The 56,125-nt window shown below is 73.3% G+C and carries 54 protein-coding genes and 1 pseudogene (1 of these 55 only partly in view); 41 read left to right on the top strand and 14 right to left on the bottom strand.

Features of this window, described 5'->3' with window-relative positions:
* The 6 genes from dhaL to ABD363_RS02590 all read left to right on the top strand — a co-directional run.
* A protein-coding gene (dhaL, locus tag ABD363_RS02615) for a dihydroxyacetone kinase subunit DhaL (RefSeq protein WP_344599686.1) crosses the window boundary here: on the top strand, positions 1-603 show its 3' portion. Its footprint begins 39 nt before the window's first position; the window shows 603 of its 642 coding nt (coding positions 40-642); the start codon falls outside the window, past its left edge; its stop codon occupies positions 601-603.
* Entirely contained in the window at positions 600-1,223 is a 624-nt protein-coding gene (locus ABD363_RS02610) for a transposase (RefSeq protein ID WP_344599685.1), read from the top strand. The genes dhaL and ABD363_RS02610 overlap by 4 nt, the downstream gene beginning before the upstream one ends.
* A 482-nt stretch (positions 1,224-1,705) precedes the next feature.
* Positions 1,706-2,857 carry an alkaline phosphatase family protein gene (locus tag ABD363_RS02605; protein WP_344599684.1) on the top strand — a complete coding sequence of 384 codons (1,152 nt, stop codon included), beginning with the start codon at positions 1,706-1,708 and terminating at the stop codon, positions 2,855-2,857.
* 215 nt (positions 2,858-3,072) lie between these two features.
* Positions 3,073-3,858, top strand: coding sequence for a nucleotidyltransferase domain-containing protein (locus ABD363_RS02600; protein WP_344599683.1), 786 nt, complete (start codon positions 3,073-3,075; stop codon positions 3,856-3,858).
* Positions 3,855-5,114 carry an MFS transporter gene (locus ABD363_RS02595; protein ID WP_344599682.1) on the top strand — a complete coding sequence of 420 codons (1,260 nt, stop codon included), beginning with the start codon at positions 3,855-3,857 and terminating at the stop codon, positions 5,112-5,114. The genes ABD363_RS02600 and ABD363_RS02595 overlap by 4 nt, the downstream gene beginning before the upstream one ends.
* A 169-nt stretch (positions 5,115-5,283) precedes the next feature.
* Positions 5,284-5,526: a hypothetical protein gene (locus ABD363_RS02590; protein ID WP_344599681.1), complete on the top strand. Its 243-nt coding sequence runs from the start codon at positions 5,284-5,286 to the stop codon at positions 5,524-5,526.
* Positions 5,527-5,906: 380 nt separating this feature from the next.
* Here ABD363_RS02590 and ABD363_RS02585 read toward each other — a convergent pair.
* From ABD363_RS02585 to ABD363_RS02575, 3 genes and pseudogenes are all read right to left on the bottom strand, one after another.
* Positions 5,907-6,180: pseudogene (locus tag ABD363_RS02585) on the bottom strand (DUF2637 domain-containing protein); the annotation flags it as partial.
* A 101-nt stretch (positions 6,181-6,281) separates the two neighbouring features.
* On the bottom strand, positions 6,282-7,193 hold the full coding sequence (locus tag ABD363_RS02580) for a DUF3558 family protein (protein ID WP_344599680.1): 912 nt from the start codon (positions 7,191-7,193) through the stop codon (positions 6,282-6,284).
* A 107-nt stretch (positions 7,194-7,300) separates the two neighbouring features.
* Complete coding sequence (locus ABD363_RS02575; RefSeq protein WP_344599679.1) at positions 7,301-8,122, bottom strand: DUF3558 domain-containing protein; 822 nt, start codon at positions 8,120-8,122, stop codon at positions 7,301-7,303.
* Between the two features lie 204 nt (positions 8,123-8,326).
* Between ABD363_RS02575 and ABD363_RS02570 the strand changes: the two genes are divergently transcribed.
* Complete coding sequence (locus ABD363_RS02570) at positions 8,327-9,520, top strand: RtcB family protein (RefSeq protein WP_344599678.1); 1,194 nt, start codon at positions 8,327-8,329, stop codon at positions 9,518-9,520.
* 161 nt (positions 9,521-9,681) lie between these two features.
* On the opposite strand, the gene ABD363_RS02565 is transcribed toward ABD363_RS02570, so the two are convergent.
* Positions 9,682-10,458, bottom strand: coding sequence for an SDR family NAD(P)-dependent oxidoreductase (locus ABD363_RS02565; RefSeq protein WP_344599677.1), 777 nt, complete (start codon positions 10,456-10,458; stop codon positions 9,682-9,684).
* A gap of 154 nt (positions 10,459-10,612) precedes the next feature.
* Positions 10,613-10,948 (bottom strand): YnfA family protein, encoded by a 336-nt coding sequence (locus ABD363_RS02560; RefSeq protein ID WP_344599676.1) that lies wholly within the window; start codon positions 10,946-10,948, stop codon positions 10,613-10,615.
* Between the two features lie 376 nt (positions 10,949-11,324).
* Between ABD363_RS02560 and ABD363_RS02555 the strand changes: the two genes are divergently transcribed.
* The 4 genes from ABD363_RS02555 (at position 11,325) to ABD363_RS02540 (ending at position 15,471) form a co-directional block, all read left to right on the top strand.
* Positions 11,325-12,413, top strand: coding sequence for an LLM class flavin-dependent oxidoreductase (locus ABD363_RS02555; protein WP_344599675.1), 1,089 nt, complete (start codon positions 11,325-11,327; stop codon positions 12,411-12,413).
* Positions 12,410-13,081 carry a CE1759 family FMN reductase gene (locus ABD363_RS02550; RefSeq protein WP_344599674.1) on the top strand — a complete coding sequence of 224 codons (672 nt, stop codon included), beginning with the start codon at positions 12,410-12,412 and terminating at the stop codon, positions 13,079-13,081. The genes ABD363_RS02555 and ABD363_RS02550 overlap by 4 nt, the downstream gene beginning before the upstream one ends.
* Positions 13,082-13,308: 227 nt before the next feature.
* Entirely contained in the window at positions 13,309-14,031 is a 723-nt protein-coding gene (locus tag ABD363_RS02545; protein ID WP_344599673.1) for a response regulator transcription factor, read from the top strand.
* On the top strand, positions 14,032-15,471 hold the full coding sequence (locus ABD363_RS02540) for a HAMP domain-containing sensor histidine kinase (RefSeq protein ID WP_344599672.1): 1,440 nt from the start codon (positions 14,032-14,034) through the stop codon (positions 15,469-15,471). It abuts the gene before it with no gap.
* Positions 15,472-15,588: 117 nt separating this feature from the next.
* Here the strand turns inward: ABD363_RS02540 and ABD363_RS02535 are convergent, their stop codons facing one another.
* From ABD363_RS02535 to ABD363_RS02520, 4 genes are all read right to left on the bottom strand, one after another.
* The gene (locus tag ABD363_RS02535) at positions 15,589-16,650 is read right to left on the bottom strand and encodes a PucR family transcriptional regulator (RefSeq protein ID WP_344599671.1); all 1,062 of its coding nucleotides are present in this window, start codon (positions 16,648-16,650) and stop codon (positions 15,589-15,591) included.
* A gap of 363 nt (positions 16,651-17,013) precedes the next feature.
* Positions 17,014-18,540 (bottom strand): SPFH domain-containing protein, encoded by a 1,527-nt coding sequence (locus tag ABD363_RS02530; protein ID WP_344599670.1) that lies wholly within the window; start codon positions 18,538-18,540, stop codon positions 17,014-17,016.
* Positions 18,541-18,685: 145 nt separating this feature from the next.
* Positions 18,686-19,201, bottom strand: coding sequence for a hypothetical protein (locus ABD363_RS02525; RefSeq protein ID WP_344599669.1), 516 nt, complete (start codon positions 19,199-19,201; stop codon positions 18,686-18,688).
* A gap of 314 nt (positions 19,202-19,515) precedes the next feature.
* A complete protein-coding gene (locus ABD363_RS02520; RefSeq protein WP_344599668.1) occupies positions 19,516-20,142 on the bottom strand; it encodes a hypothetical protein in 627 nt (208 codons plus the stop codon).
* Between the two features lie 390 nt (positions 20,143-20,532).
* On the opposite strand from ABD363_RS02520, the gene hemL reads away from it, so the two are divergent.
* The 10 genes from hemL to ABD363_RS02470 all read left to right on the top strand — a co-directional run bounded on the left by hemL (position 20,533) and on the right by ABD363_RS02470 (position 30,376).
* Entirely contained in the window at positions 20,533-21,852 is a 1,320-nt protein-coding gene (hemL, locus tag ABD363_RS02515; protein ID WP_344599667.1) for a glutamate-1-semialdehyde 2,1-aminomutase, read from the top strand.
* Positions 21,849-22,532: a histidine phosphatase family protein gene (locus tag ABD363_RS02510; protein ID WP_344599666.1), complete on the top strand. Its 684-nt coding sequence runs from the start codon at positions 21,849-21,851 to the stop codon at positions 22,530-22,532. The genes hemL and ABD363_RS02510 overlap by 4 nt, the downstream gene beginning before the upstream one ends.
* Before the next feature lie 169 nt (positions 22,533-22,701).
* Positions 22,702-23,940 (top strand): polysaccharide deacetylase family protein, encoded by a 1,239-nt coding sequence (locus ABD363_RS02505; protein WP_344599665.1) that lies wholly within the window; start codon positions 22,702-22,704, stop codon positions 23,938-23,940.
* Between the two features lie 65 nt (positions 23,941-24,005).
* The gene (locus ABD363_RS02500) at positions 24,006-24,662 is read left to right on the top strand and encodes a TlpA family protein disulfide reductase (protein ID WP_344599664.1); all 657 of its coding nucleotides are present in this window, start codon (positions 24,006-24,008) and stop codon (positions 24,660-24,662) included.
* Position 24,663: 1 nt separating this feature from the next.
* Positions 24,664-25,434 carry a cytochrome c biogenesis CcdA family protein gene (locus ABD363_RS02495; protein ID WP_344599663.1) on the top strand — a complete coding sequence of 257 codons (771 nt, stop codon included), beginning with the start codon at positions 24,664-24,666 and terminating at the stop codon, positions 25,432-25,434.
* A 4-nt stretch (positions 25,435-25,438) separates the two neighbouring features.
* Entirely contained in the window at positions 25,439-27,154 is a 1,716-nt protein-coding gene (resB, locus tag ABD363_RS02490) for a cytochrome c biogenesis protein ResB (RefSeq protein WP_344599662.1), read from the top strand.
* Positions 27,151-28,275: a c-type cytochrome biogenesis protein CcsB gene (ccsB, locus tag ABD363_RS02485; protein WP_344599661.1), complete on the top strand. Its 1,125-nt coding sequence runs from the start codon at positions 27,151-27,153 to the stop codon at positions 28,273-28,275. The genes resB and ccsB overlap by 4 nt, the downstream gene beginning before the upstream one ends.
* A 75-nt stretch (positions 28,276-28,350) precedes the next feature.
* The gene (locus tag ABD363_RS02480) at positions 28,351-28,956 is read left to right on the top strand and encodes an RNA polymerase sigma factor (protein WP_344599660.1); all 606 of its coding nucleotides are present in this window, start codon (positions 28,351-28,353) and stop codon (positions 28,954-28,956) included.
* Complete coding sequence (locus tag ABD363_RS02475; RefSeq protein WP_344599659.1) at positions 28,953-29,909, top strand: CU044_5270 family protein; 957 nt, start codon at positions 28,953-28,955, stop codon at positions 29,907-29,909. Before ABD363_RS02480 ends, ABD363_RS02475 begins: the two co-directional genes overlap by 4 nt.
* A 38-nt stretch (positions 29,910-29,947) precedes the next feature.
* A complete protein-coding gene (locus ABD363_RS02470; RefSeq protein ID WP_344599658.1) occupies positions 29,948-30,376 on the top strand; it encodes an SRPBCC family protein in 429 nt (142 codons plus the stop codon).
* On the opposite strand, the gene ABD363_RS02465 is transcribed toward ABD363_RS02470, so the two are convergent.
* Positions 30,366-31,760, bottom strand: a complete 1,395-nt coding sequence (locus tag ABD363_RS02465) for a condensation domain-containing protein (RefSeq protein WP_344599657.1) — start codon at positions 31,758-31,760, stop codon at positions 30,366-30,368. The genes ABD363_RS02470 and ABD363_RS02465 overlap by 11 nt on opposite strands.
* A gap of 331 nt (positions 31,761-32,091) precedes the next feature.
* Here ABD363_RS02465 and ABD363_RS02460 point away from each other — a divergent pair, with 331 nt between their 5' ends.
* Complete coding sequence (locus ABD363_RS02460; RefSeq protein WP_344599656.1) at positions 32,092-32,502, top strand: DUF6281 family protein; 411 nt, start codon at positions 32,092-32,094, stop codon at positions 32,500-32,502.
* A gap of 49 nt (positions 32,503-32,551) precedes the next feature.
* On the opposite strand, the gene ABD363_RS02455 is transcribed toward ABD363_RS02460, so the two are convergent.
* Positions 32,552-32,869, bottom strand: coding sequence for a PLD nuclease N-terminal domain-containing protein (locus ABD363_RS02455; RefSeq protein WP_344599655.1), 318 nt, complete (start codon positions 32,867-32,869; stop codon positions 32,552-32,554).
* Between the two features lie 96 nt (positions 32,870-32,965).
* Here ABD363_RS02455 and ABD363_RS02450 point away from each other — a divergent pair, with 96 nt between their 5' ends.
* The 12 genes from ABD363_RS02450 to ABD363_RS02395 all read left to right on the top strand — a co-directional run bounded on the left by ABD363_RS02450 (position 32,966) and on the right by ABD363_RS02395 (position 45,982).
* On the top strand, positions 32,966-34,423 hold the full coding sequence (locus ABD363_RS02450) for a menaquinone biosynthesis decarboxylase (protein ID WP_344599654.1): 1,458 nt from the start codon (positions 32,966-32,968) through the stop codon (positions 34,421-34,423).
* Complete coding sequence (gene mqnP, locus ABD363_RS02445; protein ID WP_344599653.1) at positions 34,420-35,325, top strand: menaquinone biosynthesis prenyltransferase MqnP; 906 nt, start codon at positions 34,420-34,422, stop codon at positions 35,323-35,325. Before ABD363_RS02450 ends, mqnP begins: the two co-directional genes overlap by 4 nt.
* A 157-nt stretch (positions 35,326-35,482) precedes the next feature.
* A complete protein-coding gene (locus ABD363_RS02440) occupies positions 35,483-36,157 on the top strand; it encodes a UbiX family flavin prenyltransferase (RefSeq protein ID WP_344599652.1) in 675 nt (224 codons plus the stop codon).
* Between the two features lie 75 nt (positions 36,158-36,232).
* Positions 36,233-36,688: an Lrp/AsnC family transcriptional regulator gene (locus tag ABD363_RS02435; protein WP_344599651.1), complete on the top strand. Its 456-nt coding sequence runs from the start codon at positions 36,233-36,235 to the stop codon at positions 36,686-36,688.
* Positions 36,689-36,738: 50 nt separating this feature from the next.
* Positions 36,739-37,902 (top strand): aminofutalosine synthase MqnE, encoded by a 1,164-nt coding sequence (gene mqnE, locus ABD363_RS02430; protein ID WP_344599650.1) that lies wholly within the window; start codon positions 36,739-36,741, stop codon positions 37,900-37,902.
* Between the two features lie 26 nt (positions 37,903-37,928).
* Complete coding sequence (locus ABD363_RS02425; protein ID WP_344599649.1) at positions 37,929-38,606, top strand: UdgX family uracil-DNA binding protein; 678 nt, start codon at positions 37,929-37,931, stop codon at positions 38,604-38,606.
* Positions 38,607-38,748: 142 nt separating this feature from the next.
* Positions 38,749-39,273 carry a GNAT family N-acetyltransferase gene (locus tag ABD363_RS02420; protein ID WP_344599648.1) on the top strand — a complete coding sequence of 175 codons (525 nt, stop codon included), beginning with the start codon at positions 38,749-38,751 and terminating at the stop codon, positions 39,271-39,273.
* A 114-nt stretch (positions 39,274-39,387) separates the two neighbouring features.
* A complete protein-coding gene (locus ABD363_RS02415; protein ID WP_344599647.1) occupies positions 39,388-39,699 on the top strand; it encodes a DUF4229 domain-containing protein in 312 nt (103 codons plus the stop codon).
* A 366-nt stretch (positions 39,700-40,065) separates the two neighbouring features.
* Positions 40,066-41,394, top strand: coding sequence for a dicarboxylate/amino acid:cation symporter (locus ABD363_RS02410; protein WP_344599646.1), 1,329 nt, complete (start codon positions 40,066-40,068; stop codon positions 41,392-41,394).
* Between the two features lie 373 nt (positions 41,395-41,767).
* On the top strand, positions 41,768-43,696 hold the full coding sequence (locus ABD363_RS02405) for an AMP-dependent synthetase/ligase (protein WP_344599645.1): 1,929 nt from the start codon (positions 41,768-41,770) through the stop codon (positions 43,694-43,696).
* A 350-nt stretch (positions 43,697-44,046) separates the two neighbouring features.
* Positions 44,047-44,646: a TetR/AcrR family transcriptional regulator gene (locus ABD363_RS02400; protein ID WP_344599644.1), complete on the top strand. Its 600-nt coding sequence runs from the start codon at positions 44,047-44,049 to the stop codon at positions 44,644-44,646.
* Positions 44,647-44,767: 121 nt separating this feature from the next.
* Positions 44,768-45,982 (top strand): MFS transporter, encoded by a 1,215-nt coding sequence (locus ABD363_RS02395; protein ID WP_344599643.1) that lies wholly within the window; start codon positions 44,768-44,770, stop codon positions 45,980-45,982.
* Here the strand turns inward: ABD363_RS02395 and ABD363_RS02390 are convergent.
* Positions 45,888-46,532 (bottom strand): class I SAM-dependent DNA methyltransferase, encoded by a 645-nt coding sequence (locus tag ABD363_RS02390; RefSeq protein WP_344599642.1) that lies wholly within the window; start codon positions 46,530-46,532, stop codon positions 45,888-45,890. The genes ABD363_RS02395 and ABD363_RS02390 overlap by 95 nt on opposite strands.
* 481 nt (positions 46,533-47,013) lie before the next feature.
* Entirely contained in the window at positions 47,014-47,217 is a 204-nt protein-coding gene (locus tag ABD363_RS02385; protein WP_003992177.1) for a cold-shock protein, read from the bottom strand.
* Between the two features lie 287 nt (positions 47,218-47,504).
* Between ABD363_RS02385 and ABD363_RS02380 the strand changes: the two genes are divergently transcribed.
* The 5 genes from ABD363_RS02380 to ABD363_RS02360 all read left to right on the top strand — a co-directional run bounded on the left by ABD363_RS02380 (position 47,505) and on the right by ABD363_RS02360 (position 53,224).
* Positions 47,505-48,353 carry a menaquinone biosynthetic enzyme MqnA/MqnD family protein gene (locus ABD363_RS02380; protein ID WP_344599641.1) on the top strand — a complete coding sequence of 283 codons (849 nt, stop codon included), beginning with the start codon at positions 47,505-47,507 and terminating at the stop codon, positions 48,351-48,353.
* A gap of 65 nt (positions 48,354-48,418) precedes the next feature.
* Positions 48,419-50,185: a protein kinase domain-containing protein gene (locus ABD363_RS02375; RefSeq protein WP_344599640.1), complete on the top strand. Its 1,767-nt coding sequence runs from the start codon at positions 48,419-48,421 to the stop codon at positions 50,183-50,185.
* Positions 50,186-50,649: 464 nt separating this feature from the next.
* Complete coding sequence (locus ABD363_RS02370; protein ID WP_344599639.1) at positions 50,650-50,856, top strand: hypothetical protein; 207 nt, start codon at positions 50,650-50,652, stop codon at positions 50,854-50,856.
* A gap of 561 nt (positions 50,857-51,417) precedes the next feature.
* On the top strand, positions 51,418-52,614 hold the full coding sequence (gene mqnC, locus ABD363_RS02365; protein ID WP_344599638.1) for a cyclic dehypoxanthinyl futalosine synthase: 1,197 nt from the start codon (positions 51,418-51,420) through the stop codon (positions 52,612-52,614).
* A 7-nt stretch (positions 52,615-52,621) separates the two neighbouring features.
* Complete coding sequence (locus ABD363_RS02360) at positions 52,622-53,224, top strand: imidazolonepropionase-like domain-containing protein (RefSeq protein ID WP_344599637.1); 603 nt, start codon at positions 52,622-52,624, stop codon at positions 53,222-53,224.
* A gap of 151 nt (positions 53,225-53,375) precedes the next feature.
* Here ABD363_RS02360 and ABD363_RS02355 read toward each other — a convergent pair whose 3' ends face one another.
* A complete protein-coding gene (locus ABD363_RS02355; protein WP_344599636.1) occupies positions 53,376-54,395 on the bottom strand; it encodes a chitinase in 1,020 nt (339 codons plus the stop codon).
* Positions 54,396-54,788: 393 nt separating this feature from the next.
* On the opposite strand from ABD363_RS02355, the gene ABD363_RS02350 reads away from it, so the two are divergent.
* Complete coding sequence (locus tag ABD363_RS02350) at positions 54,789-55,073, top strand: hypothetical protein (protein ID WP_344599635.1); 285 nt, start codon at positions 54,789-54,791, stop codon at positions 55,071-55,073.
* Positions 55,074-55,093: 20 nt separating this feature from the next.
* The coding region (locus ABD363_RS02345; protein WP_344599634.1) for a polysaccharide deacetylase family protein at positions 55,094-56,125 on the top strand (1,032 nt) is incomplete at its 3' end.

Genomic DNA, 56,125 nt, shown 5'->3' with positions numbered 1-56,125 from the left:
GCCCTGCTCGTGGAGCGGGAGAAGGACAGACTGACGCAGCTGGATCTGGCCATCGGCGACGGCGACCACGGGGTCAACATGCAGCGCGGGTTCTCCGCCGTGGCGGCCACCCTGGCGGAGCCCCCCGCCGGGGACGTGACGGCCGGGCAACTGCTGGTCTCGGCGGGCACCACCCTGGTCTCCACCGTCGGCGGCGCCTCGGGGCCGCTGTTCGGCAGTTCCTTCCGGGCCCTCGGCAAGGCCCTCGAGGCGGCCGGGGAGGCGGACGACGACGGCAGGGCGCTCGCCGACGGGCTGATCGCCGCACGGGACAGCATCCAGCGGATGGGAGCCGCCCAGCCCGGCGACAAGACGATGTACGACGTGTACGAGGTGGCGACCGAGGCGTTCGGACGTGCCGTGCGCAGCGGGGCCGGGCCGAAGGCCTCCGCGCGCGCCGCCGCCGAGGCGGCCGAGGAGGGCGTACGGGCCACCGAGTCCATGCAGGCTCGCCGCGGCCGGGCCTCCTACCTGGGCCTGCGCAGCGTGGGCCACCAGGACCCGGGCGCGGCGTCGGCCGCGCTCATATTCCGTGCTCTTGCAACTGCGATGGAGGCCAAGTGACCCAGCGCCCGCAGACCGTCTCCCCCCTGCGCCGTGCGAACACGGCGGGACCGTCGCGGCAGGCGCAGGCGCCGACGATTCCCGGCGCCGGCCGGTTCGGGTGGCTGGCACCCATGGTGCTGTGGCCGCTGGCCCGCCGTCACCTGCCCCGTCCCGCGGTACGCCCGCAGGGCGGCGGCACCCAGCGCGCCGACGACGAGGCGATGTTCGCCGCGATCGTGTACGTACTGGTCAGCGGCGTGCCCTGGCGGGCGCTGCCGAAGACGTTCGCCGTCTCCTGGCAGAACACCCACCGCCGTTTCACCCAGTGGAGCGGGGCCGGCCTCTGGGACCGGCTGCGCGACACCGCCCGGAGGCAGCAGATGCCCGGACATCTGCAGCAGTGGGCCGACACCGTGGCCGCACTGGCCGAGGAACGGCTGAACCGGACGATGACCACCGCCCCCGCGCCCGCGCCCGCCGGCGCGGCACCGTCCCGAGCCGCCGGACGGCCGGGCGGCGGGCTGAAGCCCGGCATCCGCCTCCATGAACAGGGCGACTTCACCGTCCGCCTGTTCGGCCCGGACCACGGCCCGGCGGAGCAGCAGGTCACCGATCAGGAACTGCGCCGGGCCCGGTGACGCCCGGCCCACCGTCCGCCGTCGCCCGCCGCCGCGCCGATGGGAGCGCTCTCACGCACGGCGCGCACAACGAGCGGACGCGGCGCGAACGCCCTACCGCGCTCGCGCGGGGGCGCCCTCGGACCCAGCCGACGAGGCCCTGAAGGCGCCCTCCGACGTGCCGGGACCTGTCCCGGTCCCCGCCCCGCCGGTCAGGGCCGGTCGCGGTCCGGGCCCGGCGGGGTTCCGGTGTGCGCGCGGCGCACCGCTGGGCCGGACCCCTCGCGGTGCGCCGCACGTCGGTGACGGCCGGCCGCGGGCCTGCGACTGCCGGGACCGGCCGCGGCGGACACGGCGCGCGAGCGCACCAGGACCCGCCGAGGCCGGCCCGCGGCGGGCCGGCGCAGAAGTGTCCGCCGGGGACCGGCCCGGGGCGGACGCGGCACGCACGCGCACCGGGGCCCGGCACCGGGTTCCGGCCGAGGAAGGGTGGTACGAGTCAGGTGCAGAGCGTCCCCGGGTCCCCGCAGGCCCGCTTCCCCGAGCACCCCGCCGGGGGCTCCGCCCCGGAGCGCCCCGGGGACCCCGTCCCCGCCTCCCCGCTGTCCGTCACGGACTTCCGCGGGGAGCTGGCGCGGCTGATGGCCGCCGCCGGCACCGTCGGCGAACGGCCGCCGCACACCGTCGTGTTCGCGCTCGACGGCGTCGACCTGGCCACCGCGCGGCGCTGCTGGCCCGCCGCGGAGACCCGGCTGATGCGGTCGGTCACGCCCACCACCTCGTCGGCGTGCTGGCTGAGCGCGCTCACCGGGCTCGACACGGCGGCGCACGGGGTGCCGGGCGTCGTCTTCGCCGACCCGTCCGGCGGCCCCGGACTGGTCGACTTCCTGAGCTACCGCGGTCCCGGGCTCGCCCCGGACGCCGACACCGTCTTCGGCGACGCCGCCCGCCTGGGCCGCCGGCCGCTCGCCCTCCTCGGTGACATGGAGCACTACGGGTCGGCCTGGCGCGACGCCCTCCTCAAGGGCGCCGAACCGGTCGCCGGGCACTGCTTCTACACCGAGGGCGGCGTCTACCGGTATCGCCCCGCCGCCGAGGTCTTCGACCGCGTCCGCACGGCGGTCGAGTCGGCCCTCGAACGGTACGGCGCGCAGGAGCCCTGTCTCATCTGGTGCTATGTCGAGGTGGACCAGCACGTGCACCGCCACGGCTACGACCGGCACACCACCGAGGTCCTCACCGCCCTCGACGGGTACGCCCGTGCGCTGGTGGCACGGGGCGCCCTGGTGGTGGCCCACGCCGACCACGGCCTGGTGCCCACCGTGCACGACGAGGCGCTGGCCGGTCTCCTGGACCAGCTGGGACAGCGGTACGGGTTCCGGATGGGCGGCGCCGGCCGGATGCGCTGGCTCCACGCCGCGCCGGGTACCGACCGGGCCGAACTGGCCGCCGTACTGCAGAAGTCGCTGCCCTCGGACGTCCGGGTGCTGGACGCCGACTCCGTCTTCCCGCCGGGCTCTCCGGCCCGCGCCCGCGTCGGTGGCGTGGTCCTCGTGGCCGAGGGGGAGAGGTTCCTCACCGACCCCGGATACCGCTACGACCACGGCTCCTTCGCCCCCGGGGAAACCGACACCCCGTTCTCGGTCTGGCGGTGAAAACCCTGGTGGCCGGTGGTGGCCGGGAGCGGCGGGCCCGTCCCGCCGCTTCCCCTGCGGCTGTGCGCGGCCACCTCGCACCGGGCGCGAGGAGGCTCGCTCCGCCCCGGCCAACGGTCCGTCAAATGCGGCAACTCGGCTGTCTCATGTGGCGGTTGACGCCCCAGGGGTTCTGTTGAACGCTGAGGCCAGGTTCGATCCGGGAGGGGTAGATCATGAGTACGAGTCTGACCGGCTGCCTGGAGGAGATGGAGCGCCGCGGGCTCATACCGGACGACTGCCTCGCGGTCTGCTGTGTCGGCTCGGTGGCCCGCGGCTGGGCCAACGAGGGCAGCGACTACGACTTCAACGTCATCTCCCGTACCGCCTGGACCGGTGAGAGCGCCCGCACCATCCCCGTACCACTGGACCCCGGGGTGGTCCCCGCCGTCGTCCTGTACGTGAACGGCCGCCGCTGGGAGATCAAGTACTGGCTCGACAGCCAGGTCCGCCAGATGATCGACAAGGTCACCTGGGAGCAGTTCGAGGAGGGCAACTCCACCGCCAAGGCGCTGGTCGACGCCGAGGAGCTGTTCCTGGAGCGGCTGAGCACCTGCCTCACGCTGAGCGGCTCCGCCTGGGTGGAGGAGTGCAAGCGGCTGGTCGACGAGTCGGCGTTCCGCGCCTTCGTGACCACCCGCTCGCTGGCCGAGGCCGACTCCTCGATCGAGGACGCCGTGGGGCAGCTGGCCGCCGGGGACCTGGACAGCGCGGTGCTGTCCGCCCGCAAGGCGCTCGGGCACACCGTCGACGCGCTGCTGGAGAGCCAGGGCAACTTCGGTTCCCGCACCCCGAAGTGGCGGGCGCGCCGCTTCCGCGAGACACGGCCCAAGGAGCTGTCCTTCGAGGACTACTGGGCGCTGGAGACCATGCGGTCCTTCGACCCGGAGGACCCGCGCCGCTGGGTCGACGCGGTGGTGCAGTGCTGCAAGGACCTCTCCATGGAGGTCGAGATCCGATGACCGCGGACCAGAACACCGCCCCGTCGGAACCCGCGGGCATCGACCGGCGCCGCAGCGCCTCGGCGTTCTGGCGGTACTGGACCGGCTCCACCGTCAGCGGTGTCGGTGACGCGGTGACCACGGTCGCCCTGCCGCTGATGGCGGTGGGCGTCCTGGGCGCCTCCAGCTTCGAGGTCAGTCTCCTGACGGCCGCCCAGTACGCCGCCTGGATCGCGATCGGCCTGCCCGCCGGGGTGATCGTGCAGCGGCTGCCGCTGCGGGGCACCCAGGTGGCCATGGACCTGATCCGGGCGGCGGCGGTGCTGTCGGTGCCGGTGGCCGCCGCCCTGGACGTGCTGCACCTGGCGCACCTGGTGGTGGTGGCGCTCGTCCTCGGCCTGGCGACGGTCGTCTTCGACGTGGGCAACTCCTCCTTCCTGCCGTCGATCGTCAGCAAGGAGGAGCTGACCGCGCGCAACAGCCTGACCTCCGCCTCCGCTTCGGCGACCCAGCTGGGCGGCCCCTCGCTCGGCGGTGTGCTGGTCCAGTTCTGCGGCGCGGCGTTCAGCCTGGTCCTCGACGCCGTCAGCTATGTGATCTCCGCAGTGCTGCTGCGCAGCCTGCCGCGGCCCGAGCGGACCAAGGCCGAGGCGGGCCGCGCGTCCACGCTCCAGCTGATCAGGGAGGGCTGGCGGTTCGTCGTCCAGCACCCGGTGATCCGGCCCTGCGTGGCCGCCGCCACCCTGACCAACTTCATCTGCGGCGCCTTCATGGCACTGCTGCCGGTCTTCCTGGTACGCACCCTCGACGCGCCCGCCGGCCTGGTCGGTGTCCTGATCGCCACCGAGGGGGTCGGCAGCCTTGTCGGCGCCGCGCTCACCCCCCGGCTGGTGCGGCGGTTCGGCGGCGCCCGGGCGATCCTGTGCACCTCGCTCCTCGGCGCCACGGCCGCGCTGCTGATGCCGCTGGCCGGCAGCGGCTGGGGCTACCTCGTGTTCGGGCTGGGCAACATCGGTTTCGGCTGCGGTGTGGTGGTGCTGAGCATCCTCACCCGCACCCACCGGCAGACGGTGACCCCGCCCGAACTGCTGCCCAGGGTGATGGCGACCGTCCGGTTCGTGTCGTGGGGCGCGGTGCCGTTCGGCGCGCTGACCGCCGGCGCCTCGGCCAGCCTCCTGGGCAACCGGGGCGGGCTGTGGCTGATCTGCGCCCTGGCCTTCCTCGCCCCGGCGGCGCTGTGGGCCAGCCCGCTGCGCCGCATGCGCGACCTGACGTGAGCGCGGGGCCGGTCACGGCCGGTGAATCCGGAACCGTGCCCGGCCCACGCGGACCCGCGGGCGGGCCCCACTTCCACGACGGCTCCTTCCACCGGGGCGCCGACCCTGAGCGCGCGCTCGTCCCCGGCACCCCCGAGAAGGCACCGGCCGCCGCCCGCACCCACTGCCGATGATCGACCCGACCAGCGTGCGCAACCATGCCCGCACCCGCGCGCTACAGGACCAGACACACCTCCAGCAGGGCGACATCGCCGAGGCCGGTGCCGTCGTCGGTGACATCGCCCGGATCCCAGACGTCAACCGCTCCCCGCGCATCACCCAGCGCATCGCCGGTCCCCGCACCGCCCTCACCCCGTGGCAACGCAGCCAGTCCTCGGACCACGCCCTCACCAGCGCAGACCGGGACGCGTGAACTGCTTCTGCGCCCGGCGACGGAATGCGGCCGTCTCCGCCTCACTCGGCTCCACCCCGTACACATCGGTGTACGCGTCGCACAAACTCCTCCAGCAGCGACTCCGCTTCCCGGCCCTCGTGGCGCTGCAGGCATACGTCGCCGATCGTCATGGCGGTCGGGCTGCGGCGCTCCACTGCAACGGCACAGGGCCGACCGCGTCAGCCGGCGGCAGCGGCACGAGGCTCATCGCCCCGGTGGGCGACCAGGGTCTTCGAAAAGTGACCTTGTGTCCGAGCTCGTCAGGTGAGTTCGAGGGCGGCCTACTCGCGATGCCGGACGCGGAGAGCCGACTCAAGCCGGCGAGCATGTCCTTCGAAGCGTCCACCGGCGTTGCTGGGCGCGGCCGTCGGCAGCCAGGCCGTCCGGCGCAGCAGGGGAAAGGGGGATGCGGATCTCGGTCGGGAGCAGGTCCAGGGCCGGCAGGACGCGGATGCCCGCGTCGATGCCGACCGGGAAGGCGTAGCTGAAGTCTTCGAAGCCCTTCTTCAACGCCCGTTCGCGGACGGCGGCGTACGAACCGGCGAAGCCGATACCGGCGATGACGACGGCACCGGCGACGACCACGCCGATGAGAACCCGGTGCATCCGTGTCAGCCGCAGTGGCGCGGCCACCCGTACTCCCCTCCCCGTGCGCGTTGTCGCGCGCACCAGGGGGCACATGTGTGCGACGTACGGGCGGCCGGTTCGGTGGGGTGGTCCTTTCCCCGGCTCGGTCAGCTCTTCTGCGCCGCGGACCGGGAGGGCGAGGCGCTCTCCGACGCGGACGGGGACGCGCTCTTCGACGCGGACGGGGAGTCGCCCGCCGTGCCGCTGTCGCCGCCGTCGCCGTTCGCGGACGCGACCGCGGCCACCGCCTCCTCGACGGCCTTCCGCGCGGCCTTCGCCAGGTCGTCGGCGTCCGGCGTCTTGTCGCCGGCCAGGCCCGCACCGTTGTAGTCGAGGGTGAGGACGACGTTCTCGACGCGTGCCACGACCGTCTGCTGCTTGAAGGCGCCCTCCTTCTTCTTCAGGTCGTACCGCACGAGGGTCGCCTCGTCGCCCGCCCCGGGGACCGGCTCCGACTTGGTGTTCTTCGCGCCCGACACCGACTGGGCGTCCTGGACCTGCTTCTGGTAGAACTCCTGCGCCTGCCGGTCGCCCTCGCCGCGCGTGATGTCGGACTCGAAGCGCAGCAGCGACACGTTCAGCCAGCGGAACTGAGAGCCCTTCACGCCGTTGTTCTCCAGGCTGCTCCAGGAGCAGCTGCCGCGCGTCGACGTGTCGTCGGACTGGCCCTCCTTGCCCGACTTGGCGCCCTCCGGCACCAGTTCGCCCAGCGTCTTCTTCGACAGCACGTCACACGGCTCCGGCAGCTCGGCGTACGCCGCCGGCCGCACGGTCGGCGACGGGCTGGCGGAGGCCGACGCGGTGGCGCTCGGGGCCTTGCCGCCACCGCCGCCGTCACCGGAGCCGGATCCGGAGTCGGAGGAGCAGCCGACGGCGACCAGCATCACGGGGACGGCGGCCGCGTGGGCAAGGACGCGGTGAAGGCGCTTCGCTCGCTGGGCACTCCCCCGCCGCCTCAACGGCATGGGAGGTGCCCCCAGGTCTCGCTGTGCTCGTCGCTGCATGGTTCCTTCACTCATGACACTCGTGGTTCCTGCGGTCGGAACGGGTCCGAGGGGTCACGGTACGCCGTGAAGAACCCGTGCGGTTCTGCCTCGCGTGGTGTGCGCGCGGGCGCGCGGGGCCGTCAATCCGCCAGCGAGTCGGCCAGTCGAGAGGCCAGATTCCGTGCCCTGTCCTGCATTTCCTTGCTGTCCGGGACCACTCCGACCGTCATCGGCTGCTCCGCGTACTCGATGGTCACGATGACGTTGGACGTGCGGAACGCCACAGTCACCGTGCGCTGTTCGGCGGTCGAACCGGGGCTGCTCAGCTCGTCGTCGAGGAAGGCCTCGTCGCCGAGCCCGTCGAGCACGCGGGGCTGGAGGTCGGCCGGAGTGGTGCTCGCGGACGGGCTCGCGGTCGGGCTCGCCGAGGACTCGGCCGACTCCGGGGCCGAGGAGGAGGGCGTGGTGCCGGAGGCGGACGGGGAGCCGGCGGGCGAGTCGGTGACGGCCGGCTCGGGGAGGTCGGCCGCTGCCCGCCTGGTCGCGAAGAGCCGCTCGGCCTGGCTGTCGTCGCTCACGGCGGAGTCGTACGACACCACCCGCTCGAAGTCGACGAGCAGGTGGTCGGTGGCCTCGGCGGAGCCCACCTTCCAGCGGCAGCCGACCTTGCGGTCGGAGTCGTACGTGAGCGTCGCCTCGCCCTGGTACGCCCGCTCGCGCTGCTCCTCGTCGGTGATCTGCCGGATGCCGGGCAGCAGGGCGTCGAGGGTCTCCCGGCCGACCGCGCCGCAGGGTTCCGGGAGGGTGCGGTACCGGCCGGGCTCGGCCGCCGCCGTCGCCGTGCCGGCGTCGCCCGGGTTGGTCTCGTCGGTCGCGCCGCCCTCCGCGGAGCCGCCGGTGCAGCCGGCCAGCAGCGCCGCGAGGAGGGCGGCGACGCCGGGTACGTACGCCTTCCGCTGCACGGTCAGGCTCCTCTCGACGGTGGCCGTGTGGCCGGTCCTCCAGTGTCCCCGCTGGTTATTCGCTTGCCGCGCGGGGGTGCCCCCTGGGGACAATGTGTATCGCACGCGCTGCCGTGGACGCCGGTCCGTCATCCCTTTCGTCGACCTTGGCGCCGGTTTTGCCGTTCGACACTTCTGTTTGTCTTCCGGGGGAATGAGGGTGAAATGCCGTACGTAGAGCTGCCGGGTGCCAAGGTGCCGATCCGCATGTGGACCGACCCGGCGTCGGTCGAGGACGTGGCGCTGCAGCAGCTGCGGAACGTCGCGACCCTGCCGTGGATCAAGGGGCTCGCCGTCATGCCCGACGTCCACTACGGCAAGGGTGCGACGGTCGGCTCCGTCATCGCGATGCAGGGGGCGGTGTGCCCCGCCGCGGTGGGGGTGGACATCGGGTGCGGGATGTCGGCGGTGCGGACGTCCCTCACGGCCGGCGACCTGCCGGGGGACCTGTCGCGGCTGCGGTCGCGGATCGAGCAGGTGATCCCGGTGGGGCGGGGGATGCATGACGACCCCGTGGACCCGGGGCGGCTGCACGGGTTCGCCACGGCCGGGTGGGACGACTTCTGGGGACGGTTCGGCGGGGTCGCCGAGTCGGTCAGGTTCCGTCAGGAGCGGGCCCAGAAGCAGATGGGCACGCTCGGAAGCGGCAATCACTTCGTCGAGGTGTGCACGGACACGACCGGTTCGGTCTGGCTGATGCTCCACTCCGGCTCCCGCAACATCGGCAAGGAACTGGCCGAGCACCACATCGGCGTCGCCCAGAAGCTCCCGCACAACCAGGGCCTGGTCGACCGCGACCTCGCCGTCTTCGTCGCGGACACCCCGCAGATGGCGGCGTACCGCAACGACCTGTTCTGGGCGCAGGAGTACGCGAAGTACAACCGCTCGATCATGATGGCGCTCCTGAAGGACGTGATCCGCAAGGAGTTCAAGAAGGCCGGGCCCACCTTCGAGCCGGAGATCTCCTGCCACCACAACTACGTGGCGCAGGAGCGGTACGAGGGCATGGGCCTGCTGGTGACCCGCAAGGGCGCGATCCGCGCGGGCGCCGGGGAGTACGGGATCATCCCCGGCTCGATGGGCACGGGGTCGTACATCGTGCGGGGCCTCGGCAACGACCGGTCCTTCAACTCGGCCTCGCACGGCGCCGGCCGGCGCATGAGCCGCAACGCGGCCAAGCGCCGCTTCACCACGAAGGACCTGGAGGAGCAGACGCGGGGCGTGGAATGCCGCAAGGACTCCGGTGTCGTGGACGAGATCCCGGGCGCGTACAAGCCGATCGAGCAGGTCATCGACCAGCAGCGGGACCTGGTGGAGGTGGTGGCGAAGCTGAAGCAGGTCGTGTGCGTGAAGGGCTGAGGCCCGCGCGGACCGCCTACCGCGCGTGGGACACCGCGTGGATCGTCACGAACGCCACCGGGCGGATGCCGAACAGGAAGTACCCGAGGTACCACCACACAGGCGCTCGCCCCTCCGCTCCTGGGCCGGGCGCCGCTGTTCGCGCGCGGGCTCGTCCGGCGTCACGGTTCCCGGTGGACCTTGGTGTTCGACGCCTGGGCGCGCGGGCGGACCACGAGGAGGTCGACGTTGACGTGGCTGGGGCGGGTGACCGCCCAGGTGATCGTGTCGGCGACGTCGTCCGCGGTCAGGGGCTCGGCGACGCCCTCGTACACCTTGGCGGCCTTCTCCCGGTCGCCGCCGAAGCGGGTCAGGGCGAACTCCTCCGTCTTGACCATGCCGGGCGCGATCTCGATGACGCGGACCGGCTGGCCGACGATCTCCAGGCGCAGCGTCTCGGCCAGGACGTGGGCGCCGTGCTTGGCGGCGACGTAGCCCGCGCCGCCCTCGTACGTGGCGTGGCCGGCGGTGGAGGAGACGACGACCACCGTGCCGTCGCCGCTCGCGACCAGCTTGGGCAGCAGGGCCTGGGTGAGGTTGAGGGTGCCGATGACGTTCGTCTCGTACATCCGGCGCCAGTCGGCCGGGTCGCCGGTCGCGACCGGGTCGGCGCCCAGCGCGCCGCCCGCGTTGTTGACGAGGACGCCGATCGTCCTGAACGCCGTCGCGAACTCGTCGACCGCCGCACGGTCGGTGACGTCGAGGGCGTACGCCGTGGCCCGGCCGCCGGCCGCGACGATCTCCTCCGCCAGCGCCTCGATGCGGTCCTTGCGGCGCGCGGTGAGGACGACGCGGTAGCCGGCCGCGGCGAGCTGCCGGGCCGTGGCGGCGCCGATCCCGCTGCTCGCACCGGTGACGACGGCGATGCGGGAGGCGGCGGACGGGGCGGCGGTGGCCATGGGCTGCTCCTCGGACTGGCGGGCGGGACCGGTCGGCGTCCAGCGTAGGCGACGTGGGCGGGCGGTCCGCGGGCCGGTGCGGTCCCTCCCGGCGGGAGGCCGGGGCCGCGGGGCGGTCCTCGCCGCCGTCGGAGCGGAACGCCCGGCGCGCGCCTCAGCCGCCTCGCGGCGCGTACATGATGACGGCCATGCCCGCGAGGCAGACCAGCGCGCCCGCCACGTCCCACCGGTCCGGGCGGTAGCCGTCCGCGAGCACGCCCCACAGGATCGACCCGGCGACGAAGATCCCGCCGTACGCGGCCAGGACGCGGCCGAAGTGGGCGTCGGGCTGGAAGGTGGCGACGAATCCGTACGCGCCGAGGGCGAGGACGCCGCCCGCCGCCCACAGCCAGCCGCGGTGCTCCCGCACCCCCTGCCAGACCAGCCAGGCCCCGCCGATCTCGAACAGGGCGGCGAGGACGAACAGGGCGGCGGAGCGGAGGACGACCATGGGGGCAGCTTCGCACGGCGGCCCGGCGCGCCCCGCACCGCCCGGTGCCGGGCGTCCGGGGGCCGCGCCGCGTGGCATGCGGGGGACGTGTGGTGTATCCGGGATGTGTGGCGTATCCGGGACGTGGGGGATGCGGCGGGGGCCGGACGGACGGCGCGCCGGAGGGGCGGGGGGCGCCGGGACGGCGCGGTCGCGGCCGCCGGACCGCCCCGGCGGACGGCGGGGTCCGGCGCGACCCGCGTCCCGCGCGGGTCGCGCGGGACGCGCGGGACGCGAGCCCGGGCCGCCGGCGCGCCCGGGCCCGCCGGAATAAGGGTGGAGGGGGAACCGTTCAGCGGTATAGTTGAACGGTCAACAACCTGGAGGGTGAGCGACCATGCAGTTCGGGATCTTCAGCGTCGGCGATGTCACACCGGACCCGACCACGGGCCGGACGCCGACCGAGCGCGAGCGGATCAAGGCCATGGTCGCCATCGCGCTGAAGGCCGAGGAGGTCGGCCTCGACGTCTTCGCGACCGGTGAGCACCACAACCCGCCGTTCGTGCCGTCCTCGCCGACCACGATGCTCGGCTACATCGCGGCGCGCACGGAGCGGCTGATCCTCTCCACGTCGACCACGCTGATCACCACCAACGACCCGGTGAAGATCGCCGAGGACTTCGCGATGCTCCAGCACCTGGCCGACGGCCGGGTGGACCTGATGATGGGCCGCGGCAACACCGGCCCGGTCTACCCGTGGTTCGGCCAGGACATCCGCGAGGGCATCAACCTCGCCATCGAGAACTACGCCCTGCTGCACCGGCTGTGGCGCGAGGACGTCGTCGACTGGGAGGGCCGCTTCCGCAGCCCGCTGCAGGGCTTCACCTCCACCCCGCGGCCGCTGGACGGCGTCCCGCCGTTCGTCTGGCACGGCTCCATCCGCTCCCCGCAGATCGCCGAGCAGGCCGCCTACTACGGCGACGGCTTCTTCCACAACAACATCTTCTGGCCCGCCGACCACACCAAGCGGATGGTCGAGCTGTACCGCACCCGCTACGCCCACTACGGGCACGGCACCCCCGAGCAGGCGATCGTCGGCCTCGGCGGCCAGGTGTTCATGCGGAAGAACTCCCAGGACGCGGTGCGCGAGTTCCGCCCGTACTTCGACGTCGCCCCGGTCTACGGCCACGGCCCGTCGCTGGAGGAGTTCATGGAGCAGACGCCGCTGACGGTCGGCTCTCCGCAGCAGGTGATCGAGAAGACCCTGTCCTTCCGCGAGTACGCCGGCGACTACCAGCGCCAGCTGTTCCTGATGGACCACGCCGGGCTGCCGCTGAAGACCGTCCTGGAGCAGATCGACCTGCTCGGCGAGGAGGTCGTGCCGGTGCTGCGCGAGGAGTTCGCCAAGGGGCGGCCGGCGAACGTGCCGGACGCGCCGACCCACGCCTCGCTGCTGGCCGGCACCCGGAAGGAGACCGTCGCATGAAACTCGTCGTCGTCTCGGCGGGACTGGGCGTCCCGTCCTCCACCCGGCTGCTCGGCGACCGGCTGGCCGCCGCCACCGCCGGACGGACCCCGGCGGACGTGCGGGTGATCGAGCTGCGCGACCTGGCCGTGGCGATCGCGCACAACTTCACCAGCGGGTTCCCGGGCGCGGCGCTGTCCGCCGCGTTCGACGCGCTGACGGCGGCCGACGGGCTGGTCGTCGTCACGCCGGTGTTCTCGGCGTCCTACAGCGGGCTGTTCAAGTCGTTCTTCGACGCGCTGAGCGGCGGCGACCCCGACGCCCTCGCCGGCAAGCCGGTGCTGATCGCCGCGACCGGCGGCACCGCCCGGCACTCCCTGGTCCTGGACCACGCGCTGCGGCCGCTCTTCGCCCACCTCAAGGCCGTCGTCGTCCCGACCGGCGTGTACGCCGCCGCCGAGGACTGGGGCGCCGAAGGGCTCGACGGCCGGATCGAGCGGGCGGCCGGGGAACTGGCCGCGCTGATGACCGGGCTGTCGGCCGGGCGCCCCGCCGAGCGGACCGGCACCGGGCGGGAGGCGCCGGCCGGGCAGGCCGACGGGGCGGAGGAGCCGGCGGCCGAGGAGGCCGGCGCGTTCCGGGTGGTGCCGTTCGAGCAGCAGCTCGCGGCGCTGCGGGCCACGGGCTGAGGACCGGGCCCGGGGCCCGGCCCGACGGGCCCCGGACGGAACGGGCGGCAACCGCGGCGGGGCGGGACGGCCGGGCGGCATCCGGGAGAACTGCGGCCGGACGAAGGCCGGGGGCGCGGCGGCCGGACGGCGGCCGGGGGAGCGGCGACCGGCGGCGGCCGGTGAAAGGCCGGTAAGAAGGGCGGCCGGCGAACCGCCCGGCCGGGCCGGCTTGGCACACTGGCCCTGTGCCCCAGACAGTTCTCCTCGCCGAAGACGACCGCGCCATCCGGCACGCCCTTCAGCGCGCCCTGACCCTGGAGGGCTACCAGGTCACGGCGGTCGCCGACGGCGTCGAGGCGCTGGCGCACGCCCACCGCGGCCGGCCCGACGTCCTCGTGCTGGACGTGATGATGCCCGGCATTGACGGCCTCCAGGTCTGCCGGGCGCTGCGCGCCGAGGGCGACCGCACGCCCATCCTGATGCTGACGGCGCTGGTGGAGACCGCCGACCGGATCGCCGGCCTGGACGCGGGCGCCGACGACTACGTCGTCAAGCCCTTCGACGTCGAGGAGGTCTTCGCCCGGCTGCGCGCCCTGCTGCGCCGTACCAGCCCGGTGCCCGCGGGCGCCGCCCCGGCGGACGTACCGAAGCAGCCCCCCGCCCCCGAGCGGTTCGTCGAGGCCGCCGGCATCCGCATGGACCCGCAGGCCCGGCGCGCCTGGCGGGGCGGGCGGGAACTGGAGCTGACCCGCACCGAGTTCGAGCTGCTGGAGCTGCTGGTCCGCAACGCGGGCATCGTCCTGGACCACTCCACGATCTACGACCGCATCTGGGGCTACGACTTCGGCCCCGGTTCCAAGAACCTCGCCGTCTACGTCGGCTACCTGCGCCGCAAGCTCGACGCGCCCGGCGCGCCGCAGCTGATCCACACGGTGCGCGGCGTGGGTTACGTGCTGCGGGAGAACTGAGTGGGCCGGCTGTGGCGGCGGCTGACCGGGCGGCGCCCCCGGCTGGTCTCGCTGCGCACCACCTTCGCGGTGTCCTTCGCGGCCGTCGCCGCCGGTGTGACGCTCCTGGTCGGCGTCCTCTCCTACAACGCCGCCGCCCGGCTGGTCCGGGTGGACCAGGAGTCCGTCTTCGACCAGGTCGTCCAGGACCTGCGGGACGAGGTCCGGCAGCGGCGGATGATGCCCGCCGACTTCCTCTCCTCCGCGCCCGGCCACGACGTGGTCCGCCCGGCCCGCACGGACGTGCAGGTGCTCGGCCCGGACGGCAGCGTCTCCGACCCGGGCAACCCCGGGCTCCCGGTCGTCGACGCCGACCGGCGGATCGCGGCCGCCGCGACGGCCGGGCGGCTGGCCGAGCACGCCGACGTCGACGTCGGCGACGACGTCTACCGCGTCGCGACCGTCTCCCTCGGCGGCGGCCGGGGCGCGGTGCAGGTCGCGCAGGAGTTCAGCGACACCGAGGACCTGCTGCGGGCGCTGCAGCGGCGCACGCTGCTGCTGATGGCCGCGGTCGTGGTCGGGGCGGGCCTGTTCGGCTGGTGGCTGGCCCGCCGCATCACCCGCCGCCTGGTCCTGCTCACCGCGGCCGCCGAGGACGTCGCCCGCACCCGCCGGCTCGGCATCCAGGTGCCGGTCACCGGCTACGACGAGGTGGGCCGCCTGGGCCGCGCCTTCGACCGCATGCTGGGCCGCCTCGCCCAGTCCGAGGAGGACCAGCGCCGCCTGGTCCAGGACGCCGGACACGAACTGCGCACCCCGCTGACCTCGCTCCGTACGAACATCTCCCTGCTGCGCCGCATCGACGAACTGCCGCCCGCCGCGCGGGAGGAACTGGTCGCGGACCTCGGGCAGGAGGCGCGCGAGCTGACCGACCTGGTCAACGAGCTGGTCGACCTGGCGGCCGGCCAGTCCGACAGCGAGCCGCCGCGCCGGGTCGACCTCGCCGAGATCGCCCGGGACGTCGCGGGCCTCGCCCGGCGCCGCAGCGGCCGGGAGATCACGGTCCGGGCGAGCGGCGACACCACGGCGGACGGCCGGCCGGGCATGCTGACACGGGCGGTGTCCAACCTCGTGGAGAACGCGGTGAAGTTCGACCGCGACGGCACCGCGCCCGTCGAGATCGTCGTCGCCGGTCCCGCCCGGCCGGGCACGGTCCGCGTCGAGGTCCTCGACCGCGGCCCCGGCATCGCCGACTGCGACCTGACCCGCGTCTTCGACCGCTTCTACCGCGCCGCCGACGCCCGCTCCCTGCCCGGCTCCGGGCTGGGCCTGTCCATCGTGCGGGAGGTGGCCCTCGCGCACCGGGGGGCGCCGTTCGCCTACCGGCGGGACGGCGGCGGCACGGCGATCGGGTTCACGGTGGGCGGCGGACCGGCCGGGGACGGCGGCGCGGGAGGCTGAGGGCCGCCTCGCCCGGGCTTTCGCACCTGCTCGCGGGCCGGCCGGACCGGCATCGCCCGGCGCCGCGCCGGACCTCGCCCGCGGGCCGTGGGGGCCCGGCGGCTCCGGCGGCGCCCGTCAGGCCTGGTCGCCGGGCCAGCCGAGCAGCCGGGCGCCGATGACGGCGGTCTGCAGGGTGTAGCGGTGGACGGGGTCGGCCGGGTTGGCGCCGGTGAGTTTGTGGATGCGGTCCAGGCGGTAGGTCAGGGCGCGCACGCTCAGGCGCAGGCGGCGGGCCGCCTCGGCTGCCACGCAGCCGGTGTCGAAGTAGGCGGTGAGGGTGTCGAGGAGGGGCTGGGCGCCGCCGCGGGCCTGCCGCAGGGGGCCCAGGGCGGTGTGCACGAGGTCGGCCATGGCCTGGCGGTCACGGGTGAGGACGGGGTAGACGAGCAGGTCGGCGGCGCGCAGCACCGGTTCGTCGAGGCGCAGGCGGTCCGCCAGTTCGAGGGCGTTGAGGGCTTCCTCGTAGGAGTGGACGACGCCGCCGGCGCCGGGGTGGGGGCGTCCGATGGCGACCTGGCCGCCGTCGGTGGCCGCGTGTGCCTGCTTGGCGAAGAACGCGAGCACGTCGTCCTGGTCGCCGGGGGCGATGCAGATCAGCCGGCCGTCCTTGGTGGTGAGCAGGATGTGGCGTTCGCCGAAGCGGGCGACGAGCGCGCTGTCCACCTGGCGGGTGGCCGGGTGGGCGTCGTCGACCGGCGTGTCGCCCTGGGCGACGGCGACCGCGTGGGCGCGGGAGAGGAGCAGGCCGAAGCGTTCGGCGCGTTCGGCGAGCCGGCCCAGGTTGCTGCGGCCGTATAGCAGGTCGTCGATGAACTCCCTGCGCGCCGCCTCCTCCTGGCGCACCGCCAGTCGCTGGGCGCGTTCGTGGCCTTCGGCGAAGGCGTCGATCGCCTGCTCGACGGCGGCGAGCACGCGGTCCACCCCCGCGGACGCCAGGGCGGGGGAGAGGTCGCGGGCCGCGGACAGGTGCCGCCGGACCAGGGCGCGCAGTCCCAGGCCCGCCTCCGCGGCCCGCTCCCCCTGCGCCCGGAGGGCCTCCAGCTCGTCCCGGGTCAGCCGGCGGCCGGTGGCGCAGACATCGGCGAGAATCCCGCCGTACCCCTCCAGGAACTCCTCCGGCACCGCCGGCCTCGTCACTGTTCCCTCCCGGATGTCGATCCTGTGCTGTGCCGTCCCCGCGCCCGGGAACGGAAGCGGGCCGCCTTCGCCCGCCTCCCCGGTCCCGCGGAAGGCCGTCGGCGGGTTCCGCCCGACCGCGGCCCGCCGGGTGGGCCGGGTGGCCCCGTCGCCGGACGCCGCCGGGGTCCAGGGTCCCGTACGGCTGCCGTGGCCCCGGGGGGAGCCCCCGGTCCGGGGGACGACGGAGAGGGGACGTCCGGCCCGGCACGCGGCGCCGGGCTTCCGGCCGGGACCGCCGCGGGACGGCCGCCCGACGGGCCGGCGCCGGATCCGGGCCCGGCGGCGCGCTGCCGCGCGGGCCCGGTGTCCGGTCCGCGGATCTCAGCCGATCTCGACCTTGCCGTCGGTCCCGGCGGCCGTCGCCGCGGGCCGGGCGGCGCCGTCGCGCCGGGCGATGCCCTTCAGCAGCTCCGCGAGGTCCACTCCGGTGGTGGCGCCGAGCAGTTCCATGCCCTGGGCGACGTTGTCGGCGACGGTGCGCGACAGCCGGCTCGCCCCGTCGGTGGAGATGACGGTCATCTTGTCGACGGCGCTGAGCGGTTCGGACGCCTTGGCGACGACCTGCGGCAGCACCTCGACGAGCATCTGCAGCACGGCCGCGTCGCCGTACTGGGCGAAGGCGTCGGCCTTCTTCCGCATCGCCTCGGCCTCGGCCGCGCCCCTGGCGCCGATCGCGGCGGCCTCCGCGTCGCCCTCCAGGCGGACCGCCTCCGCGACGGCCGCGCGCCGGGCCCGCTCGGCCTCGCCCTGCTTCAGGCCCTCGATCGCCTGCGCCTCGGCCAGCGCGGACCTGCGCTGCTTCTCGCCCTCACCCGTGAGCCGGGACCGCTCGGCCTCCGCCTGGGCGGCGGCGATCTCCGCCAGCCGCTCGGCCTCGGCCTGCTTGACCCGGGCGACCCGCTTGGCCTCGGCCTCCTGCTCGGCGGCGTACCGCTGGGCGTCGGCCGGCTTGCGGACCTGGGTGTCGAGCTGACGGTCGGTCAGGGCGGCCTGCCGTTCGGCGACCTTCTCCTGCTCGGTGAGGATCTCCTGCTGCCGGGCGGCCTCGGCCAGCGGCCCGGCGGCGTTGGCGCGGGCGGCGGCCTGGTCGGTCTCGGCCTTGATCTCGGCCTGCCGCAGGTAGAGCGTGCGCTGGGCGACCGCGATCTCCTCCTCGGCCTTCAGCCGCGCCTGCTCGGCGGCCCGCCGCGCCTCGGCCTCGGCGATGTCGGCCTCCTGCTTGGCGCGGGCGGCCTCGGGGCGGCCGAGGTCCTCCAGGTAGGAGCCCTCGGTGGTGATGTCCTGGATCTGGAAGGCGTCCAGCACCAGGCCCTGCCCGGACAGGCTCGCCTCGGCCTCCTCGGCGACCTGCCCGGCGAACGCGGCCCGGTCGCGGATGATGTCCTCCACCGCCATCCGGCCCACGATCGCGCGCAGCGCGCCCGAGAGCACCTCCTGGGTGAAGCCGACGATGCCGTCCTGCTGCATCAGGAACCGCTGGGCGGCGGCCCGGATGGCGTCCTCGGTGCCGCCGACCTTGACGATCGCGACGCCCTCCAGGTTGGCCTTCACCCCGCGCAGGGTGACCGCGCCGCGCACCGCCACCGGGATGTGCCGCGAGGACAGGTCGAGCGTGAACTTCTGCTGGACGAAGGGCACGACGAACACACCGCCGCCGACCACGACCTTCTGCCCGCTGTTGTCGGTGAACACCCGGCCGGTCTCGGGATCGGTGGCCTTTTTGCCGCGCCGCCCGGTGACGATGAACGCCTCGCTCGGCCCGGCCACCTTGTAGCGGCTGACGACCACCAGCGCGATCAGCACGAGGAGTACGACGACCCCTCCCGCCGCGATGACGACAGAACTCATGGTGTTGCCCCCTCAGCCCTCCCTGCGGACGGCACTCGGTAAGGGTGTACGGACGAGAACGACACGACCGGGCGTGCCGGAAGGAAACGGTTCAGCAAGGAACGGTCCGGCGAGGAGCGGTCGGCCGGACCGGCGGTCGGCCGGATCAGCGTTCGACGGGACGTACGGACACCGCCGACTGCGACAGCGTCCCCTCGACCCAGACCTCGGCTCCCCGGGCCACGGCGACCGGGCTCCTCGCCGCGAGCTTCACCGGCTGGCCGGCCAGGCGCACCAGCACCTCGCCGTATCCGCCGACCGGGATCGCGGTGACCACCGAACCCGTGACGCCGATCAGGTCCTCCCCCCGCGGCGCGGCCCCGGAGGAATCGCGCGCCAGCGCCCGGCCGAGGCGGTAGGCGCACCAGCCGGTGGCGGCACCGGCCGGCACCCCGACCGCCGTCGCGCCCCCCGCGCCCAGCCCGGTGGTCCCCAGGACGATCGCCCCGGAGAAACCGAGCATGGACAGGAACCCGGCGATCACCGGAAGCGACAGCAGCCCGTCGAGCGGACCGTCCACCACGGCGACGCCGTCGAGCAGCCCTTCGAGAACGCCGTCGAGGACGAACGACAGGGCAAGGAGGACGACCCCCGCGATGCCGAGACCGAGAAACCAGGCCATCCGCACCCACCGCCTCTCCTTGCCCGCCCCCTGTCGGTACGCGCATCGTCACATGCCGGCGGCCGCCGGGACATTGCCTGCTCCCGGCAATCTTCACGCGTTCTTCATGCCGGTCGCCGTCCCCGGGCGGGGCCGGCAGCGCCCGGTCACCCGTCGGCGCCCTGCGGCATCACGCCGCATCGACGGGCACGCGGACGGCTCCGGCACCCGTCGTGCCCTCGATGCGCCCCGTCCGCCCGACGGCCCCGCCCGGCACACGACGAGGGCGGGACCCGAAAGTCCCGCCCGAATCAGGAAACCCGGAAAGCCCCGGCTCAGGGCCACACCAGGCAGTACGGCTGATGCCCCGCCTCGTGCAGCCGGTGGCTGAAGTCCTGCCACTCGTGCAGCAGCCGGTACACGTTGAACGCGTCCCGCGGCCCGCCCCGGTCCGGCACCGTCGACCAGATGAAGGCCGCCGCGCCGACCGCCTCCTCGCCGATGTCGCGCAACGGGTCGACGGCGGTCGTCGGGAGCTTGACCACCGCGTAGTCGGGGTGCAGGACGACCAGTTCCAGCGGGGGCACCTTGTGCAGGGGCACGCCCTCGATGCCGGTCAGCACCATGGCGGCCATCGTCTCCGGCTTGATCTTGGTGAACATGCCGTTCATGCCGAGTTCGTCGCCGCCGAGCTCCTCGGGGCGCATCGAGATCGGGACGCGGGCCGCGGTCGCGCCGTCGGGCGCGCCGAAGTACTTGTACGTCACCCCCACCCGACCACCATTCCTGCTCCCCGCCCTCAGCCGGTCGACCCGTCGGTCGAGCCGCTCGGGCTCACTCGGTACGCCGTGCGCCTGACGTGTCTCGGTCGTTTCCTCCGCGTCGCGTCGGTGCCTTCCCCGCCGGGCACGTCGAGGACCCAGGTCACCGGTCCCCTCGCCCAGTCCGCCACCGCGATGCATATCTCCACCCGACTGCTTTTCTAGGACGCGTGTCCCCCGCCGCGCAACCCGATCATCGTGTCAGTGACCTCCCCCACGGCCGCGCGCCGAAACGTGCGGTGAACCATCCGTCCGCGGGGAACTCCAGGATCCCAGGATCTTCGTCGGACCTGAACGCGCCATTGAACACTTTTGAACTGTCCGAGCTGTGTACAAGGCCCAGTTTCGCAGACCGAGGGCGTGCGACGGCGTGGAAATCGTCCACCCGGCGCCCGCCCGCCCGGCCGGCGACGGTCCGCCGCCCCCGTCGCCCCGGCACACCTCTGCCTCCCCGACCCCCTGGCCTACCCTGAACAGGTCACTGGCAACCGGAGTCCACGTCATCGGAGAAGGTCGGAGAAGTCGCAGGTCATGAGCGAACTGGCATATCCCTATGAAGCACCGGCCTCACAGGCTCTGTTCGACCGTGCGGCGGCCGTCACGCCCGGCGGTGTGAATTCGCCGGTGCGGGCCTTCGGGGCCGTGGGCGGCACGCCCCGGTTCATGGTGTCCGGCAGCGGCCCGTACCTGATCGACGCCGACGGGCGCGAGTACGTCGACCTCGTCTGCTCCTGGGGGCCCATGATCCTCGGGCACGCGCACCCCGAGGTCGTCGCCGCCGTGCAGGAGGCCGTCGCGCGCGGCACCTCCTTCGGCACGCCCGGTGAGGGCGAGGTCGCGCTCGCCGAGGAGATGGTCGCCCGGGTCGCGCCGCTGGAGCGGGTGCGGCTGGTGTCCAGCGGAACCGAGGCGACGATGTCGGCGATCCGGCTCGCCCGCGGGTTCACGCGGCGCACCAAGGTCGTCAAGTTCGCCGGGTGCTACCACGGGCACGTCGACTCCCTCCTGGCCTCCGCCGGGTCCGGCGTCGCCACCTTCGCGCTGCCCGACACCCCCGGCGTCACCGGCGCCCAGGCCGGCGACACGATCGTCCTGCCGTACAACGACCTCGACGCCGTGCGGGCCGCCTTCGCCGCCCACCCCGGCGAGATCGCCTGCGTGATCACCGAGGCGTCCCCGGGCAACATGGGCGTCGTGCCGCCGCTGCCCGGGTTCAACCAGGGGCTGAAGGACCTCTGCGCCGAGCACGGCGCCCTGTACATCTCCGACGAGGTCATGACCGGCTTCCGTACCAGCCGGGCCGGCTGGTACGGCGTCGACGGCGTGGTCCCCGACCTGATGACCTTCGGCAAGGTGATGGGCGGCGGCTTCCCGGCCGCGGCGTTCGGCGGGCGCGCCGACGTCATGGCGCACCTCGCCCCGGCCGGCCCCGTCTACCAGGCCGGCACCCTCTCCGGGAACCCGGTCGCCACCGCCGCCGGCCTCGCCCAGCTGCGGCTGCTCGACGACGCGGCGTACGAGAAGCTCGACGCCGTCTCCGCGCGGGTCCGGTCCCTGGTGTCCGAGGCGCTGAGCAAGGAGGGCGTCGCCCACCAGGTGCAGAACGCCTCCACCATGTTCTCCGTGTTCTTCACGGACCGGCCCGTGCGCACCTACGAGGACGCCAGGGCGCAGGAGTCCTTCCGCTTCACCGCCTTCTTCCACGCGATGCTGGCGAACGGCGTCTACCTGCCGCCGTCGTCCTTCGAGTCCTGGTTCGTGTCCACCGCGCTGGACGAGCGGGCCCTGGAGCGGATCGCCGACGCCCTTCCGGCGGCGGCCCGGGCGGCGGCGGAGGCCACGGCGGCATGAGCACCCACCGCGACATCACCGTCGTCCACCTCATGCGGCACGGCGAGGTGGCCAACCCGGACGGCATCCTGTACGGCCGGCTGCCCGGCTACCACCTCTCCGAGCTGGGCCGGCGCATGGCCGACCGGGTCGCCGAGCACCTCGCCCCCCGCGACGTGACCTACGTCGCCGCCTCCCCGCTGGAGCGGGCGCAGGAGACGGCGACGCCGATCGCCAAGGCGCACGGGCTGGAGCTGAACACCGACGAGCGGCTGATCGAGGCCGAGAACGTCTTCCAGGGCAAGACGTTCGGCGTGGGCGACGGGGCGCTGCGCCGGCCCGGCAACTGGCGGCACCTGGTCAACCCGATGCGCCCGTCGTGGGGCGAGCCGTACGTCGACCAGGTGGTCCGCATGATGGCCGCGCTGCACACGGCGAAGGACCGGGCGCGGGGGCACGAGGCGGTGCTGGTCAGCCACCAGCTGCCGATCTGGATCGTGCGGTCCTACGTCGAGAAGCGGCGGCTGTGGCACGACCCGCGCAAGCGGCAGTGCACGCTCGCGTCCCTGACCAGCTTCACCTTCGAGGGCGACCGGATCGTGTCCGTCGGCTACAGCGAGCCGGCCCGCGACCTCGTCCCGGCCCATCTGCTCGCCGGAGCCAGGCCGGTGAAGGGGAAGGACAAGGCGTTCGGCGCGTAGGCGCGCCCGCCGGTCGTCGCCGCCGGTGGGCGCCCGCCGGCTGATGCCCATCGGTCGACGCCCTTCTATCGAACTTTGTTGCGAAAACCGCACATTCATCGGGAACCTCCCCGTTCGCCGTGCCCTCTGACCAGGTGGCCAAGCAGAGAGCACGACGGGCGGGGATGGCATGCGTCACATCAGTCGAAGGGGAGCGATCGGTCTGGGGGCGGGCGCCGCGGCCGCCGTGGGACTCGCGGGCTGCGGCGGCTCCGTCCGGACGGACGGCTCGACCCACGCCGGCGGTTCCGCCGGCCGGCCCCCCGGCGGCCGGCCGACGCCCACCGCCCGCCCCCTGGGCGACGGCTCCACCGCCTTCACCGGCAAGCAGCCCCACCAGCCCGCGCGGCCCGTGCCGCTGGAGCCCGGCCAGACGCCGCCGCAGTTCGTCGTCTTCTCCTGGGACGGGGCCGGTGAGGTCGGCAACGGTCTCTTCCCGCGCTTCCTGGACCTGGCCAAGGAGCACGGCGCGCACATGACCTTCTTCCTCTCGGGCCTGTACCTGCTGCCCGAGGCGCACAAGCGCCGGTACGACCCGCCGAACAACCCGCGCGGCGCCTCCGACATCGGCTACCTCACCGACGGCCACATCAAGGACACGCTGCACGGCCTGCGCCGCGCCTGGCTGGAGGGCCACGAGATCGGCACCCACTTCAACGGCCACTTCTGCGGCGACGGCCCCGGCTCGGTCGCCCACTGGACGCCGCGGCAGTGGCGCGACGAGATCGAGCAGGCGAAGTCCTTCGTCAAGGAGTGGCGGACCAACACCGGCTGGACCGATCTGCCGCCCCTGCCCTTCGACTACGACCGGGAACTCGTCGGCGGCCGCACGCCCTGCCTGCTCGGCCAGGAGAACCTGCTGCCCACCGCCCGTGCCCTCGGCTGGCGCTACGACGCCTCCTCGCCCGGCGGCCGGCAGGTCTGGCCGGTGAAGAAGCAGGGGATCTGGGACCTGCCGCTGCAGCAGATACCTTTCCCCGGCCGTTCCTTCGAGGTCCTGTCGATGGACTACAACATGCTCGCCAACCAGTCGGTCAACTCGACCAACGCGCCCGCCCACCGCCGTCCCGCCTGGCGGGAGCAGTCCGCCCAGGCGTACATCTCCGGCTTCAGGCGGGCGTACGAGACGAACCGGGCGCCCCTCTTCATCGGCAACCACTTCGAGCAGTGGAACGGCGGCATCTACATGGACGCCGTCGAGGAGGCCCTCATCCACATGGCCCGGGAACGGGACCGGGGCGGGGACGTGAGGCTGGTCTCCTTCCGGCAGCTCGTGGACTGGCTGGACGCGCAGCGGCCCGAGGTGCTCGCCAAGCTGCGCACCCTGGACGTGGGGCAGGCCCCGGCGGAGGGCTGGAAGCGGTTCTGAAGAGCGGTTTCTCCCCCGCCAGGGGGTGCGCAAGATCCCCGGAACGGACATGCGAAACTTTTCACATGACTGCCGCCAGCCGCGCCCCCCTGCGCTCGAACCGCTCGAACCGCTCGGACCGCACGACCCGCGTGCGGAGCCGTGCCCGCCGTGCCGTCCTGACCGCCGGTGCCGCCGCGGCCGCGCTGCTCGTGTCCGCGTGCGGCTCCGGGGGCACCTCGGGCGGCGGCGGCGACACCAACTTCATCACCGGCTCCGACGGCATCGCCACCGTGGACCGGGGCGAGCGGGCCGACGCGCCCGACCTGTCCGGCCCGACCGTCGACGGTGAGCGGCTGGACGTCGACGACTACAAGGGCAGGGTCGTCGTCCTCAACGTCTGGGGCTCCTGGTGCCCGCCCTGCCGGGCCGAGGCGAAGAACTTCCAGAAGGTCTACGAGGACGTCAAGGACCAGGGTGTCCAGTTCGTCGGCATCAACACCCGCGACACCTCCACCGGCCCGGCGCGGGCCTTCGAGGAGGAGTACGGGATCACCTACCCGAGCCTGTACGACCCGACCGGCAAGCTGATGCTCCGCTTCGCCAAGGGCACGCTCAACCCGCAGGCCATCCCGTCCACGCTGATCATCGACCGGGACGGCAGGATCGCCGCGCGCACCCTCCAGGCGCTCACCGAGGAGAAACTGCGCAAGATGATCGACCCGGTCCTGGCGGAGAAGTGACGTGACCGCGCTGTCCACGCTCGCCGCGACGGGCTACAACGGCACGGTGCTCAACGGCGCCCTGCTGGCGGCCCTGCCCGTCGCGCTGCTCGGCGGCCTCGTCTCCTTCTTCTCCCCGTGCGTCCTGCCGCTGGTCCCCGGCTACCTGTCGTACGTGACCGGCGTCACCGGCACCGACCTGGCCGAGGCCCGGCGCGGCCGGATGGTCGCCGGCGCCTCGCTGTTCGTCCTCGGCTTCACCGCGGTGTTCGTCTCCAGCGGGGCGCTGTTCGGCTACTTCGGCGACACGCTCCAGGACCACCGGGGCGTGCTGTCCCGGGTGCTCGGGGTGCTCATGATCCTCATGGGCGTCTTCTTCATGGGCCTGATGCCCTGGTTCACCCAGCGCGAGTTCCGCTTCCACCGGCGTCCGGTGACCGGCCTGGTCGGCGCCCCCCTGCTGGGCGCGCTGTTCGGCATCGGCTGGACGCCGTGCATCGGCCCGACCCTGTCCTCGGTGCTGATCCTCTCCTCCGACCAGGGCAGCGCGGGCCGCGGCGCCGTCCTGACCGTCGCCTACTGCCTCGGGCTCGGCGTGCCGTTCGTGCTCGCCGCGGTCGCCTTCCGCAAGGCCCTCGGCGCGTTCGGCTGGGTCAAGCGCCACTATGTCTGGGTGATGCGGATCGGCGGCACCATGATGATCGTGACCGGTCTGCTGCTGCTGACCGGCGCGTGGGACCGCATCGTGCAGGAGATGCAGACCTGGTCCAACGGCTTCACTGTGGGGATCTGACCCGATGAGCACGACTTCGAAGACCGGGCCCGACGCGGCCCCGAACACCCCCGAGGACCAGGAACTCGGCGCGGCCGGCTCCCAGCTGTCCACCGCGCCCGCCGAGGAGGCCCCCCACCTGCCCGCCCTGGGCGTCGTCGGCTGGGCCCGCTGGTTCTGGCGGCAGCTCACCTCCATGCGGGTGGCGCTGCTGCTGCTCCTGCTGCTGTCGCTGGGCGCGATCCCCGGCTCGCTGATCCCGCAGACCGGCATCGACGCCACGAAGGTCGCCGAGTTCCGCGAGCAGCACACCACGCTCGCGCCGCTCTACGACAAGCTGGGCCTGTTCAACGTCTACAGCTCGGTGTGGTTCTCCGCGATCTACATCCTGCTGTTCGTCTCCCTCATCGGCTGCATCGTCCCCCGCACCTGGCAGTTCGTCGGCCAGCTGCGCGGCCGGCCGCCCGCCGCGCCCCGGCGCCTGACCCGGCTGCCCGCCTACACCACCTGGCGCACCGAGGCCCGGCCCGAGCAGGTCCGCGAGGCCGCGCTCGCCCTGCTGCGGAAGCGCCGCTTCCGCGCGCACCTGTCCGGCGACGCGGTCGCCGCCGAGAAGGGCTATCTGCGCGAGGCCGGCAACCTCGTCTTCCACCTGGCGCTGATCGTGATGCTGATCGCCTTCGCCTGGGGCCAGCTGATGAAGTCCGAGGGCAACAAGCTGATCCTGGAGGGCGACGGCTTCGCCAACACGCTCACCCAGTACGACGACTTCAAGTCCGGCAGCCTGTTCACCCAGGACGACCTGGACCCGTTCAGCTTCACCCTGAAGGACTTCACCGGCACCTACGAGCCCACCGGCCCCAACCGCGGCACCCCGCGCACCTTCGAGGCCGACGTCACCTACAGCGTGGGCGCCTACGGCGAGGAGCGCAGGGCCACCGTCAGGGTCAACGAGCCGCTGGAGATCGGCGGCTCCAAGGTCTACCTGGTCAGCCACGGCTACGCCCCCGTCGTCACCGTCCGGGACGGCAAGGGCAGGGTCGTGATGGACAAGGAGGCCGTGCCGCTGCTGCCGCTGGACGGCAACGTCACCTCCTCCGGCGCCATCAAGGTCATGGACGGCTACCGCAACGCCGAGGGCGTCAAGGAGCAGCTCGGCTTCAACGCGTTCTTCCTGCCGACGTACGGCGGGCAGGGCAGCACCATGCTGTCGACCTTCCCGGCGCTGCTGAACCCGATGCTCGCGCTGTCCGCCTACCACGGCGACCTGGGCGTCGACTCGGGCATCCCGCAGAGCGTCTACCAGCTCGACAAGAAGAACCTGAAGGAGTTCAAGGACTCCGACGGCGAGCTGTTCAAGAAGCAGCTGAAGGTCGGCCAGACCATGACGCTCCCGGACGGCGCCGGCTCCGTCACCTTCGAGGGCGTCAAGGAGTGGGCGGGCTTCCAGGTCGCCCGGCAGCCCGGCAGCGGCTGGGCCCTCGCCGGCTCCCTCGCCGCCATCGCCGGCCTCGCCGCCTCCCTGTTCATCCAGCGCCGCCGCGTGTGGGTGCGGGCCGTCGAGGGCGCCGACGGCGTGACCGTCGTGGAGATGGCCGGTCTCGGCCGCAGCGAGTCCGCCAAGGTGCCCGAGGAGCTCGGCGACCTCGCCGGGGTCCTGTACGAGCGGGCGCCCGGCGCCCCCGATCCCCACCCTTCCGATTCCCCCGCCGTATCTGCCGAAGGGGCTGAGCAGCAGTGACTCCCGCCGCCGCGACCGATCTGGCCGCCGCCGCCAACGAGAACCTCGCGAACATCAGCAACGTGCTGATCTACTCCGCGATGGCGGTCTACACCCTGGCCTTCTTCGCGTACATCGCCGAGTGGCTCTTCGGCAGCCGCAGCAAGGTCGGCCGCACCGCCGCCGCGCTCACCGCGGACGAGAAGGCGGACGCGCCCGCCGTCACCGCGCGCACGGCCGGCGGCACCGCCGTGCTGGAGCGGCCGAAGGTCGTCGTACGGTCCGCGGCCGGGGCGCGGGACGTGCCCGACGGGCCCGGGGCGCACGGCGGGGACGAGCAGGGCGACCTCTACGGCCGCGTCGCCGTCTCGCTGACCGTGCTCGCCTTCCTGGTCGAGTTCGGCGGCGTGCTCGCGCGGGCCCTGTCGGTGCAGCGGGCGCCGTGGGGCAACATGTACGAGTTCAACATCACCTTCTCCACGGTCGCCGTCGGCGTGTACCTGACGCTGCTCGCGCTGCGGAAGAACATCCGCTGGCTCGGCCTGCCCCTGATCACCACGGTCCTGCTCGACCTGGGGCTCGCCGTCACCGTCCTGTACACCGCCAGCGACCAGCTGGTGCCCGCCCTGCACTCGTACTGGCTGTACATCCACGTCTCCACGGCGATCTTCTGCGGCGCGGTCTTCTACGTGGGCGCGGTCTCCACGATCCTGTACCTGTTCAAGGACTCCTACGAGAACAAGCTCGCCACCGGCGGCACCCCCGGCCGCTTCGCCAACTCCGTCCTGGACCGGCTGCCGTCCGCCGCGTCCCTCGACAAGTTCGCCTACCGCGTCAACGCCGCGGTCTTCCCGCTGTGGACGTTCACGATCATCGCGGGCGCCATCTGGGCGGGCGACGCCTGGGGCCGCTACTGGGGCTGGGACCCCAAGGAGACCTGGTCCTTCATCACCTGGGTCGCCTACGCCGGCTACCTGCACGCCCGCGCCACGGCCGGCTGGAAGGGCCGCAAGGCCGCCTACCTGGCACTGATCGCCTTCGGCTGCTGGCTGTTCAACTACTACGGCGTCAACATCTTCGTCTCCGGCAAGCACTCCTACGCCGACGTCGGCCTGGGCGTGCTCCGCTCGGCCGGGTTCTGACATCCGCGGCGAAGGCCGGTTCCCGTGACGTGGGTCACGGGAACCGGCCTTCGCCGTGCGGACAGGCAAGAGGGCGTGGACACGACTCTGCGGACACGCGTCCGCGCGGGAGACCACGAGGCCTTCGGTGATCTCTTCGACGCCTACGCGCGCTCCGTCTACAACCATGCCTTCCGGCTCACCGGCGACTGGGCGAGCGCCGAGGACGTCGTCTCGCTGACCTTCCTCGACGCCTGGCGGCTGCGCGACCGGCTGGACGAGGAGGGCGGCTCGCTGCGGCCCTGGCTGCTCGGCATCGCCACCAACGTCGCCCGCAACATCCGCCGCGCCGCCCGAAGACACAGCGCCGCCGTCGCCCGGCTGCCGCGCGACGAGACCGTGCGGGACTTCGCCGAGGAGGTCGCGGGCCGGGTCGACGACGCGGCGCAGCTGGCGCTCGTCCGGGCCGCGCTGGCGAAGCTGCGCCGCGCCGAACGCGAGGTGCTGGCGCTGTGCGTGTGGTCCGGGCTGGACTACGCCGCCGCCGCCGACGCGCTCGGCGTGCCCGTCGGCACCGTGCGGTCGCGGCTGTCCCGGGCGCGGAAGAAACTCGCGAAACATATGGAACCGCCCGAAACGCGCGGACAGATCAGAGGTGACCGCACCACCGCGGTCAGGCCCCTGAGGGAGGGAAACCGATGAATCCCCAGCTCCCGGAACTTCCCGAGAGAGACCTTCCGCCGGGCCGTCACCGACTCCTCAAGGAGCATCTGATGACCGAGATCCGGCGCACCGGACAGGAACCCGCCCGCAGGCGGAACCCGTGGCTGCGGCCCGCGCTCGCCGCGGCGGCCGTGGCGACGGCCGCCGCCGTCACCGTCGTCGTCCTGCCGGCGCCCTCCGACGGCACCGGGGTGCGCGCGACCGTCCCGGCGCGGGAAGGCGCCACGGCCGCGTTCCTGGAGGACATCGCGCTGGCGGCCGAGGACGCGGGCGGCGCCTACGACGAGATCCGGGACGACCAGTTCGTGTACGTCGACAGCAAGGTCTCCCACACCGTCTACGAGGAGGGCCGGAAGGCGAGGATCCAGCCGCTGCACCGCTCGGAGCACTGGACGTCCGTGGACGGCACCGGCAAGGGGCTGGTCCGGGAGGAGGGGCGCGGCCAGTGGTCCACCGCCCCCGAACCGGCCCCGGGCGAGCCCGGCTACGAGACCGCCACCAGCTACCGGCACCTGTCGACGCTGCCCGCCGACCCGGACGGGATGTACGACTGGCTGCGCCGGACCGCCCCCGAGCACAGCGGCCAGGAGACCCACCAGGCCATGTTCGTGCTGGCCGGCGACCTGATCCGGGACGCGATCGTGCCGCCGGAGCAGAGCGCGGCCCTGTACCGGGCGGTCGCGCGCATCCCCGGCGTGACCGTGGTCAAGGACGCCGTCGACGCCGCCGGGCGCCGCGGCGTCGCGGTCGCCCGCCAGGACCCCGACAACCCGCTCCGCGACGAGTGGATCTTCGACGCGCGGACCCATGAGTTCCTCGGGGAACGCACGGTGGCCACCGAGGACCACGCCGGCCTGAGGAAGGGCGCGGTCACCAGCAACACCGCCGTCCTGCGCCGGGCCGTCGTCGACGAGCCGGGCGAGCGTCCGTAACGGGTGCGCGACCCCCGGCCGGGGGTCAGGCTGGTGTCATGACCGGAGCCATCGAGCAGGGCACCAGCCACACCCGCGGGAGCGGGCACCTGCTGCACTTCCTGGTGCGGCTTCCCCGGCCCATGGAGCGGGTCTGGCCCCTGCTGGCCACCCGCGAGGGGCTCGCGGAGTGGTTCACCGAGGCCGACGTGCTCCAGCCGCGCCTGGACGGCGTCGTCGCCCTGCGCGGACTGGGCGCCGGGCGGATCACCGCCTGGGACGTGGACCGGATCGCCGAGTACACCGTGGAGGGCGCCGGCCGGCTCCGCTTCCACCTGGAGCGCGACGGCGAGGACGGCTGCGCCCTCCGCTTCACGCACGAGTTCCGGGGCGAGGTGGAGTCGGAGCAGCGCTGGCGGGAGCGGTTCGAACGGCTGATCGGCCTGCTGGAGCAGCCGTCCGGCACCCCTCCCGGACTCATGACCTAGGTCCCGCGGGCACCCCCGCGATCATGTCCCGCAGCCGGTCGACGTACAGCCGCATGTTCTTGTGCGCGACGTCGGTGTCCGGGTAGCGGCTCGCGAACCACAGCCCCTCGTGCAGCCGCGTGACCCACGCGCAGACCTGGTCGCCGTACGACACCCGCATCAGCCCGTACACGTTCAGCTCGGCCCAGCGCCGCGACCCGGGGATGTCCCGGGCGTCGGCGTAGGAGACGATCGAGTACAGGTCGGGCGAGGTCGGCCGGAAGTCCGCGCCGAGCAGCCGCAGCACCCGGGCCAGCGGCATCCGGGCCAGCGGCCGGTTGGCGTGCAGCGCGGCCCGGACCGCCCGCAGGGCGCCGGGGAAGTCGGGGGCCTCGGCGACGGGCACCTCGATCGGGGCGCCGCCCACGTACCAGCCCACGGAGTCCGACCAGCGGGACTTCACCCGCGTGTGGAACGGCACCACCGTGCGGTAGACGGGTTCCCCGCCGATCTCGTGGACGATCAGGGCGGTGGCGGCCAGGATGCCGACCAGGGCGCCGCCGAAGGGGCGGCAGTACGCCTCGAACGCGGCGGCGGCCTCCGCGTCCACCAGCGGTTCCCGCATGAGGTTCTGGGTGGGCAGCCCGCCGCCGGGGTCCAGGCCGAGGTCGACGGGGAAGTTCGGCAGCCGCCCGTCGCAGCGGTGGATGAACTCCCGCCACCGGGCCACCACGTCGCTGGTGCCGTCGATCCGGTCGGCGTCGGCCCGCTCGGCCTCGCAGAAGTCGACGTAACTGCCCGCGGGCGGCTGCTCCACCGGGCGCCCCTCGACGGCCGCCGCGTACAGCTCGTGGATCTCGGCCGGGATGCGGTAGAGGGAGTAGGCGTCGACGTTGCTGTGGTCGAAGGCCAGGTACACGCTCGCGCCGTCGTCCCGGACGACGGCCGTGTAGATCAGGTTCGGCCAGCGCAGCGCGTCCGCGACGGCGTCGAAGCGGTCCTGGAGGTGCCGGGCCAGCCGCGTCCCGTCGGGGAAGTCGCCGATCTCCTCGCGGTGCAGCGACACCGCGTCGGCGTCGAGCGTGAACCGGCGCATCTCCTCGCCGTCCCAGCGGAACCCGCTGCGCAGCGTCTCGTGTCTCAGCGTCCAGGCGCGCAGGGCGTGCTGCAGGGCGTCGAGGTCGGCCGGTCCCGGAAGGTCGAACGCCGTGCCGATCCAGGTCGGCACGAACAGGCCGTCCTCGCGCACCGAGCGTGCCGTCCTGATGTGCGACTCCTGGATGTACGCCGGCGGCCGGGAGTCCTCCGGCAGGGCTGCCGCCGTCGCGACGGTCGCCGGGCTGAGGGTCCATTCGACGAGCCGTCCGGGACGGACCTCGCAGCGCTGGATGTCAGTGATTCGCACGTGGCGTCTCCGTTCGCAGTTGGGACAGACCAGATCAAGGGAATGCCTCGGCCGCATCGGATGACGGTGCGTGTCGCGCGTTTTCAATGGAACGGATGGCATCTCGAACGGCGATCCGATGCCGGCGGTGAAGACCGCCGGGCACCTCGCCGCCCCGCACGGCCCGGTCCCGCACGGCCCGGTCCCGCACGGCCCGGTCCCGCACGGCCCGGTCCCGTGCGGGAGGCCGGTGGCGGAGGAGATCCCGGCCGGCTGAACCTTTCGGGGGCCCGGCGCGTCCCAGGTGTGCGGCCACGGAGCCGGAGCCGGTGCTCCGGGAGGAGGCGTACCGATGAAGAGGTTGTTCCGGCACGGCGGGAGCAGGACCGCGTGGGCGCTGCCGGCGGTGGTCGCCGCCGCGGTGTCCGCGGGCTGTGCGTCACCGCCGGGCGGCTCGGGCGGCGCCGGGTCGTCGTGCGCGTACGTCGTCGAGTACGACGGCCGCAGATACCTGGGCGGGGAGGAGACCGACGCCCCCCTCGGGGAGCCGATCGGCACCGCCACCCTCCTGGCCTGCGACGACACCCCGGGCGACGGCGACGACGGAGCGGGACCGCGGCCGCTGGCCGCTTACGCCGTCGAGGGAGTGGACCCGGGGGTCGCCGTCGCGGTGGCGGAGGGGCCCGGTGACGTCCGTCTGGTCACCGCCGGCTCCGCCACCGCGTCGCCTCCCGGGACCGGGGAGCCGGGCCGGGATTCCTGACGCCCGGCGGCGCCCCGGCCCCGTCCGCGGGCGGGGCCGGGGCCGTCGGTCAGGACTCGTCCCGCTTCCGGTCCTCGCCGTCCTTCTTGCCCTCGTCGAGGGACTTCAGGAACTCGGGGTTGTCGTCGGGCGCCACCCACTGCCGCGACCGGTTCGCGCGCAGGCCGGACCAGCCCTCGGCGGCCGGGCTGCGCCGCTTGCCCGCGATGATCCAGGAGATCGAGCCGACGAGCGGGAACAGCAGCACGAGGATCGCCCACAGCGGCTTGGGCATGTGGCGGACGTCCTCCTCGTCCGTACTGATGCAGTCGATGAACGCGTAGACGCTCAGCGCCAGCGGTACGAGGAACATCAGCACCCGGAGCATGAGCACTCTCCAGCGGGAACGGGGGCGGCGGGCCGGGTCGCGGGGGGCGACCCCCAGGTACAGGGCCAGAGTAGCCGTTCGGGGATACTGGACCGCATGGCTTACGACGATCTTCGCTCCCTGCTCCGGGCGCTGGAGCGCGAGGGAGACCTCAAGCGCATCAAGGCCGAGGTCGACCCGTATCTGGAGGTCGGGGAGATCGTCGACCGGGTGCAGAAGTCCGGCGGGCCCGCGCTGCTGTTCGAGAACGTGCGCGGCTCCGACCTGCCGCTGGCCATGAACGTGTACGGCACCGACCGCCGCCTGCTGAAGGCCCTCGGCCTGAAGTCGTACGACGAGATCTCCGACAGGATCGGCGGGCTGCTGAAGCCGGAGCTGCCGCACGGCTTCGTCGGCGTCCGGGAGGCCTTCGGCAAGCTCGGCGCGATGACGCACGTCCCGCCGAAGAAGGTGAAGTCCGGCGACGCCCCCGTGCAGGAGGTCGTCCGGCACGGCGACGACGTCGACCTCGACCGGCTGCCCGCCCTGTTCACCTGGCCCAAGGACGGCGGCTCCTTCTTCAACCTGGGCCTGACCCACACCAAGGACCCCGAGACGGGCGTCCGCAACCTGGGCCTGTACCGGCTCCAGCGCCACGACAAACGCACCATCGGCATGCACTGGCAGATCCACAAGGACAGCCGCAACCACTACCAGGTGGCCGCCCGGCGCGGGGAGCGGCTGCCGGTCGCGATCGCCTTCGGCTGCCCGCCCGCGGTGACCTACGCCGCCACCGCCCCGCTGCCCGGCGACATCGACGAGTACCTGTTCGCCGGGTTCGTCGCGGGCAAGCGGATCGAGATGGTCGACTGCAAGACGGTGCCGCTGCAGGTCCCGGCGCAGGCTGAGGTGGTGCTGGAGGGCTGGCTGGAGCCCGGCGAGATGCTGCCCGAGGGCCCCTTCGGCGACCACACCGGCTTCTACACCCCGCAGGAGCCCTTTCCGGCGCTGCGGATCGACTGCGTCACGATGCGCAGGCGCCCCCTGCTGCAGTCGATCGTCGTGGGCCGCCCGCCGACGGAGGACGGGCCGCTGGGCCGGGCGACCGAGCGGTTCTTCCTCCCCCTGCTGAAGATCATCGTCCCGGACATCGTGGACTACCACCTGCCCGAGGCCGGCGGCTTCCACAACTGCGCGATCGTCTCCATCGACAAGAAGTACCCCAAGCACGCCCAGAAGGTCATGCACGCCGTCTGGGGCGCGCACATGATGTCCCTGACCAAGCTGATCGTGGTCGTCGACGCCGACTGCGACGTGCACGACCTGCACGAGGTCGCCTGGCGCGCCCTCGGCAACACCGACTACGCCCGCGACCTCACCGTCGTCGAGGGCCCCGTCGACCACCTCGACCACGCCTCCTACCAGCAGTTCTGGGGCGGCAAGGCGGGCATCGACGCGACGCGGAAGTGGCCCGAGGAGGGCTACACGCGCGACGGCGGCTGGCCCGACATGGTCGAGTCCGACCCCGAGACGGCGGCGAAGGTGGACCGCCGCTGGAAGGAGTACGGCCTGTGAGCAGCGCCTCCGCCGCGATCCCGCGGCAGCCCGGCCGCACCAGGGCGTTCCTGCGCCTGGTGATGATCGAGCACTCCGTCTTCGCGCTGCCCTTCGCCTACATCGCCTCCCTGACCGCGATGTACGAGGGGGACCGCACCATCCACTGGGGCCGGCTGCTGCTGGTCACGCTGGCGATGGTGGGCCTGCGCACCTTCGCGATGGCGGTCAACCGGATCATCGACCGCGAGATCGACGCCCGCAACCCGCGCACCGCCCACCGCGAGCTGGTCACCGGCGCGATGTCGGTGAAGCACGCCTGGACGGGCGCCCTGATCGCGCTGGCGGTCTTCCTGGGCGCGGCGGCCCTGCTCAACCCGCTCTGCCTGGCCCTCGCCCCCGTCGCGGTGGTCCCGATGGTGGTCTACCCCTACGGCAAGCGGTTCACGAACTTCCCGCAGGCCATCCTCGGCCTCGCCCAGGCCATGGGACCGGTCGGCGGCTGGCTGGCGATCAGCGGGACGTGGTCCTGGGAGGCGGTGGTCCTGGGCCTCGCGGTCGGCGTCTGGATCGGCGGCTTCGACCTGATCTACGCCTGCCAGGACGTCGAGACCGACCGGGAGATCGGCGTCAAGTCGGTCCCGGCCCGCTTCGGCATACCGGCGGCCATCTGGGGCGCGCGGGCCTGCCACGCGGTGACGACGGCGCTGTTCGTCTGGTACGCGCTGATCACCGACGGCGGCGTCCTCCTCTGGCTCGGCCTGGTGATCGTGGCGGGCGCCTTCGTGTACGAGCACACCCTCGTCCGCCCGCACGACCTGTCCCGCCTGAACCGCGCGTTCTTCAGCGTCAACGGCTTCATCGGGATCGCCCTGTTCGGGTGCGCGCTGCTCGACCTGCTGGTGCGCGGGCTGACCGTGTGACCGCGGCGCGGCCCGTCGCCGGGCGCGGGACCCGGCGGAGGCGGCCGTGACCGTCGCCGGCCCTCCGGGCGGGCCGGCGCCCGCCGGGGGCCACCGGCGGGGCCGAACATCCCCGACCGGTCCTGAACACCCCCCGCTCCGCCGGTACGCTCAAGACGTGAACGCAGGACAAAAGCAGCGCACGCCTTGGATCGTGGGGGTCTCCGGGGCGTCGGGGACGCCGTACGCCGCCGCCGTGCTGCGTGCGCTGCTCGCCGCCGGCGAGAGTGTCGATCTGGTCGTCAGCCGGGCCTCGCGGCTCACGCTGCTGGACGAGACCGGGATCTCCTTCCGTGACGCGCACTGGCGGGACGACCTGCGGGAGTGGCTGTCGCGGGGGGCGGACGGCAAGCCGGACACCTTCGCGGTGGACCTGGCGGGCGTCCGGCACTGGAGCGCCGGCGACCTGGCGGCCGGGCCGTCCTCGGGGTCGTACCCGGCCAAGGGCATGCTGATCGTGCCCGCCTCGACGGCGTGCGTGGCCGGGGTCGCGCTCGGGCTGTCGAAGGACCTGTTGCAGCGGGCGGCGAGCGTGACCCTGAAGGAGGGGCGCAGGCTCGTGGTGGCCGTGCGGGAGGCCCCCCTCGACGGCCGGACGCTGCGGCACCTGGTGGCGCTCGACGACGCGGGCGCGGCCGTGGTGCCCGCCTCGCCCGCCTTCTACGCGGGCGCGACGCACATCCAGGACCTGGTGGACTTCGTCGCCGGACGCGTCCTGGACGCGGCGGGCGTGCCGCACCGGCTCTACCGCCGTTGGGAGGGTGAGCTGGGCGGCGGATCCCGCACCACCTGAGCGGCAGCGCACCACGGCTCACCCTGAGCAGTTCTCGGACCTCTTCACACCTCTTCATCGGAAGGCTTCGATCGCATGGACGCGGTGGACAGGCAGCTCATCCAGGCCCTGAGGGAGAACGGCCGGGCCTCCTACGCGGAGCTGGGGCGCCTCGTCGGCCTGTCGGGACCCAGTGTCACCGACCGCATCAACCGGCTGGAGGCGGCCGGCGTCATCACCGGCTACCGCGCCACCGTGGACGCCGCCTCGCTCGGCCTCGGCGTCACCGCCCTGATCGGCATCTCGCTCTCCGACGCCGCCGACCACGAGGACGTGGCGCACCGGCTGAAGGACCTGCCCGAGATCGAGGACTGCTGGTTCATCGCGGGCGACGACTCCTTCATGCTCAAGGTGCGGGCCACGGACGTGGACGGGCTGGAGAGGATCATCCGGCGGCTGTCGGGGACGAAGGGCGTCTCCCGGACCCGTACCACCATCGTGCTCTCCACCAAGTGGGAGAACCGGGTGGGTGAGCTGCCGGAGGAGGTCTGACCGGCTGGGCGTACGGTGGTCGGAGTCTGTCTGAGGAAAGAGGTATCGGCATGGACGTCGGGCTCAAGCGCGAGCTGGAGGAGAAGGTCCGCTCCGGTGAGCGGCTGACCCGTGAGGACGGCATCGCGCTGTACGAGTCGGACGACCTGGCGTGGCTGGGCGGCCTCGCGCACGAGGTGCGCACCCGGAAGAACGGCGACGTCGTCCACTTCAACGTCAACCGCCACCTCAACATGACCAACGTGTGCACGGCCTCCTGCGCGTACTGCTCCTTCCAGCGCAAGCCGGGGGAGAAGGACGCGTACACGATGCGCATCGAGGAGGCCGTCAAGCTCGCCAAGGCGATGGAGTCGGAGAACCTCACCGAGCTGCACATCGTCAACGGGCTGCACCCGAACCTGCCGTGGCGGTACTACCCGCGGTCGCTGCGGGAGCTGAAGAAGGCCCTGCCGGACGTGTCGCTGAAGGCCTTCACCGCGACCGAGATCCACCACTTCGAGACCATCTCCGGACTGAGCGCGAGCGAGATCCTCGACGAGCTGATCGACGCGGGGCTGGAGTCGCTCACCGGCGGCGGCGCGGAGATCTTCGACTGGGAGGTCCGGCAGCACATCGTGGACCACCGCACCCACTGGGAGGACTGGTCCCGGATCCACCGGCTGGCGCACGAGAAGGGGCTGAAGACCCCGTGCACCATGCTGTACGGCCACATCGAGGAGCCCCGCCACCGCGTCGACCACGTGCTGCGGCTGCGCGAGCTCCAGGACGAGACCGGCGGCTTCCAGGTCTTCATCCCGCTGCGCTACCAGCACGACTTCGTGGACATGAAGGACGGCAAGATCCGCAACCGGCTCCAGGCGCGGACCCGGATGGCGACCGGCGCGGAGGCGCTGAAGACCTTCGCCGTCTCCCGCCTGCTGTTCGACAACGTCCCGCACGTCAAGGTCTTCTGGGTCATGCACGGCGTGCAGACCGCGCAGCTCGCCCTCCAGTTCGGCGCCGACGACATGGACGGCTCGGTCGTCGAATACAAGATCACGCACGACGCCGACAACTTCGGCACGCCGAACAAGCTCACCCGCGAGGACCTGCTGGAGCTGATCCGCGACGCGGGCTTCCGCCCGGTGGAGCGCAACACCCGCTACGAGATCATCCGGGAGTACGACGGCCCGGACCCGCTGCGCCGGGAGTCCCCCCAGCCGATGCGGGTGTGAGCCGGCCGGGCGGGTACCCGCCCGGCATGCCGCCCCCCGCGAAGTCCCCCGCGAAACCCGCCGCGAAGGCGCCCGAGGACGCCTACGACGCCGCGCCCTTCGTCCCCGCGCACGCGGACCTGGCGGCCCTGCGCGAGGCCGCCGCCGGGTGCCGGGGCTGCCCGCTGCACCGGGACGCCACGCGGACCGTGTTCGGCGCGGGGAGCGCGGACGCCCGGGTGATGCTCGTCGGCGAGCAGCCCGGCGACCAGGAGGACCGGCAGGGCCGGCCGTTCGTCGGCCCGGCCGGCAAGCTGCTGGACCGGGCGCTGGCCGAGGCGGGCATCGACCCCGGCGAGGCGTACGTCACCAACGCCGTCAAGCACTTCAAGTTCACCCGGGCCGCGTCCGGCGGGCGCCGCGTCCACAAGTCGCCCGGCGTGCGCGAGACGGCCGCGTGCGGGCCGTGGCTCGCCGCCGAGCTGGCGCTGGTGGAACCCGAGCTGATCGTGGTGCTGGGCGCCACCGCCGGCAAGGCGCTGCTCGGCTCGTCGTTCCGGGTCACGCGGGTGCGCGGGACGGTGCTGGAGGAGGAGATCCACGGGCGCCGGGAGCGGCTGGTGCCGACGGTCCACCCGTCGGCGGTGCTGCGGGCGGACGACCGGGAGGAGGCCTACCGGGGCCTGGTTTCGGACCTGCGGGTGGCGGCGGAGGCGCTGGGCTGAGCGCGGGGGAGCGGGGCGCCGGTCCGCACGGGCAGGGCGGATGCCGGGCGGCACGCGGCGGATCCGGGTGCCGGGCCGGGGACGGCGTCCGCTCCGCGGAACGCCGTTGAGGGCGCACTTCTGTAAGGGATACTCTCCCTTTGTGCCTCTTACCTTCACTTTCGATCCCCCCGTCACCCCCGCCCTGCGCGACGGCCTCCTCGATCTGTGGACCGACGTGACCAACGCCGGCGGAGCCGTCGGCTTCGTGCCGACCGTGACGCGGGAGGAGGTCCGGCCGGCGCTGGTGACGCACTTCGTGGCGATGGCGGAGGGGCGCGCCCGGCTGCTCGTCGGCCACGACGAGGAGGGACGGGTGGCCGCGGCCGCGTTCCTCACCTTCAACACGCACCGGCTGATGACGCACTGGGTGTGGCTCTACACCGTGATGGTGCACCCCCGGCACCAGGGCCGGGGACACGGCCGTGACCTGCTGGCGGCCGCCGAGGAGGCGGCCCGCGGCCTCGGCGGCGTCGAGGCGATCCGGCTCACCTGCCGGGGCGGTCTCGGCCTGGAGCGCTTCTACGCCTCCTGCGGCTACAAGGAGGTCGGCCGGGTGCCGGGCGCGATCCGGGTGGCCCCGGGCGACGACCGGGACGACGTGATCATGCTGCTGCCGCTGACCTGAGTCCCGTACGTCCTGTTCCGTGCCCCCCTGTCAAGATCGGCGGCCCGGCGTGCTTCACTGGACGGTGCCCTTTCGGCAACGTTCCGGCCGGTCTACACGGAAGAGTGGATAGAGATGCTCCGCTACACGCTGATGCGCCTCGGGATCTTCGCGGGCTGCCTCGTGGTCGTCTGGGGCCTCGTCCACTCGGGTCTCGCCCCGCGCGGCCTCGGGGACTCCAACGGTCTGTGGATCGTCCTGCTCGCCCTGCTGATCTCCGCGCCCATCAGCTTCGTGGTGCTGCGCAAGGAGCGCGACCGGGCGTCCGAGCAGATCGTGCGGCGCGTGGACCGGGCGAAGGCGAACCTGCAGGCCAACCGCAGCCAGGAGGACGTCGCCGACGACGCGGCCCGGTCCCAGGGGCAGAGCCAGGAGCAGCCCTCGTAGGGCCGCCCGGGCCCGCCGCAGACGTACGGCGCCCCGGTGTCCGGACATCCGGACAGCGGGGCGCTTTGTGTTGTGCGGGCACCGATGTGTTTCGGCCTGTCAAAGTCAGGCTTTGGGCCTCTCAAAGTTCAAGTGTTAAGGTCGTGGGCGTGATGTCAGCAGCCGCGTCCCCTCTGCCCCGGAGTCTTCCGCTCGTGGCGCGCCTGCATGTGGACCTCTGCCGGTGCGCGTCCGCGACCTGTCGTCCCCGTCGCTTCTGTCGTCCCTGACGTCCCGCCACCCGTCTGTCACGTCGGCCTCCGGGCGGCCCCCGCCCGCCGGCTTCCGGACGTCCCCACGTCGGCCCCTACGCGTCCCCCTCGGAGCATGTCCGTGTCCACGAACACGCAATCGAATACAAAGTCGAACAAGAAGTCCCTGGCGGTGCCCTTCTGGGCCCAGATACTCGCCGGCCTCGTCCTGGGCGTCCTGCTCGGCTGGCTGGCGCGCAGCCAGGACCTGTCCTGGCTGGTCACCACCCTGGAGAAGATCGGCGGGACCTTCATCGGCCTGCTGAAGCTCGCCGTCGCCCCGCTCGTCTTCTTCGCGATCCTGGTCTCGATCACCAACCTGCGGAAGGTCAACAACGCGGCGCGGCTGGCCTCCCGCACCCTGCTCTGGTTCATGATCACGTCGCTGATCGCGGTGACCATCGGCATCGCCATCGGCCTGGTCACCAACCCCGGCGCGGGCACCGGCCTGACCCCCGAGGACGGCGGGGAGCCGAAGACCACCGGCTCCTGGCTCGACTTCCTGACCGGCATCGTGCCGACCGACGTGATCACGCCGTTCACCGAGCTGAACGTCCTGCAGATCGTCTTCATGGCCGCCGTCGCCGGCATCGCCGCCCTCCAGCTCGGCGAGAAGGCCCAGCCGATCCTCACCCTGAGCGAGTCCGTCCTGGAGCTCCTCCAGAAGGCCCTGTGGTGGGTCATCCGCCTCGCCCCGCTCGGCACCGTCGGCCTCATCGGCAACGCGATCGCCACCTACGGCTGGGACCTGATCGGCAAGTACGCCACCTTCACCGCCGACGTCTACGTCGGCTGCGCGATCGTCCTGTTCGGCGTCTACCCGGCGCTGCTCGCCGGCGTCGCCAAGGCCAACCCGCTGCAGTTCTTCCGGGGCGCCTGGCCGGCGATCCAGCTGGCCTTCGTCTCCCGCTCCTCCGTCGGCACCATGCCGCTGACGCAGAAGGTCACCGAGCGCCTCGGCGTCCCGCGGGAGTACGCGTCCTTCGCCGTGCCGTTCGGCGCGACGACGAAGATGGACGGCTGCGCCGCGATCTACCCCGCCATCGCCGCGATCTTCGTCGCGCAGATCTTCGACATCCAGCTGGGCGTCGGCGACTACCTGCTGATCGCGTTCGTGTCGGTGGTCGGTTCCGCCGCCACGGCCGGTCTCACCGGCGCGACGGTCATGCTGACCCTCACCCTCTCCACGCTCGGCCTGCCGATGGAGGGCGTGGGCCTGCTGCTGGCCATCGACCCGATCCTGGACATGATGCGCACCGCCACCAACGTGGCCGGCCAGGCCCTGGTGCCGGTCCTCGTCTCGGCCCGCGAGGGCCTGCTCGACCGCCAGGCGTACGACACCGCCCACGGCTCGCCGGTGGAGGAGCCGGAGCGGGAGCCGGAGCAGGTGCCGGTCGCCGCCTGACGGATGACCGACGGCACCCGGGGGCCCGGTCGGGGTTTCGTACCCGACCGGGCCCCCGTGCGTCGGCCCGGTTCCGGGATCCGGCGGGGTTCCGGGATCCGGCCCGGCCCCGGTGCGCGCGGCGGGCGGCCGGGGCGTCACGGAGACCGGGAAGCGAACGGGACCTACTCCCACGTAACCCCCGAGGTTGCACACCGCCGTCCCCGGACCACCTCCGAATCCGCACGAACCCTCCACCTGGGCACCGTACGATCCACAGCCTGACCGGCGGTGACTCCCCTTGCGCGCGGGACCGCCGGTGAACGCCTCGGCACGCGAGGCACGTACCTCAGGCAGCAGAGCCGTCCGCCGCTGCGCGTCCCAGGAGCCGCCCGTGTCCACCCCCCTTCCCTCCTTCGCCCCGTCCGCCGCCTACGACGACGCCCGCGATCTCAGACCCGTGGAGCCGGAGACGCTGCGGCTGGACGGGGTGGTGAGGGAGGCGTACGTGCCGCCGCTCGCGCCCCCGGTGCGGCACGGGTCGCTCGCGGACCTGCCCTTCGAGAACGCGAACGCCGTCCCGGACGCGGTGGCGCTCAGCCGCCGGACCCCGGACGGGCGGTGGACCGACGTGACGGCCCGTCAATTCGCCGACCAGGTGAACTCGGTGGCGAAAGGGCTGATCGCCGAGGGCCTGATGCCGGGCGACCGCATCGCCGTCATGGCCCGCACCACCTACGAATGGACCCTGCTCGACTTCGCCGCCTGGGCGGCCGGCCTGGTCACCGTCCCCGTCTACCCCACCTCCTCCGTCTACCAGACCCGCTGGATCCTGCACGACTCGGGCGCGGTGGTCCTGATCACCGAGACGTCCGACCAGGCCGCCGCCATCGGCTCCGAACTCGGCCACCTCCCCGGCCTGCGGCACGTGTGGGTGATGGAGAAGGGACACGTGGAACAGCTGGCGGAGCTGGGCGCCCGGCTCCCCGACCAGGAGGTGGAGGTGCGCCGCGGGATGCTGGGCCCGGCCATGCTCGCCACGCTCGTCTACACCTCCGGCACCACGGGCCGGCCCAAGGGCTGCGCCCTCACCCACGGCAACTTCTTCGCCGAGGTCGACAACGCGGCCGAACTGCTCTACCCGGTCTTCCGGGGCAGGCCGAACGAGGAGCCGTCGGTCCTCCTCTTCCTCCCCATGTCCCACATCTTCGGCCGCATGGTGTCCATCCTGTGCGTCCGCGCCCGGGTCCGCCTCGGCCACGCGCCCAGCCTGAAGGCCGAGGACCTCCTGACGGACCTGGCGGCCTTCCGGCCGACCTGCCTGCTGGCCATCCCGTACATGCTGGAGAAGGTCTTCAACACCGCGCGCGCCAGGGCCGAGGAGAGCGGCCGGGCCCCGGCCTTCGACCGCGCGGTGAACATCGCCGTACGGTACGGCGAGGCCCTGGAGGCCCAGCAGGCCGGCACGGGCCCCGGCCCGACCCGGGCCCTGAAGACCGCCCGCGCCTTCCACGACCCCCTGGTCTACCGCCGCATCCGCGCCGCCCTGGGCGGCCGCGTCCGGCACGTGATCTGCGGCGGCTCCCCGCTGGGCCGCCGCCTGACCGCGTTCTACGCCGGCGCCGGCATCCAGGTCCTGGAGGGCTACGGCCTGACCGAGACGACGGCCGCGACGACGGTGACGCCCCCGCTCAAGCCCCGCCTGGGCACGGTGGGCTGGCCGCTGCCGGGCACCCGGGTCCGCATAGCCGCCGACGGCGAGATCCTCGTCTCCGGCGAGCACGTCCTGCACGGCTACTGGGACCCCCAGGCGGGCGGCGTGGTGCCCGCCGCTGTCGACGGCTGGTTCCCGACGGGCGACATCGGCAGCCTCGACGACGAGGGATACCTGACGATCACCGGCCGCAAGAAGGAGATCCTGATCACCACCGGCGGCAAGAGCGTGGCGCCGGCCACGCTGGAGAACTGGCTGCGCGCGCACCCCCTGATCTCCCAATGCCTGGTCCTGGGCGACCGCCGTCCTTACATCACGGCCCTGATCACCCTCGACCCGGCCGGCCTCACCCACTGGCGCCGCATGATCGGCAAGCATCCGGTGCCCCCGGAACTCCTCGTCGACGACGAGGAGTTGAGGGCGGTCCTGCAGTACGCGGTGGACGAGGCCAACCAACTGGTCTCCCGCCCGGAGACCATCCGCCGCTTCGCGGTCCTGCCCCGCGACTTCTCGGAGGCGGAAGGCCACCTCACCCCGTCGATGAAGCTGCGGCGGGAGGCGATCCTGCGGGACTACGCGCAGGTGGTGGAGAGCCTGTACGCGACGTGAGGCGCGGCCCGGCCGATCACCGCTCCACGAGGGGCGCGAGGAAACCCGCCCGGGCGGCGGGGGCGACGGCGAGGCGGGCCGCCGCCGGGTTCTCGGAGCCGCGGACGGGGGCGGTGCGGGGGTGCGGGCGACTTCGGGACGGTCGCCGCCTTCGCCGTCGCCGTGGGGGGACCTGCGCCAGGGGCGGGCGACCTCCAGGCGTGCGCCGCCCTCTGCCGCCGCTGGGGCGTCACCGGCCGCGTGGCCGGCAGGACCGTCCGGGCCGAACTGCCCCCGGGGGGCCGGCCGGACGCGCCGACGGCTGCTCATCGGTATTGAACTGAACAATCCAAAACTGCTACGGTCCCGTCATGGCCCGACCGAGGACCTTCGACGAGGAGCGGGCCCTGGACGCGGCGATGCGCACCTTCTGGGAGAAGGGCTACGAGGCCACCTCCACCCAGGACCTGTGCGACGCCACCGGGCTGGGGCGCAGCAGCATCTACAACACCTTCAAGAGCAAGCACGACCTGTTCGAGCGGGCACTGTCCCGCTACCTGGACGCCATGACGGCGACCCATCTGGCCGTGCTGGAGGAGCCGGGGCGGTCCGCCGCCGGCCGGATCCGCGCACTGCTCGCCCAGGTGATCGAGAGCGAGGCGGAGTGCCGGGCGGCCGCCGGGCGCGCGCTGGGCTGTCTGGGGGTGAACACCGTCGTGGAACTCGGCGCACGGGACCCCGCAGCCGCCGCCCTGCTGGAGCGCGACACCGCGCGGCGCCTCGCCGCCCTGCGGGCCGCGGTGGAGGCGGGCCGGCGTGACGGCAGCATCACCTCCGTGCGCGATCCGGACGCCCTGGCCCGTTTCCTCAACGCGACCGTCGCCGGTCTGCGCGTCTCCAGCCAGGGCGGCGCGGACCGCGCCGCCCTGGAGGCGATGGCCGAGATCGCCATGGACGCGCTGACGCGCTGACGCGCCGGCGTCCCGATCCCCCGGCTCCGGCGGGCCCCACGGAGGGGCCCGCCGGAGAGCCCGCGCACACCCTGGTTTTGAACTGATCAATCCATAACAGCGACAGCAAAGGAGCCGGACCGTGCCCCGTGCCGTATACGTCCTGGCACTCGGCATCTTCGCCATGGTGACCAGCGAGTTCGTGGTCGCCGGGCTGATGCCGCAGATGGCGGACGGCCTGGACGTCACCGTCCCGCAGATCGGATACCTGATCACCGCCTTCGCGGTGGCGATGGCGGCCGGCGGGCCGTTCCTGACCGTGGCGGTGATGAAGCTGCCGCCGCGCGACGCGCTGATGACCCTGTTCGCCGTCTTCCTCGCGGGCAACGTCCTGGCCGCCACCGCGACCGGCTACGGCGCGATGATGGCCGCCCGGATCGTCACCGGCGTCGCCTCCCAGGCCTTCTTCGGCGTCGGCATCTCCCTGTGCGTCCGGCTCACCCGCCCGGAGGTGCGCGGCCGGGCGGTCGCGGTCGCCATGAACGGCCTGATGCTCGGCACGCTCCTCGGACTGCCCCTGTCCACCCTGGTCGGCGAGCGGTTCGGCTGGCGGGCGGCGTTCTGGGCGATCTCGGCGCTCGCGCTGGTCGCCGCGGCGGTGACCCTCGTGGGCGTGCCCCGGCTGGAGCGGGCCGGGGACGGGGGCGGCTTCCGCGCGGAGATCGGCGTGTTCCGCCGGCCGAGGCTGTGGCTGGCACTGTCCACCAGCACGCTCGTCATCGGCGCCACCTTCTCCGCCTTCAGCTACTTCAACCCGATCCTCACCGAGGTCACCGGCTTCTCCGCCGGCACCGTCCCCGTCCTGCTCATCGCCTACGGCGCCGCCACCGTCGTGGGCAACACGGTCGTCGGCCGCCTCGCCGACCAGCACACCGTCGCCGTCCTGGCCGTCGGCCTGCTGCTCAACGCGGCGTTCCTCACCGGATTCGCGGTCCTCGCCGGCCTGCCCGCACCCGCCGTCGTCTGCATGCTGGGCATCGGCCTGGTCGGCGTCACCATGAACCCGGCGATGGTCACCCGCGTCCAGCGCGCCGGCAACGCCGGACCGCTGGTCAACACCGTCCACTCCTCCTTCATCACCCTCGGCGTCATCCTCGGCTCCGCCCTGGGCGCCGTGGTGATCGACGCCTGGGGGCTGCGCGCGCCCCTCTGGCTCGGCGCCGCCCTCGCCCTGCTGGGCCTGGCCACGCTGCTGCCGGAACTCACGGCCCGGAGCGGCGGGCGATCAGGAACGCCTGCGGAGCCGACTCCCCGGCCCCCGCGTCCGGCGCGCGCAGCGTCCGGCTCAGGACGGTGAGACCGGCGTCCGCCAGCAGCCCGGCCACACGGTCGGGCTGCCGCCGTTCGAAGTCCAGGGCGACCGGATGGCCGAAGGGCCGGTCCAGGCGCAGGGGCTCGTCCCCGACCTGGAACGCGAGCAGCAGGTGACCGCCGGGCGCGAGGACGCGGCGGAACCCGGCGAACAGGCCGGGCAGGCGGTCCGCCGGGGTGTGGATCGACGAGTACCAGGAGACGACGCCCGCGAGCGCCCCGTCGGCGATCGGCGGCTCCAGCATCGAGCCCTGGACGAAGCGCAGACGCGGATTCTCCCGGCGGGCGATCGCCAGCATCGCCGCGGAGAGGTCGAGGCCGAACACCGGCAGGCCCAGGGAGGCCAGGTACCCCGTGATCCGCCCCGGCCCGCAGCCGAGGTCGGCCACCTGCCCGCCCTCCCCGACCAGTTCGGCGAACGCGGCCAGCAGCGCCCGGTCCACCGGCGTGACGACGAGCAGATCGCGGAAGTGGGCGGCGTAGTCCTCGGCCACGGCGTCGTAGAAGGCCCGGGTGCCGCTCAGGAAGTCGGTCATGACGGCGGACCCTACCGACACCGAACCGGCACACGACCGGCCCCGCCACCCGTCCCGGCCACCGTCCGCATCCCCGCTCCGACCGGCCGGCCCCGCCCCCCGTCCCGGCCGCCGGCCCCGCCCCCGCACGGCCCGCGCCGCCCCTGCGATCTCCGTCACGCCGGGGCCGGCGGCCGCACAGCGGACCCGGCGGGCGCGGCGTCCGGGACGGCAGGTGCGCCGATCACGCGGCACGGACAGCGGCGCGCGGCACAGCGCGTACGGAGGAATTCGTCGGGAATTCACCGAGGGAAAGGCCGAAAATCGATGGTGCGTCCGGAAAGCGGCGGCGAGACCGGGAAGCGGCCGTGGAGTCGGCGAGCGGCCGGAGCGTCGGCAAGCGGCCGTGGGGCCGGGAAAACGGCGGCGACGGCGGCGAGGCCGGGAAAAGGGCAGGAGCCCCGTCGCCGATGGCGCGGGGCTCCTTGGGTACTGCTATCGATCAGACAGGGGTGACGTTCTCCGCCTGCGGACCCTTCGGGCCCTGCGTGACGTCGAAGGACACCTGCTGGTTCTCCTCGAGCGACCGGAAGCCGGACGCGTTGATCGCGGAGTAGTGGACGAAGACGTCGGGGCCGCCGCCTTCCTGGGCGATGAAACCAAAGCCCTTTTCGGCGTTGAACCACTTAACGGTTCCGGTAGCCATAAGCCCTCCTTGGGCTCAAAGGGTTGCCCTGCTCCAGAACCAGCAAGTGTGAAGACGAGTTCTGCACAACTGCATCCGCCTGAGAACGACGAGAGCCCGCGGTCACATGCTCCGCAGGCTCTGTACTGCAAGGAAACCAAACTGCAACTTGCGAAAGAGCCTAGCACGCAGTCGCCGGAAAGCAATAGAGGGCAAGATCACGTCACCCGAATGTTTGAACCCCCCGGGGCCCGACCCCCGGCGGGGGCGGGGAACGCCCTGCTCCGGGCAGGGTCTAGTCTCGCGATGTGGACAATTCTCGCACCCGGCCGCGCGTCGGCCACATCCAGTTCCTGAACTGCCTGCCCCTGTACTGGGGGCTCGCGAGAACCGGCACGCTCGTCGACTTCGAGCTGACGAAGGACACCCCGGAGAAGCTCAGCGAGCGGCTCGTGCGCGGAGACCTCGACGTCGGGCCGATCACCCTGGTCGAGTTCCTCAAGCACGCCGACCAGCTCGTCGCCTTCCCCGACATCGCCGTCGGCTGCGACGGCCCGGTGATGTCCTGCGTGATCGTCTCGCAGGTCCCGCTGGAGCGCCTGGACGGCGCCCGGGTCGCCCTCGGCTCGACCTCGCGCACCTCCGTCCGCCTGGCCCAGCTGCTGCTGGCGGAACGCTTCGGCGTGACACCCGACTACTACACCTGCCCGCCCGACCTGAGCCTGATGATGCAGGAGGCCGAGGCGGCCGTCCTCATCGGCGACGCGGCCCTGCGCGCCAACATGCTCGACGGCCCCCGCTACGGCCTCGACGTGCACGACCTCGGGCAGCTGTGGAAGGAGTGGACGGGCCTGCCGTTCGTCTTCGCGGTGTGGGCGGCGCGCCGCGACTACCTGGAGCGCGAGCCGGTCATCACCCGTCAGGTGCACGAGGCCTTCCTCGCCTCCCGCAACCTCTCCCTGGAGGAGGTCGACAAGGTCGCCGAGCACGCGGCCCGCTGGGAGGCGTTCGACGAGGAGACCCTCGCCCGGTACTTCACGACCCTCGACTTCCGCCTCGGCGGCCCGCAGCTGGAGGCGGTGGCCGAGTTCGCCCGGCGGGTCGGGCCGACGACCGGCTTCCCCGCCGACGTGAAGGTCGATCTGCTGGAGCCCTGAGCCGTACGGGGGCGGCGCACTACTCTGCTGGGAGTTCGTCCGGCGTACGGGGGAGGGGTGGCGCCATGCGGCCGCTGGAAGCCGACGAGCCCGTCTCCGTCGGGCCGTACCGGCTGCTCGGCCGGCTCGGCTCCGGCGGCATGGGGCGGGTCTACCTGGGGCGCAGCGCCGGCGGCCGCACGGTCGCGGTGAAGATCGTGCACCCGCACCTCGCCCTGGACGAGGAGTTCCGCGCCCGCTTCCGCCGCGAGGTGGCGGCCGCGCGCCGGGTGGGCGGGGCGTGGACCGCGCCCGTCCTGGACGCGGACCCCGGGGCGCCGGTCCCGTGGGTGGCCACGGCGTACGCCGCCGGCCCGTCCCTGGCGGCGGCGGTCGCGGACGGCGGCGGCCCGCTGCCCGCCCACACGGTGCGGGTCCTGGGAGCGGGGCTGGCCGAGGCGCTGGCGGCGGTGCACGGACTGGGCCTGGTGCACCGGGACGTCAAGCCGTCCAACGTCCTGCTCACCCTGGACGGCCCCCTGCTGATCGACTTCGGCATCGCCCGCGCCCTGGACGGCACGGCGTCCCTGACGTCGACCGGCGTCTCGGTCGGCTCGCCCGGCTACATGGCGCCCGAGCAGATCCTCGGCAAGGACGTCACGGGCGCCGCCGACGTCTTCTCCCTCGGCGCGGTGCTGGTGTTCGCGGCGACCGGCGAACCGCCGTTCCGCGGGGACTCCTCGGCCGCGCTGCTCTACCAGGTCGTCCACGAGGAGCCGCAGCTCGGCGCGCTCGACGGCGAGCTGCGGGAACTGGCCGGGGCCTGCCTGGCGAAGGAACCGGGCGACCGCCCGGCCCCCGGCGAGCTGGCCCGGCGCCTGGCCCCCGACGGCGCGGCCCGCCTGGTCGCGGACGGCTGGCTGCCGGGCCCCGTGGTGGAACAGGTCAGCCGTGGCGCCGTACGCCTGCTGAACCTGGACACGGGGGAGGGGGCGGCGGTGCCGGGGCCCGCGCCGGAACCCGCGTCCGGGCCCGTGGAGTTCAGCCGGGTCTCGGTGGGGGACGGGTCCCCGGCGGAGGGCCGGTCCCCGGCAGAGGGGCCGGGGGCGTTCGGACCGCCTCCGCCGGCCGTGCCGGAGGCGACGGCGGGGACGCCGCGGGCCGCCGTGCCGGAGCCGCGCGAGCCGCGGCCGGAGGACACCGTCCCGCCCGCGCGGGGCTCCTCGGACCCCGCTTCCCCCGGCTCGTCCGCCGGCCGTCGCCCCGGCAAGGTCGCCCTCTCCGTGACGGCGGCCTCGGGGCCGGGGACCGAGGGGCGCGGGCGACGGGTGAGCTGCACGGTGGCGCTCGCGGTGGCGGGAGCGCTGGCGGCCGTGACGGTCGGGTCGGCGTTCGTGTTCCACCTGCTGCCGGGGTGGACGCGGGACGACGCGGACTCCGGCGCCGGTTCCCCGCCCCCGCCCCCGTCGGCGAGCGCGAGCGCCACCGCGGGCGGGGGATCCGCCGTCCCCGCCCGCTACCTCGGCACCTGGGAGGGGCAGGGCACCGCCCTCGACGGCAAGCTGCCCGCCGGCACCTTCCGCGTCACCCTCCGGCAGGCGGACGTGGGCGAGGAACTGGGCACGCTCCGGCAGACCGACCAGCTCGGCGGCGTCTGCGTCGACGTGCTGACGCTGGAACAGGCCACGGACGAACAGCTCCTCGCGACCTCCGTCGGCGCCGGGACCAACCACGGCGGCTGCAACCAGGCCACCGCCACCGTGCGCCTCACCCCGGTCGGCGACGACCTGCGGTACGAGTCGGACAGCGCGGAGTCGGGCAGGCCCGAGGCACGGCTGTCCAGGGTGGAGTAGGCGGGCCCCGCGAAGGCCGGGGACCCGCCGCCCCCTGCCGTCCGCCCGGCGCGTCCGCCGGCGCGCACCGGCGGGCCCCGCGGCGGGACGGGGCGGGGCACGGCCGGGCCGTGTCCGGCGGTCCCGGAACATCCCGCGGACCTGCACACCGTTCACCGGGAGACCGCACGGAAACCGCGCGGGAGCCGGACGGAGCCGGATCCGCCGGCCGGCGCGCCGGTCCGCAACGGGCGGCTGCGCAGTTCGGCAGTGGATTGTGTAAAGAAAACGGGCCGGCCGGTGAGCGCGCTGTCACATTCATGAAATCGGCGGGCCGCGAACACGGCGTACCGGCGGCGCGTGACTGGTCGTCTTCTCCACGGCGTGTTTTGATCTGCGGGCGCAGCTCGCCGAATTCTTTCCCGATTTCCGGGAACGAGGTGAACTCCGCCGCGAATCGGTTGACACGAAGGGAAACGCGCGCCATGAACATCGCCCCCCAGGTCGAAACGGCCGAACTCTCCGACGCCGACCTGGACAACGTCGCCGGCGGCCACGCGGGTGTCGGCGCCGGTGCCGCGGCCGGCCTCTACGTCGAGGTCGGGAACGTGGGCGTCGCCGCCGGCGTCGGCGCCGGCGTGCGGGCCGAGGGCGTCTCGGCGGACGTGCACCTGCACGCCGACGTCTGCTGACGGCACCTGTCCCACGGGCCCCGGATCCCCCGGATCCGGGGCCTCGGCGTACCCCGGGCGCGTTGTCCCGCCGCGCCGGCCGGCGGCCGGCGCGGGGAACTCCCGGTCCCGCCTTCAGGGCCGCGGTGAGGGCGCGGAGGAACGCGGAGGAAAAGGGACGCGGAAGAAGGAGACGTCCCGCGGGGCATCCCGGGCGTCGCACAGGGCGGCTCGCGGCGCGGATTCGCCGTCCCCGCGCGGGAATTGCCGCCGCCGGGCCGGAGCAGGGCGAATTCCGCCCGTCGTCGGAGGCCGTCACGACACGGCGCACAGCTCTTTCGCCGGCCCGCGGACGAAGACGCGCGCCGCTCGGATGCGAACGCCGCCGCTGCTCCTCGCGGAAGGACGTTCCCGGAGCGCACGGTCGGGCCGTCCCCGTCGCCGGCCGGCGGCGCGTTCCGCGCATCGCCAGCCGGCGCGTACGCGGCCTGACGTCGGCCCGGGAAAACGGCTGGCGTACGCTGGGCGGGTCCGTCCACACCCCTTGACGAAGTCCACACCCCTTGACGAAAGGGACGCCCGGTGACCGAGAAGGCCGACCTTCAGCCCATCCTCGACCGTGCAGCCGCCGGTGGGCGGATCACCCCCGAAGAGGCCCTCGCCCTCTACCGCGACGCCCCGCTGCACGCGCTGGGCGCCGCCGCCGACGCCGCACGCCGCCGCAGGTACGCGGGCACCGAGCACATCGCGACGTACATCATCGAACGGAACATCAACTACACCAACGTGTGCGTCACGGCGTGCAAGTTCTGCGCCTTCTACGCCCCGCCCAAGAGCGACAAGGGCTGGACCCGCGACCTGGACGACATCCTGCGCCGGTGCGCGGAGACCGTCGAACTCGGCGGCACCCAGATCATGTTCCAGGGCGGCCACCACCCGGACTTCGGCGTCGAGTACTACGAGAAGCACTTCGCCGCCATCAAGAAGGAGTTCCCGCAACTCGTCATCCACAGCCTGGGGGCGAGCGAGGTCGAGCACATGGCCCGGATCTCCGGCGTGAGCGTCGAGGAGGCCATCACGCGCATCCGCGACGCCGGACTGGACTCCTTCGCCGGGGCCGGCGCGGAACTGCTGCCCGAGCGGCCCCGCAAGGCCATCGCGCCGCTGAAGGAGTCCGGCGAGCGCTGGCTGGAGATCATGGAGACCGCGCACCGGCTGGGCGTGGAGTCGACGACCACCATGCTGATGGGCACCGGCGAGACCAACGCCGAGCGCATCGAGCACCTGCGGATGATCCGCGACGTGCAGGACCGCACCGGCGGCTTCCGCGCCTTCATCCCGTACACCTACCAGCCCGAGAACAACCACCTGAAGGGCCGCACCCAGGCCACGATCTTCGAGTACCTGCGGATGATCGCCATCGCCCGCCTGTTCCTCGACAACGTGGCCCACATCCAGGGCTCCTGGCTGACCACCGGCAAGGAGATCGGCCAGCTCTCGCTGCACTACGGCGCCGACGACCTCGGCTCGATCATGCTGGAGGAGAACGTGGTGTCCTCGGCGGGCGCCCGGCACCGCTCCAACCGGCTGGAGATCATCGACCTGATCCGCAAGGCGGACCGGGTCCCCGCCCAGCGGTCGACGACCTACGAGCACCTGGTCGTGCACGACGACCCGGCGAACGACCCCGTCGACGACCGCGTGGTCTCCCACATCTCCTCGACGGCGATCGAGGGCGGCACCGCCCACCCCGAGCTGAAGCTGCTCGCGTCCAGCTGAGCCGCGCGTGCTGACGATCCACACCGACTCCGGCGGTCGCGCGCTCGCAGTCCGCGGCGCGTGGATCGAGGCCGCCGGGAGCCTGGAGGAACTGCTCGCCGCCCATCCGGGGGCGCGGGTGCGGCGGTGGCCCGGCGTCCTCACGCCCGGGCTGGTCAACCCGCACGGTCCCGAGCTGCTCCAGGAGGCCTACCACCCCGACCCGCGGGAGGCCGACGCCCTCGGCACCCGGCCGCTGACCGGGGACGCGCTGGCCGCGCTCGCGATGGACGAGGCCCGCTGGGGCGCGAGCGCCCGGCGCGGGGTGCAGCGCATGCTGGCGCACGGCACGGTCGCGGCGGCCGGCGAGCTGCGTCCGGGGGCCGTCCGGGACGCGGTGCGGAGGTCCGGGCTCGCCGTGGTGGGCCGGATCGGAACCCCGGGCGGCACCCCCGACCTCGACCCCTGCGCCTCGGGGCTGCCGCTCACGTTCGCGCCGCCGCGCGAGCGGGGCTCGGCCGCCCGGTTCGCGGTGTTCGACGTGCGGGACGAGGCGGAACTGGCCGAGCGGGGGGCCGGGACCTGCGTGGCGACCGTCGTCGCGGGGCGCCTGGTGTACCGGGGGCGCTGAACCGGGACCGGCACCGATCCTGCGTCGGCCGGGCCCGCTGACGCGGGCCGGGGCCGGGCAGCGCCGGCCGGTACCGATCCGTGCCGGCTGCGACGACAGCGCGGGCCGTGCGGGCGGCGCAGGGCGGCGTCGACCGGCACCGGCGTGCCGGTCAGCCCGCGAAGGCCCGCGCGAACGCCCCCGGATCCTGCTCCACGCCGCTGCAGTCGGTCGAGGCGTCGTCGGAGTCCTCGGAGCCGGCCTCGCACTCCCGGTCCCGGAAGGCCGCCCACATCGACACCCAGGCGATCCCCTTCTCCTCGGCGAACGACCGCACCTGGACCGCGTCCGCGAGCGTGAACGTCTCGCCGTCCACGTCGTTGACGCCGATCATCGAGGTGAGCGCCATGCCCCGCCAGGCCGCCGCGTCGGACAGGCCGAAGACCTCCTTCAGCTGGCTGTGGGCGGCCTCGGCCGAGGCGAGGGCGTAGTCGCCCATGTCGCCGTCGTAGGACTCGCCGTAGTTCATCGTCATGATGTTGACGGTGGAGACCTGCACGCCGTGGTCGTTGGCGGACTCCAGCAGCGCCAGGCCGTCGGCGTCGAGGCCGGAGGGCATGACCGGGAGCGTGAAGGAGACCGCCAGGTCCTCGCGGTCCCGCTGGAGCAGCGCGATCGCCTCCGAGCGCAGGGCGACGGAGTCGGAGTCGGCCAGCTCCTCGCCCTCGATGTCGAAGTCGGCCTGGGTGGCACCGGCCGCGTCCAGCGCCTGGGCGTAGGCCTCCGCCAGTTCCCCGGCGCTGTCGCAGGCCGCCGCCAGCTCCTTGCCGAAGGCCCCGCCGAAGGAGACCCGGACCGTGGCGCCGGACTCCTCGAGCCCGGCGATCCGGGACGCCACCGCCGCGTCGTCGACGGCGCGGGTGCCGCCCCACTTCGGGGTGCAGCCGCTGCCGGAGGAGATCACGAACGCCAGGTTGTACGCCGCCGGGGAGCCCGCGGAGTCGTTCCCGGAGGCCGTGGTGGCGCTCACGTAGGGAGCATAGGCGGTGACCGGCGCGGCGGAGCCGGACGCGGCGGGCGAGGGGGAGCGGGAGGACGCCGCGGACGTCGTGCCGGGGCCGGCGGAGCACCCCGACGTGGCCAGGGCGAACAGACAGACGGCCCCGGCCGTCGACTTGAGGAAACTCCGCATCGTGCATGCACCCGCTCTCGGTGATTTCTGTCTCAGGATGGAAACGGAGTTCGTTTCCGGAGAAGGGAAATGTCTCACACGGGCCTGGGAGTCGCACGGACGGAATCCGCGCAGCGCAGGAACAGGCAGGGAGGGCGAATCGGGCGATCCGGGCGGCAAACCGGGTCATTCCTCCCTTCCGGGGCCGGGGTGGGCCGGGCCGGCGGCGAGGCGACCTCTCAGAGAAAACACAGATTCCGGAATTTCTCATGGGGTGTTCACAAGGCAGTCAAGGTTTTTGGCACACAAAGGCTCTCTAATATCCGGGGAATGCAATCCGAGCCTGCCATCGAAAACCGCGCCGCCGCGCGCGGTCGCCGTCGCAAACGCGGCAACGAGTCCGCGGAAGGACCCGTGTTCGTTGACAACTCCGGACGCCGGGCGAAGCTGCTGCGCCGGATCGGCCTCCTCGTCGGTGCCGTCTGCGCGGGCTACGCACTCGTCCTCGGCCTCGCCTTCATGGGCATCGGCACCTCCCTGAACCCGTCCTCGCTGCTGCCCTTCGGCGGCGCCCGCGACGGCGCGGTCCCGGGCGGGGGCATGCAGCCGCAGGGCGGCATCGCGCCCACCGGCGCCCCGCCCACCGGCGCCGTGCCCAGCTCCGCCCCGACCGCGGTCTCCTCCGCGACCCCCAACTGACCGGGAACGCAGCCACTTCCATGACCACGACGACGTCCTCACGCGGCCGCCGCCGCGCCCCCACCCGTATCGGACGGGCCGCCGGCAAGGCCGCCGCGCTGCAGAAACCGCGTGTCGTCCTCGCCCTGCTGCTCCTGCTCGCGCTGATCTGCGTCATGCTCCTCGACGGCTACCTGCGCGCCGAGGTCGGCGGCGACCAGCGGGTGCGCACCGGGGCCAGCTCCAGCGCCGTGCCCGACGAGGTCCTCGACGGCGGGCCGATCCTCACCTTCCGCGGCGGCCAGGCCACGACCCTCTCCGTGCCGGACAAGACGATCGCGCTCACCTTCGACGACGGCCCCGACCCCACCTGGACGCCCCAGGTGCTGGAGATCCTGGAGAAGTACGACGTCCCCGGCACGTTCTTCGTGGTCGGCTCGATGGTCTCGCGCTACCCGGACATCGTGGAGGACCTGGTCGAACAGGGCAACGAGGTGGGCATCCACACCTTCACGCACGTCGACCTGTCGTACCAGAGCGACGCCCGCGTCACCCGCGAGATGGAGCAGACCCAGCTCGCGCTGGCGGGCGCCGCCGGCATCACGACCACGCTGTTCCGCGCGCCCTACTCCTCGAAGACGGACGCCATCGACAACTACAGCTGGCCCGTCTACAAGACCCTCGGCGAACAGGGCTACACCAGCGTCTTCGTCGACACCGACAGCGACGACTGGAAGCAGCCCGGCGTCTCGAAGATCGTCGAGTGGGCCACGCCGGAGGACGGCGCGGGCGCGTCGGTCCTGTTCCACGACGCCGGCGGCGAGCGCTCGCAGACGATCGAGGCGCTGCCGAAGTACATCGAGAAGATGCGGGCGCAGGGCTACACCTTCACCACCATCAGCGGGGTCATGGAGCAGCGGAGCGCGGGCACCGGGCAGACGGCCGCCGACGCGCCGGCCGGTGCCGCCGGGCAGCCCTCCGGCGTCCCGGGCGCCGGTGCCGCCGCCCGGGACGCCACCGGCGTCTCCCCCCTCCAGGCCGCCCACCGCGTGGCCACCGGCACCACCCTCTAC

Origin of the sequence: Streptomyces glaucus, from assembly GCF_039533365.1 — a bacterium.
GTDB lineage: Bacteria > Actinomycetota > Actinomycetes > Streptomycetales > Streptomycetaceae > Streptomyces > Streptomyces glaucus.
This window is presented reverse-complemented; position numbering and strand designations above follow the sequence as displayed.

Excerpts from the sequence above, each read along its gene's own strand:
- ABD363_RS02595 (WP_344599682.1), top strand. The coding sequence starts at position 3,855 with ATGACCGCGGACCAGAACACCGCCCCGTCGGAACCCGCGGGCATCGAC.
- ABD363_RS02600 (WP_344599683.1), top strand. The coding sequence starts at position 3,073 with ATGAGTACGAGTCTGACCGGCTGCCTGGAGGAGATGGAGCGCCGCGGG.
- ABD363_RS02560 (WP_344599676.1), bottom strand. The coding sequence starts at position 10,948 with ATGGTCGTCCTCCGCTCCGCCGCCCTGTTCGTCCTCGCCGCCCTGTTC.
- mqnE (WP_344599650.1), top strand. The coding sequence starts at position 36,739 with ATGGACGTCGGGCTCAAGCGCGAGCTGGAGGAGAAGGTCCGCTCCGGT.
- ABD363_RS02550 (WP_344599674.1), top strand. The coding sequence starts at position 12,410 with ATGAAACTCGTCGTCGTCTCGGCGGGACTGGGCGTCCCGTCCTCCACC.
- hemL (WP_344599667.1), top strand. The coding sequence starts at position 20,533 with ATGAGCGAACTGGCATATCCCTATGAAGCACCGGCCTCACAGGCTCTG.
- ABD363_RS02370 (WP_344599639.1), top strand. The coding sequence starts at position 50,650 with ATGAACATCGCCCCCCAGGTCGAAACGGCCGAACTCTCCGACGCCGAC.
- ABD363_RS02520 (WP_344599668.1), bottom strand. The coding sequence starts at position 20,142 with ATGCATCGCGGTGGCGGACTGGGCGAGGGGACCGGTGACCTGGGTCCT.
- ABD363_RS02505 (WP_344599665.1), top strand. The coding sequence starts at position 22,702 with ATGCGTCACATCAGTCGAAGGGGAGCGATCGGTCTGGGGGCGGGCGCC.
- ABD363_RS02555 (WP_344599675.1), top strand. The coding sequence starts at position 11,325 with ATGCAGTTCGGGATCTTCAGCGTCGGCGATGTCACACCGGACCCGACC.
- ABD363_RS02435 (WP_344599651.1), top strand. The coding sequence starts at position 36,233 with ATGGACGCGGTGGACAGGCAGCTCATCCAGGCCCTGAGGGAGAACGGC.
- ABD363_RS02500 (WP_344599664.1), top strand. The coding sequence starts at position 24,006 with ATGACTGCCGCCAGCCGCGCCCCCCTGCGCTCGAACCGCTCGAACCGC.
- ABD363_RS02450 (WP_344599654.1), top strand. The coding sequence starts at position 32,966 with ATGGCTTACGACGATCTTCGCTCCCTGCTCCGGGCGCTGGAGCGCGAG.
- ABD363_RS02565 (WP_344599677.1), bottom strand. The coding sequence starts at position 10,458 with ATGGCCACCGCCGCCCCGTCCGCCGCCTCCCGCATCGCCGTCGTCACC.
- ABD363_RS02570 (WP_344599678.1), top strand. The coding sequence starts at position 8,327 with ATGCCGTACGTAGAGCTGCCGGGTGCCAAGGTGCCGATCCGCATGTGG.
- ABD363_RS02415 (WP_344599647.1), top strand. The coding sequence starts at position 39,388 with ATGCTCCGCTACACGCTGATGCGCCTCGGGATCTTCGCGGGCTGCCTC.
- ABD363_RS02385 (WP_003992177.1), bottom strand. The coding sequence starts at position 47,217 with ATGGCTACCGGAACCGTTAAGTGGTTCAACGCCGAAAAGGGCTTTGGT.
- resB (WP_344599662.1), top strand. The coding sequence starts at position 25,439 with ATGAGCACGACTTCGAAGACCGGGCCCGACGCGGCCCCGAACACCCCC.
- ABD363_RS02475 (WP_344599659.1), top strand. The coding sequence starts at position 28,953 with ATGAATCCCCAGCTCCCGGAACTTCCCGAGAGAGACCTTCCGCCGGGC.
- ABD363_RS02410 (WP_344599646.1), top strand. The coding sequence starts at position 40,066 with ATGTCCGTGTCCACGAACACGCAATCGAATACAAAGTCGAACAAGAAG.
- ABD363_RS02375 (WP_344599640.1), top strand. The coding sequence starts at position 48,419 with ATGCGGCCGCTGGAAGCCGACGAGCCCGTCTCCGTCGGGCCGTACCGG.
- ABD363_RS02400 (WP_344599644.1), top strand. The coding sequence starts at position 44,047 with ATGGCCCGACCGAGGACCTTCGACGAGGAGCGGGCCCTGGACGCGGCG.
- ABD363_RS02355 (WP_344599636.1), bottom strand. The coding sequence starts at position 54,395 with ATGCGGAGTTTCCTCAAGTCGACGGCCGGGGCCGTCTGTCTGTTCGCC.
- ABD363_RS02455 (WP_344599655.1), bottom strand. The coding sequence starts at position 32,869 with ATGCTCCGGGTGCTGATGTTCCTCGTACCGCTGGCGCTGAGCGTCTAC.
- ABD363_RS02580 (WP_344599680.1), bottom strand. The coding sequence starts at position 7,193 with ATGAGTGAAGGAACCATGCAGCGACGAGCACAGCGAGACCTGGGGGCA.
- ABD363_RS02390 (WP_344599642.1), bottom strand. The coding sequence starts at position 46,532 with ATGACCGACTTCCTGAGCGGCACCCGGGCCTTCTACGACGCCGTGGCC.
- ABD363_RS02460 (WP_344599656.1), top strand. The coding sequence starts at position 32,092 with ATGAAGAGGTTGTTCCGGCACGGCGGGAGCAGGACCGCGTGGGCGCTG.
- ABD363_RS02510 (WP_344599666.1), top strand. The coding sequence starts at position 21,849 with ATGAGCACCCACCGCGACATCACCGTCGTCCACCTCATGCGGCACGGC.
- ABD363_RS02425 (WP_344599649.1), top strand. The coding sequence starts at position 37,929 with ATGCCGCCCCCCGCGAAGTCCCCCGCGAAACCCGCCGCGAAGGCGCCC.
- ABD363_RS02530 (WP_344599670.1), bottom strand. The coding sequence starts at position 18,540 with ATGAGTTCTGTCGTCATCGCGGCGGGAGGGGTCGTCGTACTCCTCGTG.
- ABD363_RS02470 (WP_344599658.1), top strand. The coding sequence starts at position 29,948 with ATGACCGGAGCCATCGAGCAGGGCACCAGCCACACCCGCGGGAGCGGG.
- ABD363_RS02590 (WP_344599681.1), top strand. The coding sequence starts at position 5,284 with ATGATCGACCCGACCAGCGTGCGCAACCATGCCCGCACCCGCGCGCTA.
- ABD363_RS02525 (WP_344599669.1), bottom strand. The coding sequence starts at position 19,201 with ATGGCCTGGTTTCTCGGTCTCGGCATCGCGGGGGTCGTCCTCCTTGCC.